Origin of the sequence: Microcoleus sp. MON1_C5 (genome assembly GCF_036701875.1) — a bacterium.
GTDB lineage: Bacteria > Cyanobacteriota > Cyanobacteriia > Cyanobacteriales > Microcoleaceae > Microcoleus.
The window spans coordinates 1-57,671 of record NZ_JAUBRN010000004.1; the positions used below are offsets into that span (position 1 = coordinate 1).

Below are 57,671 nucleotides of genomic sequence, written 5' to 3' on the forward strand. Positions count from 1 at the left end.
GTCGCTTTTATCAACAGGGTATACGGGCTGCAACCCTGATTGCGTCTATCTCCTAAACCTCTTTGTCACCCCCCCAGCCTTGGCACTGAGCTATTTTACCGGGCAGTGACCCGCCGAGTATCTTCGCCATCGCAACGTTTAACAACCGAGTTCGCGATGGATCGGAGTGGTTCCATTACATCATCAGCACGATGTTGTTATGATTTTGTTAAAAGAAATGACGACTCAAAGAGGCAATTATTAGGACTATAAGATTTTGCATCAAAAGTACGGCTCATTTTTCCACTCATCCTTACTTACACCATATTCCAGGTTTATTAAGTACAGTAGCAGCTATATTGTGTGGTACGTGTTATGTAGGGTGCGCCGCTGTTTTATAGTTTAATGGAACTTGCAGATTGTTCATGGCAACGCACCTTACTTACAACAAAATTGTATGTACCGCATATAAATGGAATATGCTGTATCTACTTCAATCTCATCCAAACCTGGTTGAAGATATGTCCCATTCCGCAATAATCTTTGGGATTTCCTAGGCTGATTTCTTTGATGAATTTCTTGCCCATTCCTCTTGCTCAAACGAATTTTACCCTTGATCACCTATTTTCTTCTGCTTAGAGTGACAAAAGAGCGCTAATCCGGCTATCTAGTATATTCCTAAAAATTGCGGTGTTTGAAAGGTTTAGGCTCAGTTTCTCTCTCGAAAGCGTACTGGCATTCGATCTGACGGATAAATTAACAGGTTTTGCTGTAATTCTTCCAGAGAAGAACGACCCTTGACTAACTCCCAATCGAAGTGGCGCACCAATAATGCTAACATCATTGTTCCTTCCAGCATTGATAGATGCTCTCCTAAGCAACGATGCGACCCTGAGCCAAAGTCTATCATTGGCAGTGAACTTGTTTCCTTATTCTTGTCTAGCCAACGTTCGGGCAGAAATTCCTCTGGGTTAGCATAAACTTCTGGATCTCTTCCGGCTGCAAGCATTGACCAGGATACTCTCGTCCCACGCGGAATCACTGTACCATCAATTAGAGTATCCCGTTGAGCCTCCAATGAAGTTGAGCCGGAGGCAACTGAATAAAGGCGTAGTGTTTCTTTTATAATGGCGCGAATATAAGCCAATTCTTTGAGGTTTTCTAAGTTAATCCCACCTGGTTTTTGAGAAGCTTGGTCAACGATGTCCCGTGCTTGTTGAAACACTCTTTGATTTAAGCTCAACTCTCCAAGTGCAAAGGATAAAGTATGGGCTGTGGTGTCAGTCCCAGCTATTAATAGTTCAATCGATTCTGATATTAAGGTTTCGCGATCGTATTTTGGCTCTTTAGCCGCGATTTTGACTAACATTGATTCCCTAAACAAACTACTGACTTGTGGGAAATCATTTTGATTTTGTTCTCTCATCTGTAAAGCTAAGTCTACGCGGGGAGTAAGGAATTCCGTTAAATATCGCCTTGCTGCCCAATAATCCCGTGAATTCTGAGTTGGCAAATATTTCATCCATCTTTTCTCCCCCGTAGCTTGTCGCAGGAAACGATAGCCTACAACAGACATCGCTTCGTACACCTTGCTAACTTCCAGGGGGGAACCTTCCTGACTGGTACTATTTCTATCTACAGGAATACCTAGTACAAGAGAGGATATCACCCTCATTGTTAGTTCCACAAACAGAGGATCTACCTCCACTTCTTTTGGGGGTGCAGCTTGTTTGAGCGTCTCAATGACTTGTTCGCAAGCTTGGCTAATTATTTCCAGATATTTGGAAAGATTGCTCGAACTAAATTCCGGATTCCAAGCCTTGCGTCGCCACTGCCACTCGGTTCCAGTTTCTCCGAGCATAATAGAACCGCTCATATCGTTCCATGCTTCGCGTAATTGCTTGGATCTAATTAAGCTACCATCTCTCATCCCATTGATAATGGTATCTTCGATTACTTTTGGTTTACTTAAAACCACAACTGGAGTCCTGCCATTCCAGATGACGTACATCGGGCCTAGCTGCTGGCTCCAATCAAAAAATTGCTGAAATAATTTCTTCTGTTTTACTGCTGCTAATATTTGTGGCAGATTTCCTAACACCCAATATTGGGGAGGCGAAGGGAGTGATTGTAGCGATTTATACGTTTCCTTTCCTTTCCACCATCGCCAACTCAGTATAGACGCTATGCTAGTAAAGCCTAATACTATTACTAAATATGACAAGAAGGAAGAAGAACCATTTATTTGAGAAGTAATGCTTTGAAACATAAATCTGCCCAAGTCCATAGTTTTTTATTACCCATATACTACCTTGAAAGGGAGATTAAGTAAGTCAACCTAATTAAATATAAAACGTTCGACTTGGTAATTGCCTGATGTGGCTCTAGCATTAACTCCTTTAATGATGGCCTGGGATAATTCGTACTCGTGTTCAAATACGCAACAAGCTCTGGACTTACGCACTTGTCATATTATAAACATCTGTAACTCCCCAAAAAACTAAAGCCCTTTTCCGTTGTTGCGGGAAAAGAGCTTTAATTTATTATTAACCTGGCACTGAGCTATTTTACCGGGCAGTGACCCGCCGAGTATCTTCGCCATAGCAACGTTTAACAACCGAGTTCGGGATGGATCGGAGTGGTTCCATTACATCATAAGCACCAGGAAAGCTTTGAAAACTTTTTATCCTGTGTCGGCGTTCCGCTTAATGTTAAGCTTGATGCGCTGCATCTCTTTCGCTCGACTTAATTACTGTATCAAGTTTCCCCCTGTCTGTCAACCCCAAAGTCAAAAGTTTTTTTCGATCGCCCGAAACAGCCCCCAATAGCCGAGTTTGACGTATTATTTGTCAGTGTTGCCGATCGACCTTTAACTCACAAATCCAAAAACGCCGCATCAGTTCCTTGCTCTCTGCGAATTTTCCCGTCCTTCTCAAACCACGCCACAACCTGCTTAACTGTTAATTGTTTGATCGCGCTTTCAGCTTCTGTCGCAATTTGCCTCTCATGCCACAAGGACGCAATTACCAAATTCGTAAAAAAGTTTTCCCAACTCGCATCAAGTTCGATCGACCCAAAATCTGCTGCTGGCCCAGAATATTGAGATTTCTACAAAACTCGCACCTCAGACATCTCTAACAATTCTTGTGGGGAGTAGGGGTTAGGCATCCTGCCGGCCCTAGACGAGCTTTTGTGTAGATGACTAATAACTCCCCAAAAAACTAAAGCCCTTTTCCGTTGTTGCGGGAAAAGAGCTTTAATTTATTATTAACCTGGCACTGAGCTATTTTACCGGGCAGTGACCCGCCGAGTATCTTCGCCATAGCAACGTTTAACAACCGAGTTCGGGATGGATCGGAGTGGTTCCATTACATCATAAGCACCAGGAAAGCTTTGAAAACTTTTAATCCTGTGTCTGCGTTAAGTCAGATGCGCTGCATCTCTTTCGCTCGACTTAATTACCTTATCAAGTTTTCCTTTGTCTGTCAACCCCTTTGGCAAAACTTTTTTTAGATCGCCCGAAACCGCTCGAATTATCGGGGTTTGAGGCCTGGTTTGAGGGTGCGAGCGATCGACCTTTAACTCACAAGTCCAAAAAAGCCGCCTGGGTTCCCTGCTCTCTGCGAATCTTCCCGTCCTTCTCAAACCACGTCACGACCTGCTTAACTGTTAATTGTTCGATCGCCCTTTCGGCTTCTGTGGCAATTTGCCTCTCATGCCACGAAGACGCCGCCACCAAATTCGTAAAAAACTTTTCAAAACTCGCATCAATTTCGATAGACCCAAAATCTGCTGCTGGCCCAGAATATTGAGATTTCTACAAAACTCGCACCAAAGACATCTTCAACAATTCTTGTAGGAAATAGGGGTTAACCATCCAGCAGGCCCAAGACTTGCTGTTGTGTAGATGAGTAATAATTCACCAAAAAACTAAAGCCCTTTTCCGTTGTTGCGGGAAAAGAGCTTTAATTTATTATTAACCTGGCACTGAGCTATTTTACCGGGCAGTGACCCGCCGAGTATCTTCGCCATAGCAACGTTTAACAACCGAGTTCGGGATGGATCGGAGTGGTTCCATTACATCATAAGCACCAGGAAAGCTTTGAAAACTTTTAATCCTGTGTCTGCGTTAAGTCAGATGCGCTGCATCTCTTTCGCTCGACTTAATTACCTTATCAAGTTTTCCCTAGTCTGTCAACCCCAAAGTCAAAAGTTTTTTTATATCGCCCGAAACAGCCCCCAATAGCGGAGTGTGACGTATTATTTGGGAGTGTGGTCGATCGACCTTTAACTCACAAGTCCAAAAAAGCCGCCTCGGTTCCCTGTTCTCTGCGAATTTTCCCGTCCTTCTCAAACCACGCCACGACCTGCTTAACTGTTAATTGTTCGATCGGGATCTCGGCTTCTGTCGCAATTTGCCTCAAAGGCCGCAAGGACGCCACCACCAAATTCGTAAAAAAGTTTTCAAAACTAGCATCAAGTTCGATCGACCCTTTAATACTCTCATCATTCTTAATCCAATCCATCACCTGCCCATTAGTCACCTCAGCCACCGGCAAACCAGTCTCCCCAGAAATTTGCTTGAGCACCCTCAAAGCATAAATTGCCACCCGCGCCGAAAACTTTTCCTTGGACGACAGCAGCGCCATATCAACTTCGGCACACTCTTCCGGCTTTAAAAAATCTGCTAGCGGTTCCATATATTAAAAATTGGTAATTGGTAATTAGTAATTGGTAATTAGTAATTGGAATTTAGGAGTGGTAATTGGGAATTGGAAATTCTCATCCTTCTTCCTTCATCCTTCTTCCTTCTTCCTTCTTCCTTGCAATCAAATAACCGCAGCGGTGTTCCCCATTAATAATCCAGTGAGTCCGCTCCACAATACAATCCGGCAAAACCGCTGCAAACATTTCCAACTCATTGCCACACACACTCGGAAAAGTTTCAGCAACATTAGAAATCGCGCAGTTGTGTTCCATCAACACAAATCGATCGCCCAAACCAGCGCGATCGCACATCCCAACCTCTACAGATTCTACAGGATAACACTCAGCCATGTAACCCTCAGCCCTGCGAAGTTCCACCAACTTAGTCACCCGTTCTTGCAGCGAACCCGTACCCACTAGCCGCCGATAGTCCGTAGCCTTGCGCTGCCACTGTTTTCGCAGGATAGTAATCACTTGCTCGCGGCCGACGGTTTCCGCCAAAGTATCCAAGAAAGAGACTGCAAAATCGCCGTAACGATTCGGGAATCGATCGCGCCCCTGACTGGTAAGCTCATAAATGTGCTGCGGCCGCCCCATCCCAGCCTGAACCGACTGATACTGAATCAGCCCTTCCGCTTCCAAATCCTTCAAATGACGGCGAATCGCCTGCGGGCTGATATCCAAAGACTCCGCCAACTCAAGAGCCGTCCCCTGCCCCCCCTTGAGCAAATATTCCAGGATGTCTTGTTTCGTGGAAGTCTGCTGAGTAGTCTCCATCATCTTCACAAAAAATTATTAATTTGACTTTGACAATATCACTATTGTTAATGTAGCTTAAAATATAGTAAAGCAACAAAATTGTTGTTTAACTTCCCAGAGCAGTCCAGCAGAACTCGCTCAAGCCCAGACAGGCATTGCCCCGTCTGCCATCCAGAGAGCATTATCTAGAACACTGAACACGCAAAATAATGAGTTCTACCACAGTCAAAACCTTAGTCAACCAGCCCTACAAATACGGTTTCGTCACCGACATCGAGTCAGACACTATCCCCCGCGGCTTGAGCGAAGATGTAGTCCGCCTGATTTCCGCCAAGAAAAACGAACCGGAATTCATGCTGCAATTCCGCCTCAAAGCATACCGGAAGTGGCTGACAATGACCGAGCCCACCTGGCCCCACGTCAACTATCCCGCGATCGACTACCAACAAATTATCTACTATTCCGCGCCCAAACAAAAGCCTAAAAAGCTCAACAGTTTGGACGAAGTAGACCCAACACTGCTAGAAACCTTCGAGAAACTCGGCATTCCCCTATCCGAACAAAAGCGGCTGGGAAATGTCGCCGTCGATGCCGTTTTCGACAGCGTTTCAATTGCCACAACATTTAGAGAAAAGTTAGCCAAAGATGGTGTTATTTTCTGTTCCATCTCAGAAGCCGTCAAAGATTATCCCGAACTAATAGAAAAATATCTCGGCAGCGTCGTACCAGTCGGCGATAACTTTTTCGCAGCCCTCAACTCCGCCGTATTCAGCGACGGTTCCTTCGTTTACATTCCCAAAGGCGTCAAATGCCCGATGGAATTGTCCACCTATTTCCGCATCAACAACGGAGATTCCGGCCAGTTCGAGCGCACCCTAATTGTTGCAGAAGAAAACAGTTCTGTATCTTACCTAGAAGGCTGCACCGCGCCGATGTTTGACACCAATCAACTGCACGCCGCCGTCGTGGAATTGGTAACAATGGACAATGCGGATATCAAATACTCCACAGTGCAAAACTGGTACGCCGGCGACGCCAACGGCAAAGGCGGCATTTACAACTTCGTTACGAAACGGGGTTTGTGTCAGGGAGTTAATTCTAAGATTTCTTGGACGCAGGTAGAAACGGGTTCCGCGATTACTTGGAAATATCCCAGTTGCGTGTTAGTCGGCGACAACTCAGTAGGCGAATTCTACTCAGTAGCGCTGACAAATAACAAGCAGCAAGCCGACACCGGCACCAAAATGATCCACATTGGTAAAAATACTCGCAGCACGATTATTTCTAAGGGAATTTCTGCCGGTAATTCATCCAACAGCTATCGCGGCTTGGTGAAAATGGGGCCTAATGCTAAAGGCTCTCGCAATTACTCTCAGTGCGATTCCATGCTGATTGGGGATAACGCTCAAGCGAATACTTTCCCTTATATTCAAGTGCAGAACCACACTGCTAAAGTCGAACACGAAGCTTCAACTTCTAAGATTGGGGAAGAGCAATTGTTCTTCTTCGCACAGCGGGGAATTTCGGCCGAAAATGCTATTTCAATGATGATTAGCGGTTTCTGTAAAGATGTTTTCAATCAGTTACCGATGGAATTTGCGGCGGAAGCTGATAAGCTGTTGAGTCTGAAGCTGGAAGGAAGTGTCGGGTAGAAGGAAGAAGGAAGAAGGAAGAAGGAAGAAGGAAGAAAATATTTTGGCGGGCGAGAAACCCTCGTTACCAGGCAGAGCCTGGTAACGCATATCTAGAGGCTCTGCCTCACATTTTTCTCTCCCGTTTCCAACGAGGCAGAGCCTCGCGACACGCATTCATAGGCTCTGCCTAGGAACGAGAAGAACGAGAAGAAAAAACTGTAAAGTGCATTGAGGCAAAGGACAAAAATAGATGATTGTAGAAAATAGTCAAGTGGTGCTATCCGTCCGCGATTTAACTGCGAATGTGGAAGATACCCAAATCCTTAAGGGTTTGAATCTGGAAATTAAATCGGGTGAAATTCACGCGATTATGGGACCGAACGGTTCGGGAAAAAGCACTTTATCCAAAATATTAGCGGGTCATCCTGCTTATACGGTAACGGGTGGAGAAGTTACTTTTCTGGGTCAAAATTTGCTTGAATTAGCGCCGGAAGAACGTTCTCTGGCTGGCGTATTTCTGGCTTTCCAATATCCTTTGGAAATTCCCGGCGTTAGCAATCTAGATTTCTTGCGCGTGGCTTACAATTCTCACCGCAAACATCGCGGCTTGGAAGAATTGGATGCTTTTGATTTCCAAGATTTAATCGAGGACAAGCTGGATATTGTCAAGATGAATGATTCTTTTTTAGGCCGCAGCGTAAATGAGGGTTTTTCCGGTGGCGAGAAAAAGCGGAATGAGATTTTGCAAATGGCGCTGTTGGAACCGAAATTAGCTATTTTAGATGAGACTGATTCGGGTTTGGATATCGATGCTCTCAAGATTGTCGCCGGCGGTGTGAATCAGTTGTCAAATGCTGAAAATTCGATGTTGGTGATTACTCACTATCAGCGGTTGCTGAATTACATTATTCCTGATTTTATTCACGTCATGGAAGGCGGCAGAATTATCACGACTGGCCCGAAAGAGTTGGCGCTGGAATTGGAAGAGCGCGGTTATGACTGGGTTGGGGAAGAGGAAGCAGCAGGAGTAGGCGCGCGATGATGAATACGCAAGTTGCTAGTAGGGAAATGTTTTTGACTGATTTGGTGAATCAGTGCAGCAAGTTGGAGGCTGCTAATAGCAAAACTCCCGCTTACGGGTTGCAGGATTTGCGGGATGCGGCGACTGAATACGTGCTTTCTTCGACTTTTCCGACGGTGAGGGATGAAGAATGGCGCTTTACTGATTTGTCGTCGGTGTTGCAAATTCCTTTTCATATACCGCAGAGCAATCAGTCAAAAGTTAAGCTGGCTGATATCATTATGCCAGTGAAAAATCGGGATGATTTACCCTTAAGATTGGTATTTGTCAACGGTTTTTATGCGCCGGATTTGTCAACGGTGGAGTCGTCGGTTTTGCCGAATTTGCCGCTCGACTTTTTCGCAGGTAATCTATCCAATGTACCCGAAAAATATCAAGGGCGCATCAGCGATGTTTTGAGCAAGCACAGACAGCAAACCGAGGTGTTTACCGCGCTGAATACTGCGGGTTTGGCTGATTCTGCGGTGGTGTTCGTGCCGGCCAATATGTCGATCGACCTTCCGATTCACTTGCTGTTCCTGACAGCCCCTGGTGCATCTCCCACCATGTCCCAGCCGCACTGCTTAGTTATAGCTGAGCCTGGAAGTAGCATCACGCTGGTTGAGGATTACGCAACTATCGGTAATGTACCAGCGTTTACGAATGCTGTAACGGATGTTGTTGTCGGCGAAAACGCCACTGTGAATCATGTTCGGCTGCAGCGGGAAGGTGGAGAGGTTGTTCATATCGGCAAAAGTGCGATCGAGCAATCTCGTAATAGCCGTTACACTTGCCATGCTATCAGCTTGGGAGGCAAAATATCGCGGCACAATTTAGAAGTTTTTCAGCGCGGCGAAGCCACTGAAACAACTCTAAACGGCTTAAGCGTAGCCTTTGGGGAACAGTTATCTGACACTCACAGTTTAATCGATTTCAATCACCCGCACGGTACAAGTCGCCAATTGCACAAGTGCATTGTCGGCAACAAAGCTCGCGCTGTATTTAACGGCAAAGTTTTCGTTCGCAAAGCCGCACAATTGACAGACGCCGGACAATTGAGCCGGAATTTGTTGCTGTCGCCGAGAGCTCGCGTAGACACTAAACCGCAGTTGGAAATTGTCGCCGACAACGTTAAATGTTCCCACGGTGCAACTGTCAGCCAGTTAGAAGATGATGAACTTTTCTACTTGCAAAGTCGCGGTTTGGATTTAGAAAGAAGTCGCTATTTGCTAATCGATGCTTTTGCCGCCGAAATTCTCAATCAGTTGCCAATTATTGGCGTGGCGAAAATGCTTTCTACCTGCATGGCTATCCAAGGATAAAAGAATTAGCAACAAGCTGCGACGCTGTTCCAAAAAGATCAATGTTTCGGGTGGGCGAATAGCCCGCCCATAATCAGCAACAATACTAACTTCTGAAATTTATGACACTTATTCAAGAAAAAACACTTGCATCAAAAGTTCGCGGCGACTTCCCAATTTTGAATGAAAAAGTAAATGGCAAACCGCTAGTTTATTTAGACAATGCAGCTACTTCTCAAAAACCCCTAGCCGTGCTCAACGCTTGGCGTGATTACTACGGACAATACAATGCAAACGTGCACCGCGGCGCTCACACTCTCAGCGCCAAAGCGACTGATGCTTACGAAGGTGCTAGAGACAAAGTTGCGACGTTTGTAAATGCTGCGTCGCGGCAAGAAATTGTTTACACTCGCAACGCCACCGAAGCGATTAATTTGGTTGCTTATTCTTGGGGCTTGAGCAATCTGCAAGCCGGAGATGAAATTATTCTGTCGGTAATGGAACACCACAGCAATCTCGTTCCCTGGCAAATGATTGCTCAAAGAACCGGTGCGGTGCTGAAGTTTGTCGAGTTAACGGAAACTAACGAGTTTGATTTGGAACAGTTTAAAACGCTGATTTCCCATAAAACTAAATTGGTGTCAACCGTTCACGTTTCTAATACTTTAGGCTGCATCAGTCCAGTCAAAGAAATCTGCCAAATTGCCCACACTTACGGTGCAAGAGTTTTAATTGATGCTTGCCAAAGCGTGCCGCATATGGTAGTAGATGTGCAAGCAATAGATTGCGATTGGCTGGTTGCTTCCGGCCACAAAATGTGCGCTCCGACTGGCATCGGTTTTCTGTACGGTAAACTGGACTTGCTGAGAGAAATGCCTCCGTTTTTCGGCGGCGGCGAGATGATTGCTGACGTGTTTCTCGATTATTCCACCTATGCCGATTTGCCGCACAAATTTGAGGCAGGCACCCCTGCAATCGGCGAGGCGATCGCCCTCGGTGCAGCAATCGATTATCTTAGTAACATTGGCATGGATAAGATTCACGCTTGCGAAGCTGAATTGACTGCTTATATGTTCCAACAATTGCGGCAAATTCCAGAAATCAAAATTTACGGGCCCCAACCAGACAGCAACGGCGAAGGTAGGGCAGCTTTGGCGGCATTTACAGCCGGAGAAATTCACCCTCAAGACTTGTCTACCATGTTAGACCAGGAGGGAGTCGCCATTCGTTCCGGGCATCACTGCACGCAAGCTTTGCACCGCTATTTGAACGTTTCATCTACTGCCAGAGCGAGTTTGTATTTTTACAATACTCGCGAGGAGATTGATGTGTTTGTGAAAGCGTTGGAAGAGACGATCGACTTTTTTGGTGGGATTATGGGATAAGTTGCTGAGGTGGGTATTTGCCCACCTCAGTTAACAAATTTTTTTTCACGGTTAAGTTTAGCAGAATGCCTTTTACACTCGCACATCCAATCGCAGCAGCTCCCATCTGGTTGCTATCTAAACGAAAATTGGATCTGTTAGCTCTCGCAATTGGGACAATGATACCCGATTTGCAATATTTTATCGCCCTGAAACCAGTCAGAACGATCGGGCACAGTTTGCCAGGAGTCTTCATCGAAGGTTTGCCCTGTTCGCTAGTTCTTTTGCTAGTGTTTCACTGGGTTTTAAAGTATCCGCTACGGGCACTTGCTCCCTCGTACGTAGCCGATAGACTGCCACCTCTGGGGCGATTTTCCCTCTTCCCATTCTCACAATTTTTAATAATTATAGCATCGATCGCGATCGGCGGTATCAGTCATATTTTGTGGGATGATTTCACTCATTCCACTGGGTGGTTTGTCGTCAGATTTCCACTTCTGCAATTTAAGATTATGTCCCTGCCACTCTACAAATTACTTCAATATGGAAGCGGCATATTCGGACTCTGCGGTTTGTCGATTTGGTTCTTGGTGTGGCTGCTCAAAACTAAACCTCGCCCAAGTAAAGAAACGCTGCCTGTGCGCTGGAAACTATTAGCAACTGGCTGCATTTTGCTGACTTCTTGTATCTTGGCATTAATTGCTGTGAAGTTGCACCTAGCTGAGGATGGAAGTTTTTCAGGCATCGTTGTTAGAGCAATTATTGGTTTTATCTCTGGGTTATTTCTCGGTTGTTTGTTCTACTCGGCTTTATTCTGGAAGATCAAAGGTTTTCACCAATTCAATTAGAAGTTGGGTGAGAGCAAAAATTATATACGCCAGGTGATTCGAGCGCCCTTTTTATCATCCGCGTTCATCTGCGTCTATCCGCCTACATCTGCGGTCAAAACAAAGAACGCCATTTTTGATAGTATCTTGACCTTTGGCAAAATAAAACTAGAGTTTTCTCAGGTCAAGGAGAGTTTGAGATGATGTTGAAAGACACGCTCGACTTTTTTGCTGGGATTATGGGATAATTTGGTGAGGTGGGCATTTGCCCACCTTGTTAGAACATCGTTTGCCTTTGCCGAGCGGAATATCTCGTGAAAATAGTTGAGTATTATAGTTTAATAATACAACCACTAAAAAACATGAATCAATATCCTATTATCCTCTTGCCCGACCCTGTTATTCAAGCTCTGGATGCAGTTCCATTTACATGGAAATTTAGTGAACCAAAACCTTTACCTCCTAGTTATAAGCCCCAACCAATTGATGTATTTTTGTTTTTTTATAAATCTCTCCCATTAATTATTCCTTTTGCAACTCTTTCTCTGATTGCCAGTAGAAATATTATCATCACTGTCTATATTTCTCTAGGGGGGATTTTTGTTACTGCCTTGAACTTCTGGCAACAACAAATGTCTTACTTACGAACACTTAATCAATACAAGCAACAAATGCGCGATTATAAAGATTTGTTAGGAGAATGGCAAAAGCGTGAGATTCAGCATAAACGGCAGATAGCAGAATCCCAAAAACCTTAAAAAATAAAACAGTATCGCTATCAGATAATTAAAGATATTATCATAAAAACCGTCCCTCCTGAAGGTAGAATTGTCAGTACAAAGTCTCCGTGGCTTGAAAGTAAATTTTATAAAAATTTACAGCAATTATTTCAAGATAAAATTTATAACAATTTAATCATCCAAAAATCCCACTCCTATCAACCTTACTGTATAGAAATTTCTTATTTTGATAAATTAACAAATTTACGTATTGATATAACTATTGATAAACCTTATCACTATGAAACCGGTGAGCCTAAAAATTACGAAGTGCTTGTCCAAGAAAATCAGCGCCATCAACTCTTTTTAGAAAAAGGATGGATAGTCATTAGATTTGCTGAGGAGCAAGTAGTCTGTTGGCCACAAAGCTGTTGTCGGGTAATAGCCGAAGTAATCAATCAAATAATAGGTACACCAATTCCGGATGAATTGACAACAGTAGAAACTTTACGACCTATCCAGCAATGGAATGAATTTGAAGCAGGACAAATGGCACAGGAACGCTATCGAGATAATTATTTAATCTAGCGATCGCCCTTTCTGACATCCGCGTTCATCCGCGTCTATCCGCCTGCATCTGCGGTAAACAAAAAGAGCGATCGCCCAACTAAAACTCCCTAATCTCAGGATGAACAAACTGATAACCAGCCGCCTTAATCTTTTGATTCGACACCCTCGCATTATAAGGCCGCACGCTAGGACTTCCATCCCAAGAAACTTTAGGCAGATTGTGAGTTTCAAAAATGCGATCGAGTAATTCGCGACTGGATAGCGACACATCCCCGACTAAATTATAAATTCCCTGCAATCGATTTTCCAAAGCAAAAGTTAACCCCCCAACAACATCATCCCGATGCACCCAATTAGTAGCATCTTCCCCCCTACCGGGACGAGTGTTCCCAGCCCAACGTCCAAAAATTTTAACTAATTCTCGCCCTGGCCCATAAATTCCTCCCAAACGGAGAATGCAGACTTGAAGATTTGGACTCGTTGCTGCTAATAAAACCCGTTCTGTTTCTGCGAGAATTTCACTGTTGGGATTAGCAGGCGCAACGGGAGAATCTTCATTGACCACTTCACCTTGGCGATCGCCATACACAGAATAAGTACCCGTATAAATAACCTGCTTTACTGTTGGTATCTGCTGTAAAACCGATACTAAAGTTGTCGCAGTATCTAAATAACTTTCCTGATAAGCATGAGGATTTGGAGCACCGACGCACAGCATAACAGCATCTTGTTCTTGCAGTACAGCCGTCATCGCATCTTTGTCATTTCCTTTGAGCACGGCTACCCGCTGCGCGACACCCTCCAACTCAACTACTCGCGTCGCCGTCGTCGTTGTCGCCGTCACGATACAATCAGATTTGCCGCGTAAATGCTTGGCTGTCGCAGTACCCACATAGCCGCAGCCGACGATCGCAACTTTCATAAAAAATTCTCCTTTGTTTCATAGTCTCTAAAATTATTGCCGATTTCTGCAATCATGGCGCGCTGAGTTTTGTGGTAATATGCAAAGCATCGTTATCAATCGGAGTAGCATCATGTCCGAGAGAGATATTTTTGCCACATCCTCAGAAACCGAACTTAAGGCTTTTTATGGTTCTTTGTTTGCGATGGCAGCCGCCGATGGTTCCGTTGATATTGACGAACTAGATTTGTTGTTTAAAACCATAAATTTAGACAAATTTTCTGACTCTGCAAAGAATCAAATCCACTCCTACACAGCCAGTCCCCCATCACTCAGCGACTGTTTGCAAACACTCAGCCAGTCAGAAGAAACGCTGCGTTTGGGAGTCATGTATTTTTTAATCAACATTGCTTGGGCAAATAAGACGCTGCAGCGCGGAGAAAGCGAGGCGATCCAATCCTCCAAAAAACTGCTGGCGGTTTCCGACTTACAAATCCAAGCCATGCAGGAATTCATCGCAAACATGAAACAAATACAAAAGTCCGCGCCAACTAAAAATCCGGCATCGGCATCCTTCAAGTCTGCTGTTTCAGAGCTGAAAACTAATGGTATCTCTCTCGATTTGATCGACCCCAAAGGAACCACAACCAACCTGAGCAACTCCAAAACTAACTATTCAGATGACAGTTTTTGGGCTAAACTTAAAAACTTTGCTTTAACCGCAGGAAGAGAAGTAGTTGAAAAAGCTTTGATTCTCTACTATACGGCTCAGAACCCAAACGTGCCTGCTTGGGCAAAAGGAGTTGTAGTTGGAGCTTTGACTTATTTTATATCTCCCGCCGATGCCATTCCCGATATATTAGTCGGCATCGGATTTACAGACGATTTGGGAGTATTGTTGGCGGCACTAGCTACAGTTTCAGTATACATTAATGCTGACACTAAAGAACAAGCAAAACAAAAAATGAAAGATTGGTTTGGCTAATAATATTATGTCCGGTCGCTGGTATTGTGTGGGTCTGCATCGGAATAATATAATCTGAATAATATAGGAGTTTTCAATTCTCTGAAATAAAAGACACGGCACTGCCGTGTCCCTACCCAATATCTTTAATTCACTCAACTGAAAACTTAATTATTGTGGATTCTCAGTCTTTAATCGGCTTGCCCTCTCGATTGACAATACGGCTTTCACCATCCTTAGCCGTGACATTTTCATAAACCCCTTCATCCCGCTTTACATACTTGCTGAAACCCGAATTTTTATAATCAGTGTCGGATGTCGGCTTCATCAATCTCGGAGCGCTCAGCAGCCGGCGTACCGGAGCATCTGCGGGAGTCTCCCCAGGCTCGCACTTAGCCAACTCGCACAGTTGACCCCAAGTCGAAACTTCCAGGTTCATGCTGTGCCAAACTTCTAACTGCTGGTTGTTTTCGGGACACAAATAATCGTATACAGGCATATTAAGAATCTCGTTTGCAACTACTAAAATTACTAATTGCACGGTTATTGAGAATATTATAGCTCAACATTACTAAGAATTCAAGCCCAACAATCCAACTTTACTATTTTTAACGGTTGTTAAAACCATAAATCAGCTATATTATTAACCCTGTGTGCTTGCTCCCGGATGCGATCGAGACGAAGCCCAAAAGTACGCTACCCTGAAATCCTCTGACTCGATCCAACGATCGCACGATCGACGGCTAGCAAATGCCCGCAAGACTTCCCTCACTGCTGTCACAGGATTGATCGTCATTTTCAGACTGTACGCCAATCACAGATTCTAAGTTTCAATTTTATTTATTTACTCACCAGCGAGGATTTACCGATGAGCGATTTCAAAGTTACGCCAGAAGTAGAGCTGAACACAGCTCAAATGTTGGAGCGATACCAACTGCAAGATGAGACAAATCTGCGGCGTTGGGCAAAACTGCACGGCATCAACAGCACTCGTGGTTTCTTCTATCCCAGTGAAGTAGATTTGATGGATCACGCTCACCACCATCTCTACAATTTGGGAATGAGCATTGCGGATTACCAAAGTCTTTTAGATCGGCGCCGCAGCCATTCCCAGACACCGGGCGACCAAAATAAAACAGTAGCAGGTCAAGTTGCTGACGAAGCATACGATGCCATAGAAACGCTAACCGATCAGTATGCTGAAGCTATTGATTTAATGGGAGAACGTATAGCAGACCATTTCATCGATGAACTCGATTTATCTGTGATGAGGCACCTTTCTAAAAAAGTGCAAGAGCGGCGCACTCTCAACGGTCAAACCACAAAGCCTAACCGTTTTCTCCAAGTGATTAAAGCCGTGTTGCAACCCAGCAGTGAAAATACGCTTCTGGTTCCCAAAAAAGAGAATGACTCTAGTTTAGAATTAGAACAGCATCATCGGCTCGGCTAGTCGCCGATTTTTTTGAAAGACTAAGAGAGTTTTTGTTCAATTTACTGGTCAATTTTACTGAAAAGCAGACCCGAACCCTCCCCTTTTCAAGGGGAGGCAGCAAGAGCCACATTTTTTATATTATGAAACGGAATATAAAAAAATAAATTGAGATTTCCCCGAAGTCTAAATTACTTTTCAACTGATGTTGGGTTTCGCGACGGAACCAAACCTAATATAACTAGGGACAGATTGCGCGATCGCCCCAATTAGAGATAATATCTGCTGAATTGAACCTGTCAACCTCGCCCAAGGTAAAAAAATGATTAAATCCTGGATGGTAATTGGAGGCGTCGCCTTGATAGTAGCACTAGCAGCTAACTTAATCCCGCGCAGCGACATCCAATGGTTCAACCGGTTGCAGCGTCCGAGATGGCTAGTATTTGAAAAAGCAATTCCCCTAATTTGGACAGTAATTTTTATTTGTGCAGCTTGGTCAGCAGTGATTGTTTGGGAAAAAGAACCGGGAACTCAGGAGACTTGGCTGAGAATGGGTTTGTACCTGCTTTTAGAAATAGTAACTATGTCTTACACCTCGGTTATGTGCAAAGTTAGGAGCCTAAAAGTCGGCACAATAATCGGCGGAACGGGCGCTATTTTAAGCGTAATACTAGCTTTAACTGTGTTGCAAGTTTCCGAGGCTGCCACCCTGTTATTGCTGCCTTACATACTTTGGAGTCCGATCGGCACTTACACCACTTGGGTCATGATGCACCTCAATCCGGCGGATGTTTAGGCTCTGGAATTAGTCATTTTAATGGGATTGCAAGCATCAGGAAAAAGCACCATTTTTCGGTAGTATCTAGCGGCAAGGCAGGTTTTAGTCCGCAAAGACTTGATGCGAAATAATTGTACAGTTGCACAAGTGGAAGCTTATGATATCGGTAACCCAAGCTGCATGAACCAAGTGTGCTTGTCTATGTAACCGCGTTGAAAATGGATTTTGCCATCAACAACATGAAAGAAGCCACAGCCTTGCAGCGTAAAACTTTTGCCAGTTGGTAGGTGGCCACCAAACTCACCTAGAAATGTGCCGCCACCAGTCCACTCGACGATCGCCCACTCGCCATCCTCAAACAGATTCTCAACGTGCGTGTAATTGTCGGGAAAGGCTTGGAAGAAGGTAACAAAACTCTCAAGCAATGCCTCACGCCCGTTGAGAGGATCGCCAAAGGCAACTTGATGGTTCTCTGCATCGTCGTGATAAAGCTCAATCAGGGCGTGAGGGTCACGAGCGTTATAAGCAGAAACCCAGTCTTCGAGAACTTGCTTGGGCGTTTTCATTTTTGGTTCTCTAATACAGATAAGTAAAGATATTAGTTAGCACCTTCTTACCCTCAAATTTACCGAGTTGCAGGGCTGCTCGGAGGCTCAGTTTCCGGGGGCTCGGGAGGGGGAGATTCAGCATCCGAAGGATTCAGCGACTCCTCCCAAACTTCGATTTGCGATCGAGCTTGCTCAAAAGCCCGAGTACCCGAGGGAATTTTTTTCAAAGTCGCGATCGCCCCAGCAAGATCCGACGACGACTGTTCCACACCAAGCGCCAAAATCCGCTGGCTCCACTCATCAATCGCCTCACTCGCCTGCCACCGGAGCGAACTCGACTCCGGCACCTGAAGGGCCAGCGCAATAGCCGTTTGCAGAGCCTCCGCAGTCCCCGCTCGGGCGGCCTGACGGGCGTTCTGCAAACCTTGCTCGCCCTCAAATTGAGCCTCCCAAGCCCGAATGTTCGATTGAGCTTCTTCATAAAGCACCCGTCCCGATCGAATCCGGCGGGCCATCTCAATTGCCTCCGCCAAATTGCCGCCCGCGGCTAGCTGCTGAGCTCTATCCAAAAACGGCTGGTCAACAAGCCGCTGTCTCCTCTCGATCCAAGCTTGAATTTTGGTTTGAGCTTCCACGTAAAGCGCCCTACCTCTAGCTATCCGAGAAGCTTGAGCCACAGCAGCCTCCAGAGAATTCGGATCGCCGGTACTCGCCAAATCGTTCGCTCTTTGTAAATACGGACTGTCTTCCAGCAGCTCGATTTGACGGCTCAAGCTGCTAATTTGACGGAGAGCTTCCTGGGAGCGGGGATTTGATTCCGGGACTGTTTGCAATTGCGCGATCGCAGCCCTCAAATCATTTACCCCTCCCGGCGCCGCCAGCCTGCTTGCCAAATCCAAAACTTTCACATCAGCCATTTCTTGCTGCCAGCGGCCGACTAAATTTTGAGCTTGTTTGTATAAAGGGCGACCCGAATTCAACTTTTGAGCAATCTCGATCGCCTTGGAGAAACCCTCAACAGAGCCAGTCAAAGCCTGAGAAGTAGCATTCGCCAACTCATTAAAATCTTGTACTTGTTCCGTTAAATTTGCAGTGTCGGGAATCTTGTTAGCGATCGCGATCGCCTGCTGCCAATCGCCAGCCTGCAAGCGTTTTTGGGCGATATCCAAAATTTTCTTGCTAAATTCCGCGATCGCCTTATTGGCAGCTTGATACAAATAACTCTTTTGACCAATTCCCTGAGCCAGCTTAATCCCCGCCACCAGATTGTCGAGACCTCCCTCCGAGGCTGTATTCCGGGCTTTGACCAACTTATTGCCCTCAGTCCGAGTCGCCTGAATTAGCTTAGTCAATTCCTCGTACTTAGTCGATTCCCAGAAAGTATTTCCCAAATCCAAAAGCAAAGTAGCTTGGCGGAAAGCCAGCGTCCACTCTTCCTTACGCAAGTGGTCTTCGGCCGTGCGGTAAATTTTCTCTGCTTCGCTCCATATCGACTGCCACTTTTCAATCTGCTTTTCCACCGTCGGGTAAGCAGGAACGTTTTGAGGAACCTTCTTCGCTATCGCAATCGCCTCCTGCAGCTTTCCTTCTTGGAAACTAGCATTTCCCAGCCTGAGCATATCCTCCGACCACCGAGCGATTTGACCGTTAATTCTCGGCCGCAGCGGATGGTTTTGTGGCAAAGCATTCACTAATTCGATCGCCAACAGCAAATCATCTGCCGTCCGCTTGCTTGCTGCTTCTTGAGCGCAAAAAAAGCGATCGTTAGCAGAAGCCGTCGGCCAAAAAATCTTTGAGCAATTCGACTGCGAGGTCAGGTTGAGCAAAGACGCAATTGCCACAAACCCCATACCCACCGACAGCAGCAAACTCACCGCCAGCCAAAACTGCCACTTATTCGACCAGCTCCGCCACAACTTGTGCGGCCCAGGCGGCTGCGAGTTTTCCCCAGACAAATTCGGCCGTAGTTCCAAATGCCCTCCCGGCAGTTTTCCCGAAGTAACCAGCTCTCGGAGCTCTTTAAGTCGTTCAGCCCGGTTTTTCCTTGCTGGTAACCGCACCAGCGACGAAGTATCCTTTGTTGACTCCAAGGATTCTGATGCAGACCAACGGCCTGGTGTTTTGCGATCTTGACTCATATCCTCACCACAAACAACAACCCGCCTGTCTTAATTATTTCAAAACAGCGATCGCTGCTATTGACTGCTCTATAGAATGTATTCATCACTTTTAAATACTCCAGCAGGCGAAAGACTACAAGAGACGATCGCCAAACCACAAAAATCAAAATTTTGTGATTAGGTAATTGATAATGGGTAATTGGCAATTGGTCAAGGCCTTCATCCCGACTCGCACTCATTATTGCCAATTACACATTATTGTCTCAAGAACCGGAGTTCGATCGCAAATCGCCGATCAGTTCTGCAAGTTGGTCGCTGTTAGCTTTGTAAACCTCGTTGCAGAAATGGCACGTAGCCTCAGCCCCGCCATCTTTTTCAATCATGTCTTGGAGTTCCGCTTCGCCCAACATTTTCAAAGCTCCCAAAACTCGATCGAACGAACAGCCGCAGTGAAACCGCACCATCTGAGTTTCCGGAAAAATTTCCAGACCCATATCTCCCAGTAACTCTTCGAGAATCTGGTGCAGCGTTTTGCCCGATAGCAGCAGTGGCGTAAAGCCCGACAATTCAGCAACTCTAGATTCTAAAGTTTGCACCAATTTTTCGTCCGTTGCCGCCTTCGGCAGAACCTGCAACAGCACACCCCCAGACGCTTGTACCCCGCCCGCCCCCACAAACACCCCCAAAACCAGAGCCGAAGGCGTCTGCTCCGAGGTTGCCAAATAGTGAGTCAGATCGTCGCCAATTTCGCCGGAAACCAATTCTACCGTACTTGAGTAAGGGAAACCGTATCCAACGTCCCGCACCACGTACAAATAACCGTCACCTATTGCCCCGCCCACATCGAGTTTGCCTTTAGCATTGGGTGGCAGTTCCACTCCGGGATTGTCCACATAACCTCGAACTGTTCCATCGAGTCCCGCATCAATCAGAAGCCCGCCCAGCGGCCCATCTCCTTTGATGCGAATGTTGACTCTCGATTCGGGTCGCTTCATGCTGGAGGCGAGTAACAGCCCTGCCGACATCGTGCGCCCGAGGGCCGCTGTAGCCACGTAGGAGAGCTTGTGCCGCTGTCTTGCTTCTTCGGTAAGGCGGGTGGAAATGACGGCTACAGCGCGAATTCCGCCCTCTGCGGCTGTAGCGCGAATTAATTGATCGGCCATGAAAAACCTTACTTTGTCTTTTGATACCTTCTTGAACTATTTTAGAAGTTCTTGAAGGTTGTGGCAGAAGATAGCAGCAGTTGACTCGGCGGGCCTGTCCGTGCGATCGAACTTCAGAACTCGCCTCTGTTTTCTATAAAACCTCGATCGATCAACTATTTATTAACAAATACTCTGATTGATTCTTCCACTTAAATATTTATTTAATATGCCCACAAAAACGAGGGCATTGTTTTTCATAATCCACCCGCATCTCACTCATTTTATAACAAAAAATCACTAACAACTAACAACTAACAACTATAGCCATCCTAAATCATTTGTGAATTTCTTACTCCCTCCCCTTTATAAGGGGAGGGTTGGGGTGGGGTAAAAAGTTTACGACTCATTTATGATTGCTATAACAACTAATGACTAAAGCTTATCTTGCCGCTAACCAGACGATTACCAAACCTTTACCTTTGTCGGCTACAGTGAGATGCGTAGGTCTCAGACCAATGTTTTTTAGCTGGAAATAAGGGATATGCCACCAACATCCAAAGCACTTTTAGCGGAAATCCAGCATAACACAGGAGCGACTCGAAACTTGCATTTTTATGCCAAGGGCGAAACCATTCCTATGATGTCGCACGGTCTTTGGCGAGTCTGTCAAGGCCTAGCACAACTGAGCACGCTTTATCCAACCGGGGAAGAAGGACTTTTGGGTTGGGTTGGGCCTTCGATGTGCTTCGGTTTGTGGTTGACAAGCTTGCAGACTTACCGAGCTACGGCGACCTCAGATATTTATTTGATGTGGTATTCTATGGTGGAAATCGAAGCTTCTCCTCAATTGGCTCACGAGTTGCTGCCTCAAATGGTACGGCGGCTGCGGCAAATGGAAGCAATTTTAGCGATCGCCGGACAGCGGCGAGTAGATGACCGTTTGTATCAGCTTCTGCTATTATTGCAACAGGACTTCGGTCAGCCTGTGGTTGAGGGAACTCGTTTGAATATCCGCTTGACACATCAAGATATTGCTAATGCGATTTGCACGACGCGGGTAACAGTAACTCGAATGCTGGGAAAATTGCAGCAGCAAGGGTTCATCAGTCGAGATGGCGATCGGCATTTAATTCTTAACAAAGATGTTTTTGCGTCCACATCGGATTTGTTTGGCTGCAACCCTCAAGCAGTGTAGAACCGACAGCAATTTGCATTTACACTTTTTGGCATTTACATAAAGTCTTCCAGTATTAGCTATCAAATCTCTGTGCATGAGAATTGTTTGTCTGGCTCTTCCTCTCCCTATCTACAGCTATACCTTTGCAGTTGGAAAAGATATAATATTAAGCGGTGCATCTATTTAGGGAAAAACTCAATGGCTAACTCAACTCAAGAAACACCGCAACCAGACAAAAAAGAATTAACTGACATTACAGCTAAACCTCAAGAACAACAAGAAGAACCGCCCAATAAGGGTGAGGGGCGGAAATAGTCGATCGTTAGTTTTTATTTGCTATTACTCGTTCCCCGGATCTGCCTTACCAGGCAGATCCGGAGGCGGAGCCTCCAATTTGCCCCAGCAAGAATCGAGGCAGAGCCTCTGGGGATTGGTTCCCCGGCTCTGCCTGGAAGTTAATCGGGTGTGTTTACTATTGACAAATTATTCAGTTTGTGTAGTTGCGTTGTTCGATCGCAAGTTCGGCTTTCCCGGCTTTCCACGGAGGCCGTTTAAAGAAACCACATCAGCCTCAGAACTCTCCCTCGCCACGCGAATCAGCAACCCCGACAACAACAAACTTGCCAACATCGAAGAACCCCCATAACTAAAAAACGGCAGTGGCAAACCCGTAGTCGGCAAAACCCCCGTCGCCACCCCAATATTCAGCAGCGACTGCCCCACCATCACCACCATCACCCCGATCGCGACCAACTGACTCTCACTATTTCGAGCCTTCATCGCTACCCTCAACGCCACAGTAGAGTAAGCCGCCAACATCAGCAACAGGGAGAAGCCTCCCACCAAACCAAACTCCTCAGCAAACACAGCAAAAATAAAATCGCTGTACTGAATAGGCAAATAAAATAACTTTTGCTGGGACATCCCCAAACCCACACCCCAAACGCCCCCAGAACCGACAGCCAGGAGACTTTGAATCAACTGATAGCCGTCTTGCATCGGGTCAGCCCAAGGATTGAGAAAAGACATAATCCGGCGGCGCTGATATTCCCTAAAACTAATACTTAAAACGGCTAAAAGCATTCCTCCCATAGCCGTTGCGCCCAACTGCAAGTAAGGCAAGCCCGCAGCCAAAGCCACCAACCACAAAGTCATCCCGCACAAAGCCGTGGTACTTAAATTCGGCTGCAACAAAATTCCCAACAGCATTGCACCGAAAATTAACAGCCAAGTTAAGCGAACTTTATTCGTCAACCGGTACCAGTTGCCGAAAATGCGGGCGCTTTGGAGAACAAAAAACGGCTTGATCAACTCAGAAGGTTGAATAATCGGAACCGGACCAAGAGATATCCAGCGAGTCGCCCCGTTAATTGTGGTTCCCACCCCCGGAACCAAGGTCAGCCACAGTAATCCCAGCAGCAACAAAACGCCTAACTGAGATGTTTTCATGATGTAGCGCAGTGGGGAGTACACCATCAAGTTAAAGCCGGCCAGCCCGATCGCCACTGCGACTAGCTGTCGTTTAAAATAATAAAGGCCGTCTCCAAATTCATAATTTGCAATGGGATAGGAAGCCGAAAACAATGCTGTCAGCCCTACAAACAGCCACAGAAAAGTCAGCCACCTCAGCCAGCGAGCCTCAGCGGCCCATTGAGACGCGCTGGGGTCAAAAAAGGGAATCAAGCGTCGAATGTCATTAGCCATAGGATTTTAGAATGATCTCCATAAACTCTAACAAAGATGGCTAAAGTACCAGATTGGTTAATTTACGCATTAATAAGCAAGGTAAGTGAATTTACAGATGACTAATAAACGAGAGCTTTCAGAGGCGGATATTTGTACACAGTATATTTTACCTGCTTTGGTTCGAGCGGGGTGGGATATTAGTAAGCAAGTCCGAGAACAGGTTTATTTCACCGATGGTCGGATTTATGTCCAAGGTAATATAACCAAGCGTGGGCGGGGAAAAAAAGCCGATTATATTCTTTATTACAAGTCGAATATTCCGATCGCTATTATTGAGGCTAAGAAGAATATTTATCCAGTTGGTCAGGGGATGCAGCAGGCTTTGGACTATGCCGATATTTTAGATTTGCCTGTAGCTTTTAGTTCTAATGGTGATGGGTTTTTAGAACATGATAAATCGGGTTTTTCTAGTTTAGTTGAGCAAGAATTGAGTCTTGATAATTTCCCGACTCCTGACCAACTTTGGCAGAAATATAAGAAATATAAGCAGATTGAAACGCCTGAAGCCGAAGAACTCGCCAGTTTTGATTACTTTTTCGATCCAAAAGGGCGGCAACCTCGCTATTATCAGCAAATTGCGATTAATCGGACGGTGGAAGCGATCGCCAAAAATCAAGATCGTTTACTATTGGTGATGGCTACGGGTTCGGGTAAGACTTACACCGCTTTTCAAATAATTTATCGAATGTGGAAAAATGGTGTTAAAAAACGGATTTTGTTTTTAGCCGATCGCACATCGTTAATCAGTCAAACGAAACGCGGTGATTTTAAGCAGTTTAAAAATAAAATGACGGTGATTAAACATAAAAAAGTTGACACCGCATTTGAAATATATTTGGCTTTGTATCAGGGTTTAGTTAATTATGATGAGGATGTGCTGGACTCCTATCGAGAGTTTAGTCCAGATTTTTTTGATTTAATTATCGTTGATGAGTGTCATCGCGGTAGCGCGGCTGAGGATAGTAAATGGCGAGAAATTTTAGAATATTTTAGTTCAGCTACTCAGGTGGGTTTAACTGCTACTCCCAAGGAAACAAAGGAAGTCTCTAATATTGAATATTTTGGCGAGCCGATTTACACTTATTCCTTGAAGCAAGGGATTGATGATGGGTTTCTGGCTCCTTACAAGGTGATTCGAGTTGGTTTGAATGTGGATTTGGAAGGATATCGACCAGAGGCGAGTAAGCAAGATAAATCGGGGGATTTAGTTGAGGATCGGATTTATAATCTCAAGGATTTTGACCGAACTTTGGTAATTGACGATCGCACACAGGCTGTGGCTAAACGGGTGATGGATTTTTTGCGGAAAACTGATGTTTATGCGAAGACGATTATTTTCTGTGTGGATACTGAACACGCGGAACGGATGCGACAAGCCATTGTTAATGAAGCAGGAGATTTAGTCAGGGAAAATTCTAAATATGTGATGCGAATTACGGGTGAGGATAAGCAAGGTAAGTTGGAATTGGATAATTTTATTAATCCTGAAGAACGTTATCCAGTAATTGCCACGACTTCTAAGTTGATGACAACGGGGGTTGATGCTCAGACTTGCAAATTAATTGTGCTGGATTCTAATATTCAATCACCAACAGAGTTTAAGCAAATTATTGGGCGGGGAACCAGGATTAATGAACAGTTTGATAAGCGATTTTTCACAATCATGGATTTTCGGAATGTGACGGATCAGTTTGCCGATCGCACTTTTGATGGCGATCCGGTGATGATTAAGGAAGTCCGCGAGGGTGAGGCATTTACACCTGAGAATATTGCTGGGGATACAACATACGAAATTATCGATCTGGAAACGGGCGAAGTCATTGATTTTGGTCAAGAAAATGACAACCCAGAAAATACAAAACCGATAATTATTGAGGGTGGCGAGATTATCACAGAAAAGCGAGATAAGGTTTACATTGCTGGGGTAGATGTGACAATCTTAAATGAGCGGATTCAATATCTTAATGATGCTGGAGAGTTGGTGACAACGAGTTTGCGCGATTATACGAAACAAAATTTACTGCAAAAGTTTAGTAGTTTAGATGAGTTTTTAAGCCGTTGGCATCAGGCGGATAAAAAAAGTGCTTTGATTGCTGAACTGCGCGAACAGGATGTTGTGCTTGAGGATTTGCAGAGGGATGTTGAGAAAGATTTGGATTTATTTGATTTGATTTGTTATGTTGCTTGGGGTTGTCCTCCTTTGACGCGGAAGGAACGGGCGGAAAATGTCCGCAAGCGAGATTGTTTTGCGAAATATGGCGATCGGGCGCAGGCGGTGTTAGATGCCCTATTGGAAAAATATGCAACAGATGGGATTGAGAATATAGAGGATATTTCTGTGCTAAAATTAGAACCGCTCAAACAACTTGGCTCTCCTGGGGAGATTGTCAAACTGTTTGGCGGTAAATCTCAATATATTGAAGTTTTACGAGAATTAAAGTCTCAATTGTATCAGTTAGCGGCATAATGAAAAATCTGGGCGGTAATATCAAAAGGCTGCGTAATTTTATGCGGCAAGATCCCGGTGTGTCTGGGGATGGACAGAGGATCGAGCAGTTGGGCTGGTTGTTATTCTTGAAAATTCTTGATGCTAGTGACAAAGAGTTAGAATTGCTCAAGGATGATTTTGTGTCGGTGGTTCCCGAGCCTTTGCGCTGGGGTAATTGGGCGGCGGATAAGGAGGGGATGACGGGGGATGAGTTACGGAATTTTATTGATAGTAAGTTATTCCCCACTTTGCGATCGCTCGACATCAGCACCGGAAATCAACGGGCGGCGATCGTGCGGGAGATTTTTGAGGGTACGAATAATTACATGAAGAATGGGACAATTATTCGGCAGGTGTTGAATAGTCTCAACGAAATTGATTTTGAAAGTTCCGAAGATCGGCATTTATTCGGGGATATTTACGAGACTATTTTGCGCGAACTCCAGACGGCGGGCGCTTATGGGGAGTTTTACACGCCTCGCGCTTTGACGGAGTTTATGACAGAAATGGTTAACCCGATGTTGGGGGAAAAGGTACTCGATCCGGCTTGTGGAACCGGTGGTTTTTTAACCTGTGCGATTAATCATCTGCGTCAGCAAGGTTTGGATCAGGTGCGGGATCTGGAGACTTTGGAAAAGACGATTAAGGGGATGGAGTTTAAGCCCTTACCGTTTATGTTGGCGGTGACAAATTTGTTTCTCCATGACATTGAAGTGCCGAATATTGAATATACTGATAGTCTGAATCGGGAATATACTTCTATCGGTGATGCCGATCGCGTGGATGTGATTTTGGCTAATCCGCCGTTTGGGGCTTCGGTGACGGATGGGGTGCAGGATAATTTCCCGATGAGTTATCGCACGACGGAAAGTGCGGATTTGTTTCTGTTGTTGATGGTGCGGTATTTGCACGATGGGGGACGGGCGGCGATCGTTTTACCGGATGGATCGTTGACTGGGGATGGGGTAAAGGCGCGGATTCGTCAGCATTTATTGGAGTCTTGTAATCTACATACGATCATCCGTTTGCCTAATTCAGTGTTTCAACCCTACGCATCTGTGGCGACTAATCTTTTGTTTTTTACGAAGGGTAAGCCGACAAAGGAAATCTGGTATTGGGAACATCAATTAATGGAAGGGGTGAAGGCGTATTCTAAGAAAAAACCGATTCAGAAAAGTGAGTTTCAGTCGCTGAAGGCTTGGTGGGGTCAGCGAGAGGAAAGTGAGTACGCATGGCGGGTGAGTTTTGCGGAGTTGGAGAAAACTGGGTTTAATTTAGATGTCAAAAATCCTCATGTGCCTGAGCAAGAGAGGAGTTATAGTTCGGTGGAGTTATTGGGGATGTTGCATGATTCTTTTCGTAAGAGTGATGAGTTGTTAGATAGTTTAAAAAAGGAAAGAATTAATGGTTAAAAATCTCAACTTTCAATTTTGCAAGCTGTCCTTTATAAAAACTGATAGTGAAGAATTAAGCCAATTAGAAAACACTATCCTAATGAAGTCTATTTTTGAGGAATACAAGCAAGCTTTTCCCCTCAAAAAAGCTTTGTCAAAAACACAATATGGTTTTTCTGCTTCAGCTCAAGATTCAGGAAATTGTAGACTATTAAGAATCACTGACATTAAAGAAGATGGTATTAATTGGGCTACAGTTCCTTTTTGTGATTGTAGTGAAATTGATAAATATAGATTAGACGAGAAAGATATATTGATTGCTCGAACGGGCGGAACTACTGGAAAAACTATGTTAATTCAAAATATAGAGGAAACCAGTGTTTTTGCAAGTTACTTAATACGACTTTCTGTATCTGAAGATTACAACCCAGAATATATTTATCTATTTTTAAATTCCTATTTGTTCTGGAATCAAATTCTTGATTTAAAAAATGGAACGGCACAGCCTAATGTGAATGCGAATAAAATGACAACCATAATATTCGCCTCATGTCCAAAAGAAATTCAGGATGAAATTGTAGAATATAAAAAAGATAAATCTCTAAAAAATTCTGTTTTAAAACAAGCTCAGTTTTATTTTCATAAAATAAATATTGTTCATCAAAATTTAAAGTTAATTATTAGTGAAAATGAGAAGCAATCCCAGATAATTTCTAATTTGAAACAGGCGATTTTACAAGAGGCGATCGCAGGTCAACTCACGGCAGAATGGCGCACGCAAAACCCAATGCAAAAGGGAAATCCAGACACCGACGCAGCAGCACTCCTCGCCAAAATCAAAGCGGAAAAACAACAATTAATTGCTGACGGAAAACTGAAAAAAGAAAAACCCCTCCCCGAAATCTCACCCGATGAAATCCCATTTTCTTTACCTGATAGTTGGGTTTGGTGTCGTTTAGTAGAAATTGCCGAAGGTTTTGAATATGGATCAAGCTCTAAATCACTTAAGTCTGGGAAAGTTCCAGTTTTAAGAATGGGAAATTTGCAAAATGGATTAGTTGATTTAACAGATTTAGTATATACAAATGAAGAAAAAGAAATAGAACAATATGCTTTATTTTACGGCGATCTACTTTTTAATAGAACAAATAGTCGTGAATTGGTAGGAAAAACGTCTTTGTTTCTCTATGATAAAAAGATGATCTATGCAGGTTATTTGGTTCGCTATAGAATGCTTGGTTCAATAAGTTTTCAATACACTAACTATGTAATGAATTCTCAACTTCATAGAGATTGGTGTCATACAATTAAGGTTGATGCAATAGGACAATCTAATATTAATGCAACTAAATTACGAAGCTTTTGTTTCCCCCTTCCTCCTCTTGCCGAACAAAAAGTGATCGCTGAAAAAGTCGATCGCCTAATGAACATAATCGACCAACTAGAACAACAAATCAAACACCGCAAACAACTCGCCGAAGACCTCATGCAAACCGTCCTCCGCGAAGCCTTTGAATAACCTTAATGATCGGGACTTACGCACCCAAACCTTCATAACCGGGTTTTTTGCCGTTTCTGCGGTCTGTGACGCGCCTTCTGGGCAAAAAAAAACCGGTTTCTGAGCACCCGTGCGCCCAAGACTAAACAACAAAAAAGAGGTCATCGCGACCTCTTACCCCTCTACTAATCCAGCTTCGGCTCTTAAAGTAAACCTGTATTAGCTCCGGGCTTACCGGTAGCCAGTTGCACTTTAATAATTCTGCCGCCCATTTTCATAATTCTTTGCTGTTCCCGGAACCAGTTGTCGTAGGGAACCAGCTTAGTAAAATAGGTATTTTGCAATTCGCGCTGAGTGCGGATGCGAGTTTGACTGGGGACGCAAGCAGTCACCTTAAACATTCTCATGGGAAACTAACTCCTGAGTAGGTTTACAGATTTTTAGATGGATTTTTTAAAGATTGAAGGCAGGGAGTTAGGAGTCAAAACTAGCTCGTTAAAACTCGTCGGGCTTTCTCGACAAGCCTTTGACGGTCTAGCAATCACTCTCAACTTCCCTGACCTCTTTTCAAAGCCAAAGGTAACAAGTCCAAAGTTAAAAGTTAAAAGAGGCAAGAAATAAATGTTATTTCTTCTTCTTCTTTCTTCCTTCTTCCTTCTTCCTTCTTCCTGAGTCTTAGCTCAAGCCAGAGCAGATGTAGTCGAAATAGACGCCCATTTCTTTACCAGCGTCAGAACCGACCAAACCGGCGGTGACTTCTTTCATTGCTTGGATTGCTTGTACGGTAGAACCGATGGGCACGCCCAAGGAGTTGTAGGTTTCTTTCAAACCGTTGAGCACGCGCTCATCGAGAATGGAAGGGTCGCCAGCTAACATAGCGTAGGTGGCGTAGCGGAGGTAGTAGTCCAAGTCGCGGATGCAAGCTGCATAACGACGAGTGGTGTACATATTGCCGCCGGGACGAGTTACGTCAGAGTACAACAGAGACTTAGCAACTGCTTCTTTGACGATTGTGGCTGCATTGGCGCTGATGGCTGTAGCGGCGCGGACGCGCAGTTCGCCAGAAGCAAAGTAGTTTTTGAGCTTGTCTAGAGCGCTGATGTCCAGGTACTTACCTTGAACGTCAGAGGAATTGATAACGGCGGTAATTGCGTCTTGCATGGTTGTCTTGTTTCCTAGAAAGTGGCTGAGTCAGTCCAATTTTGGAGCTAGAATTTGGAATTTGGGATTTGAGATTTGAGATTTTTAACTGGCTGGTTATTTGCAAAAGCTTTTAACTTGTTGCCGGCAACCCCCAATTTTTTAATCTAAAATCGAAAACCTAAAATCAAATTCCTTACTGCATCGCACCGATAACGTAGTCGAAGTAAGAGGAAGCTTCGGAAGCGTCTTCTCCAGACAGCAGCGAGCTTGCTGCACTTTTCATAGCGCGAATGCCTTCGGCGACGCCTTCAATCGGGGTGCCGAGAGATTTGTACATTTCGCGGACGCCGACAATACCGATTTCTTCGATCGGAGTAATGTCGCCAGCTACGATTCCGTAGGTGATCAAACGCAGGTAGTAATCCATGTCGCGCAAGCAAGTTGCGGTCATTTCTTCGCCGTAAGCGTTGCCGCCGGGAGAAACAATATCAGGGCGCTTTTGGAAAAGTTGGTCGCCTGCTTGCTTGACGATGCGTTCGCGGGATTCGCTCAAAATTTGGGCGATGCGGACGCGGCGTTCACCAGAGGTGACAAAGCTCTTGATCCGATCTAATTCACCTGGGCTCAAGTAGCGAGCTTCGGCGTCTGCGTTGACGATTGATTTGGTGACGATACTCATCTTGTGTGTACCCGCTGGATATTTTGCTATATGAACTGCTCTGCGCTGGGCTAGCGAAGGCGGGCGCTTGCGTCCCGTATCTTTCCTGCTCAGGCAGGAGCTTTGACGGGGAAGGCTGGACTTTCCACACTCAGCAACTGTTGAAGTTGTTGGCGGGTGACTGCCTTCGGTGCTTAACGGCGCTCGTTCTTCACGCCGGTGCGGTTGTGAGTGCTCGCACTAAGCCTGTCGCTTACAATACCACAAATGACTGATGCGATCTTTAATTTACGATCGAGATTGCAGCAGGCCACTTAGTGGCGATCGAGTGACTGTCCGGCAGTTAGTAAGGATATTGCTTCTCTGACACAACTACCTCTCGCAAGTATTTTGAGGCATTATGTTCACATTCTGAGTGTTACTGTAATAGTTTGTAACATTCCTTTTCATATTGGGACCCTCGCTAGGGTGTTCTGCGTTAAAATTTCACGGATTAAAAACTCGCTATAATTCTCTCACAGCAAGGGTTACAGGCGATAGATTATTAAGGGGGATTTGTGGCGGGCGACGGTGCAACGCTCAAAGACTTTTCCCTGAGAGGGAAGGGAGACAGGCCGGAGATAGAGGGGGAGATGTGCGATCGTCTCACATCTTGCACCATTCTGAATAAGTCTTGGACGGGGGGGATATCCTGCCAACCCCTACTCCTCACAAGAAAACTCACTCTTTGCGTTTGTGCAACAGGCCGTCGGGTCTGTTCTCGATCGTGATGCCAGATATTAAGATCGTCGGAAATCGTAAGTTTCGAGCTTGTAGCTAGATTTGACTCTCACTTTTAATCTGGTGCGCCGTGAAAAGAAATCTATCAGCCCTTAAAAAAGCTTTACAGTTTGGCATTAGCGGTGCTGTCGGCGGTTTCGCCGGCAATCTAATCACCGAACCTTTCATGCAGGGGCTCACTGGTTCGGAATCTGTTTTTGACAGTGTATTGTCCACAGCTCGCTGGTTTGGATTGGTAGGCGGTGGCATTGCTACTGCTATCATGTTCGGCTATTATTACTATATCAAAGGCAAGCCTCAAATTAAACAGGCTTTAAAAAATGGCGGATTGTTTGGTTTAATAGCAGGAGCGATTTCTGGGGCGATTGCCGAAGGTATTTACAGCGGAATTGGCGACGGAAACAACGAATTATTGCGAGTAATTTGCTGGGGAATAGCTGGCAGTTTGTTAGGACTGGGACTTGCACAGCGGATTCCTAATTTGGGAGCGCTTCGCGGCACGGGAGGCGGCGGTGTTGGAGGAGTTTTGGGCGGCTGTTTGTTTATTCTGTTTGCTTACAATCTATCCGGTACCGCGGGCCGTTTAGCTGGCTGTGCTGCGATCGGTTTTTGGATAGGCATCATGTTGGTTGTAGCTGAAACTTTGTTCAACAAAGCTTGGCTGGTAATTAGTTACGATACCGGAGCAAATCGCACTCTCACTCTGGGATCGGAACCGATAACTTTTGGTAGCGATGAAAATTTGTCTATTATCTGCATTCCTAATGTTTCGCCCTTGGCCATGCGATTTCAATTGGAAGCAGGTCAAATTGTTTGCGAGAATGTTGATAGTGGGGCGGTGAGTTATTTGCGATCGGGCGACCAAAAGAAAATCGGCAACTGTACAATTACAGTAGGAAACTCGGACTTGCCAGCCCCAACACCAACAAATATTCCGCCTACCTTTATATCAGATCAGCCCGCAGTAAATTCTTTTACCAGCAGCCAACTTTCTCTGAAAGTAGGCAGTCGAGTTATTCCTCTGAGTGCGGGAACTCAACTATTCAACTCTGACATACCGAGTTTAACAGCCGCAGCCTCTAACGGTCTTGTAGCTATAGTTACTTCTCGATCGAGAAACGAGCTTTCGTTAGGATTGACCAATTTGTGCGATCGCGCTTGGTGGGCTACAGACATTCAAGGCGACATAAAAATGGTAGAACCTGAAAGTACCCTGACTTTGGCATTGGGAACTCAAATCGAATTCGGTGAAATTGACGGCGAAATTGTGTAAGTAAGAGAGTACAAACTGACATATTGCACCATTGTCAATAAGCCTTTCATGGGCGGGCAGGATGCCCACCCCACAAGAAAATTTACTCTTTGTGGAACGGGCATCTTGCCCGTTCTTAATAATAATTTAAGCAGAACTGCTACTAACTCCATTAATTACCGCCGCACCAATCAAATGAGCTAAACGCAAAGCTTCAGGAACTTTCCCAGTGTCTGTCAAACGCTGAAGCACCAGCGCAATTACTTCGGCTTTTTCGCCACAAACTTGAAAAAAGAAAGGTTCAAAAGTGTGAATTTTTCCGGCGCGGCGCAACAATTCTAAACGGTATTCTGAATCGGGTAAATGGCGGAGGGCTTTTTCAACAGCAGCTAAATCTGGTTGGCGCCGCATGACAGCAACGCAAGGAATTTGCAGCCGCGATGCTAACTCGGGAAGGTCAATAATATTGAAGCCGCCGAAAGCAATTCCGTCTAGCAAAACAAGATGCAATTGCGGCAGAAATTTGCCTCCGAGGAGTAGCCCAGAAATAGCATCCGTGGCATCTAATCCGTCTGGGAAAAGTTGTCCCCACACCATTCCTTCAAATCGAGTTCCCCCGCAGACTATGCCCGCGATCGACACCATACTGCCGCTTGTACGAGAAAACGGAGCGTCGTCAAAGCCAATAACCTTAATTGTGCGATCGAGCCTGAGCAAATCTGCCAGTTTCAACTTGTGGAGTTCCCTAAACTAAAGTTTTTGAGATTAGCTTGTGTTTTACATAGTATCATATACGTTAAATAGCTCATTACTAAAAAGGTTTTAGACAATTGGCAAAAAAATACGTAGCAGCGATCGACCAAGGAACCACCAGCACCAGATTTATCATATTCGATCGCCGCGGACAGATAATTTGCAGCAACCAACAAGAACACCAGCAAATCTATCCGCAACCAGGATGGGTTGAACACAATCCCGAGGAAATTTGGCAGCGAACCCAAAGCGTGATTAAAAATGCCCTCGAAATCGGCAATATCGATCCCAAAGATATTGCTGCCCTCGGTATTACCAACCAGCGCGAAACTGCAATTGTTTGGGACAGAAAAACTGGCAAGCCTTACGGCAATGCGATTGTTTGGCAAGATACCCGCACTCGCTTTATTTGCGATCAATTAGCTGAAGTTAAGGGCAAAGATCGATTTCAAAAACGATGCGGTTTGCCGCTGGCTACTTATTTCAGCGGGCCGAAAATTAAGTGGATGCTGGACAATATTCCAGGATTGCGGGAAGCTGCAAATCAAGGGGATGGTATTTTTGGCAATGTCGATACTTTTCTGATTTGGCACCTGACTGGCGGCGCGCACATTACCGATGTTACCAACGCCAGCCGCACGATGCTGATGGATTTGCAAACCCTGGATTGGGATGCCGAAACTTTGGAAATAATGGCAATTCCCCGCCAGATGCTGCCAGAAATTCGCCCTTCGAGTCAAGTTTTTGGAACTGCAAAAGGATTGCTTGCAGGTGTTCCAATTGCTGCTGCTTTGGGCGATCAGCAGGCCGCTCTCGTCGGGCAAACTTGTTTCAGTCCCGGGGAAGCAAAAAATACTTACGGTACGGGCTGTTTTATGCTGCTGAATACCGGTGAGGCGATCGTCCCTTCAAAAAACGGGTTGCTGACAACAGTCGCCTACAAGATGGGGGAATCGCCCGCTGTGTATGCTTTGGAAGGCAGTATTGCGATCGCCGGAGCTCTAGTGCAGTGGCTGCGGGACAATTTGGGCATCATCAACACATCTGCAGAAGTAGAAACATTAGCAAATACAGTCGAAGATAGCGGCGGAGTTTACATTGTCCCGGCCTTTTCTGGACTCTACGCGCCCTATTGGAAAGACAGCGCGCGGGGAGTAATTGCAGGTTTAACTCGCTACGCGACTAAGGCACACATTGCCCGCGCAGTATTGGAAGCGACAGCGTGGCAAACGCGGGAAATATTGGATGCGATGAATCAGGATTCAGCAGTGCAGCTTTTGTCTTTAAAAGTAGACGGAGGTATGGTGGGAAATCACACGCTGATGCAGTTTCAGAGCGATGTTTTGGGAGTGCCTGTGGTGCGGCCTGTGGTAGCAGAAACTACTGCACTCGGTGCGGCTTATGCGGCAGGTTTGGCGGTGGGTTTTTGGAGTCAGCTAGCCGAATTGCGCGACAATTGGGCGGTGGATTGTACTTGGGAGCCGACAATGCCGATCGCACTTCGCGAGCAAAAATATCGCTTTTGGAAAAAAGCAGTTTCCCGCACATTCGATTGGGAAGAATGAATCGCTGAGTTAACCCCAAAATCCGTATTTAGTGATATCCTTAAATCAGCACTATTTTTCAAATTGCAAATAAATGATTTCGCTAAATAACTTAAAAAAAATTCTCACCGCCTTTCTATTGATACTCACACTGGCATTTGTAGAAATCGCCACTAATTCCCAAATCGCCCTCGCAGATACAGCTACAAATCCCACAACCGCAGCCGAAGTCTTCAGCGCCAACTGTGCAGGCTGTCACATCAACGGCGGCAACATTATCAGGCGCGGCAAAAACTTGAAACAAAAAGCATTAAAAAAATACGGCATGGATTCCATCGCCAACATTTCCAACTTAGTAACCAACGGCAAAGGTATTATGCCCGCTTACAAAGATCGTTTGTCGGAACAACAAATTATCGATGTTTCAGCTTACGTGCTATCCCAAGCTGAAACCGATTGGAAATAAACCAGACTATCTACATTGTAAGACCAGGTTTAGCGCCTAACTTCAGGAAACCAAGCCGAGGTATAATGTAGGGGCAGGTTTAGCGCGTAACTTGGTAATAGATGAATAATCTTTATACAAAGCCTGCCTGCTTCTTGTCTTCTATTGTTCATCCCTTAATAATCTCAATACAAACCTGTCCTTTTTTCTGTTGTTTGCTAAAAAAATGTAAACTATTGGAGGTATTGGAAGTTGAAAAAATATTATTGTTGGCGTAGAACTTTAACTATTATTAGCTTGTGCTTGTATATAATCTTAGCGGTTAGCCCGCCTGCTTTCGCCTCGATTCACAAATATCAAGAAACTGCCGAGACAGTAATGTTTCGATCCGTACAAAGCCTGCGCGATACAGACGAAAAAGCATGGCAAGTGGTTTTGTACAAGCGAGTCAAGTCGGGAGTAGTAAAGTCTTTAAATCTGAGATTAGTAGGATTTCCCGGAACAGAATTGCAGCACCCGGTTCCGCTGAAAGTTGCTGCAGGCAAGCGGGAAATTGGCAATGCTAATGATATTTGGAACGAGTCGGGTTTGCCAATTAATGTCGGAGAATACGATTTCAAATCAATAATTACACAACTGGAAAGTAATCGACCTTTGCTGTTGAATTTTCCCGTAAAAAATCAAAAAGAAACAGAATTGCTGGTTCCTCCTTTTGCTGTCAGAGAATGGCGGCTGTTGTTAGACAGAAACTAAATATACGAATTTAAGCGCACTCTACATTTAACAGCAATACAATTTCCAATGTCACAAATCGCTATGTTTAAATTATGCCTTAAGGTAGATTTAAGGTAAGGGAATAATAATACAGCCGGGCCAAAACTAAATAGCTCAATTTAATCGCACTGTACATTTAAAATCTCTACAGTTTCCTGGATGTATCCAAAATAACTTTATTTACATACACCTTAAGGTAGATTTAACCTATTTGAAGTGTAATTATGAAACAAACTAAAACCTGAGTTAGTCGGGTGACAAAACTTCAGTGTTTTAATGTAGGTGTATTCAGGGTGAATCTAGTATGACTTTAATCAGTAAAATTGTCCGAAAAGCTTTGGCAACAGGTTGCTTAACGGTTGAGGCCGAAGAACAGTTGCGACAGCAGTTGCAGATGACTAAGTACGGTTTAGAAGATTTTGAGGCTTTTATTAATTTGCAAAAAGAGGTGATGGAGGGTAGGGTGAAACAGCAAGCTTTGGAATTGTTACGATCGCGCAAATGTTCTGCAACGGCTTGAATCCAGTTCGATCGACCTTTTGGATAAAATAAGGTCGATCGACCTTCGTATGTCGATCGGTCTTTCGGGGGCGGACTCTCGGGCCCACCCCACAAGAAAATTCACTCTTTGTGGAACAGGCCGGAAAGCCTTTTCATAAAAATGATACGCCAAGCGTGGAAAAAGGTTTCTACTGCATTCCTAGCTGTCGCCTTAACGCTTCTGGAACATTAACGGCTGTATCCAAACCTCGAACATTCTCCCACTTTGTGTTTTCGTTCCATTTGACATCGCCAAAAGTGCGATCACCGAGGTATGCGCCGCTGAGGTCTGCGCCGCTGAGGTTTGCGCCGCTGAGGTTTGCACCGAAAAGCTTTGCGCCGCTGAGGTATGCGCCGCTGAGGTATGCGCCGCTGAGGTTTGCGTCGCTGAGGTTTGCGTCGCTGAGGTCTGCGTCGCTGAGGTCTGCGTCGCTGAGGTATGCGCCACTGAGGTCTGCGCCGCTGAGGTATGCGTCGCTGAGGTATGCGCCGCTGAGGTTTGCGTCGCTGAGGTATGCGCCGCTGAGGTTTACGCCGCTGAGGTTTGCGCCGAAAAGCTTTGCGCCGCTGAGGTTTGCGCCGCTGAGGTTTGCGCCGCTGAGGTTTGCGCCGCTGAGGTTTGCGTCGCTGAGGTTTGCGCCGCTGAGTTCTGCGCCGCTGAGGTCTGCGTCAATGAGGTATGCATCGCTGAGTTCTGCGCCGTTGAGGTCTGCGCGGCTGAGGTTTGCGTGGCAGAGGTTTGCGCCACTGAGGTTTGCGCCACTGAGGAAGCTCCCAACTGTTTGGCGAAAGCCAGAACCCCCAACACACCCGCTATAACCTATGAGACGCAACAACCGACTTGGATCGTCAAGTTTACCTTCAGCATTAGGTTTCCCGCAAGGATAAAACATTATTTTGTCTTTGAATTCAGGTGTCTCCTGACCGTAACGGTGCAACTCCAACAGCAAAATCATCGCATTCAAACCAGCATAAATATCTATTTGTCGCTGTCCCAAGGTTGAGGTTCTCAATTGCTCTCGCAGTAGGCGCATCTTCTTTTGAGGCAAATTTTCCGGCGGCGCATCAATAAATTCCCCCTCGCACCACCGCACATAAAAACCCTCCAGACGCTGGAATAACTCCACAGGGCGAAACAAACTTTCTTCCCCTGCAACAGCCGGAGTTGTTAACAACCCCATCAAATATTCCACAATTTCTCGCGTCAGCGGCCCATAACCCAACAAATCATAAATCTCCCCGTCCATCTGAGAGTCTTGAATATTAAATCCTCTACGTTTGTTTCCTGGTTCCGTCCACTCTTCCAGACTTTGTTTCAATCGTTCCGCACACAGAAATTCACCAAAACTCTTGTGTACAAACTCCACAGAACCTTCTTTGCTGCCTTGCTGAAGATAAAAAACCGCCAAAGCATTTCTCAGAGGATCATCAATCCGTTTTTGTGCTTCCTCCAGAAATTCTTTAGCTGAGTCATGTGCTTTCAATCGTTTTTCAATCATCGCTACAGGAGCGCATTCCCCTCCCGACTGCACCACGCACAACGCGGCTTCTGTAAGGATGCGCCGCAAATCCTCTGTTTCCAATTCTGTCAAATCGCGATTGAGCTTTTCAGACCGCTGTTCCGTGAGTACCCAATTCACAGTTTTGTTGTAAATCAAAATTTTTGCTTGAGTGCTGTTAGTTCCTTGAAAATCCTCAAGTTTCAAGGTTTCGTCCCGGTGCATCGCCGCTAAGAGATAAAGCAATAGCGGTTCTCGCGACAGTTCTGATTTTACATTTTGTGGACAGCTTTGATGTTGCAAAAAATGCTTAAAAGCTGAGGTTTTTGCCGCACCAAATTGGGCTTTCCACTTGCTTAACCACTGTTGCTGTAGTCGGTTATCCATCACCTCAATTTTGACTCGCTCCAGGTTATCTGGCATTTGCCTTTCAATCCCTTGCAAAGCTAAAGTTCGGCCAGTAATCAAAACCCGGTGTCTCATTTCCGAATTCTGCTCGCAGTCCCGCTGAAATTGTCCTACTTGCTTGAGAAATTGCTCTAAACCGCCGCTACTTCTCCCCTCCATCACCAACTCGTCAAAGCCATCCAAGAAAAACAAATATCGTGTGTTTAGATCCATCAACCAGCCGTCATCGCTAGCAAAACCCGCAGTAACTGCATCTTTTAGCGTCTCTCGAAAACTCTTTTGCAATGTGGGAATATCTCGCAGTCGAATTAACACGGGCGTCCAAACTGGATGCAAATGTTGCCGCACCCAGTCAGCAAACATCCGACAAAAAACGCTCTTGCCGCGTCCGGGTCCAGCTTCGACGAACATCACCAGATTTTGTTTGTTTTCATCTGCAAGCAAGTTTTTTGCCCAACTTTCTAAATCAAATGCTGCGACACGCTTATTAACAGCACCATTTTTATCAATTGCCTTTGCCTTCAGAGGGACGTAGATATCCTTGAATGAAAAATTTTCTGCAAATACGGGTTCTAGGGGTAGAGAGGCTATCAGTTTTTGCAGGTAGTTGTCAATGCTTTGATATTTCTGCTGTTCCTCCCGCCATTCGGTGATAGAAGGCTGTCCAAGATGTTTCATGGAATCGCCGGAAACTGCCCAAGCTTCGATCAAATAGCGGTGAGTATTAGCAGCAACTCTCTTTGTCAAAATTTGAGCTTCATCGGCCTTCAGTCCGGCTTGTTGCAGCCGCTCTGACAGCACTCGGTTAAATTCCGTGGCTAACATCGAATCGCGGAAGCAAATAACAGTTTCTTTGGCTGCTTTATCGTTAACTTCTAAATCTGCCAATTTTTTAAGCAACTGCTTAACTTTATCGGAAACCGGAGTTTGCCCCATGCGATTTAACAGACTCTCATCTGGTCCAATAACCTCCTTAAAACTTTCCAGATAAGCCGCCTGACTGACGAGGGCAATGCACTCAGCTAAAGTCGGCTGCTGTTGAGTTTTTTCGATAAAAAACGCCAGCATTTTCGCCGCAATCCCGATAAATGGCAATCCAGTTCCCACAACTTGAGCTAAGGGAGAGTTCAAAACCTCTAGCAGCAAGTTGCTATTGTCCAGCTTTTGTTCTTTGAACATTTTTGCCAATTCTGCGGCTGTTTTCCCAGCTTCTCCGATTCCCTCCGCTGCTTCGGCGGAACACAGTTCTTTGATATCAGTATTTAAGAATTTCCAGATGCGCTTTGCCATTTTTACCTGCCACCTTTCACAAGAGAGAATGTGAGAAAATTTACATTTAACTCTGTAAGCATCCGTAAAGAAATAAAATCGGACTTACGCAAGGGTGGTCAGAAACGGGGTTTTTTCCTGAGAAGACGCGTTACAGCCCGCATAAACGGCAAAAAACCGGGTTTTTTGGGTTTGGAGCGGTTTTCAAACTAACAATTAGAAAAGATTAAGTGTCTTTTACCTTGACAAAACTACAAAAATCCGCAATAATTGTAGATTGTCTGTCTAAATCCGGCTCGGATCAGGTTAAGACATTCCAAAAGCTGGAGAGCAGTCAGCAGTCAAAAGTCCACAACGACCAATGACCAATGACTCCTCAGCTACCTGTACGGCAATTTCAACCACCATCCCATGACTTACGCAATCATTGAAACCGGCGGCAAACAATTTCGGGTAGAACCAGGCCGCTTCTACGACATCGAACTGCTTCACGTTGAAGCTGAATCCAAAGTCACCATAGACAAAGTATTTCTGATCCAGCACGAAGGCGAGGTTCATATCGGCCAGCCTCTACTAGAAAATGCCACTGTAGAAGGAACGGTTCTCCGGCATTTCCGGGGCCGCAAAGTCCTCGTCTACAAGATGCAGCGGAAAAAGAAAACTCGGAAGAAAAAAGGGCACCGTCAAGAAACAACTCGCTTCATGATTGACTCGATTAGCGTCAACGGTACAGTCTTGGCCGCCAGAGACTTAACAGCAGCAGTTGTGGAAACCCCCCAAACCGCCGAAACTGATTCAGAATAAAAAATAGTAAATACAGTTGAGGATATTATGGCCCACAAGAAAGGTACAGGCAGCACACGTAACGGACGCGACTCTAATTCTCAGCGTCTGGGTGTCAAAAAGTACGGCGGTCAAGTTGTCAGAGCAGGCAACATTTTGATCCGTCAGCGCGGCACCAAATTTCACCCCGGTAATAATGTTGGTATCGGCAGAGATGATACTCTGTTTGCCATGATTGACGGTGTGGTGACTTTTGAAAGAAAAGGCAAAACTCGCAAGAAAGTCAGCATTTATCCTGTTGTAGCAGCACCTGTGGCTGAACCCGTGCCTGAAGCTGTCGCAGTTTAATTCTTCGTTCCTAGGTTCGGCAGATTCCTGACAACTTAGCGTAGAACCGATAGTCCGACAGGGGTTGAAACCCCTGCCTCAAAGCTAAAGTCCTCTTCAGAGGACTGAAGAACTTATTAGTCCTCTTGAGAGGACTTTAGCTATTAGCCAGGGAATTCATTCCCTGGCGGACTAGAGGCTTAATTTGTCACCAATTTGTGGCTAGCCTCCCCCGACAATTGTGACAATTTCTAATATGTCGCCCTCTTGCATCTGTGTAGTTTCCCAAAATTGTTTGTGCAGAATTTCCCCGTTGTACTCCACAGCCACCAAGCGCGGGTTTAATCCCAATTGTTCTAGTAATTTTGGTAATGGTGTGTCGATCGCACAATTGCGAGTTTCTCCGTTAACTTGCAGCGCAATTTGATTTATCATAAGTAAAATATCAGTTATCAGGGCGGGTTTTGTAACAAAATTATATTTTATGCACAGACTTCCTGCGCTAAACCCGCCCTACAAATCGCAAATAAACCTAGCTTTTCCCGTGCAAAGCTTTCTGAGCTTTCAGACTCTCCATCCGAATCAACTGCGAGATGAAAAACTGCGTGACTAAAGTAGGCTGTTCCGCTTCCATAATCGCGCGTACTGCGGCAACTCTTTGAGCTCCGGCATTCAATACTTCATCGAGGTTGTTGATATCAATTCCGCCGATCGCAAACCACGGAATCGGTGACTTATCAGCAGCATACCGCACATAATCCAAACCCGCAGCCTGTTTATCAGGTTTAGTAGGAGTGGAGTAAACCGGCCCAACTCCAATGTAGTCGGCTCCCTCTTCAATAGCTCGCTGCATTTCCTCGCCATTCGTAGTAGAACGACCGATGATCCGTCCCGGGCCGAGCAACTTGCGCGCTTCCGCCACAGGCAAATCTTGCTGTCCTAAGTGTACGCCGTCAGCACCCGCTGCGATCGCAAAATCCACGCGATCGTTCACAATCAGCAAAGCATCGTAGCGGTGACAAAGTTCGCAAAGCTTGCGCGCGTTAGCCAGCTTTGCGCCGTCGTCTGAGTTTTTGTCGCGGTACTGCACCAAAGTCAGTCCGCCTTGCAAAGCAGCTTCCACGACTCCCAACAAGTTGTCTCTCGGCGAAGTTACAAGGTATAACTGCGATCGAAGTAACTGCTGGTAGCGCCGGTAAGCCAGCAAATTGCTTTCGAGAGTATAAACCCGATAGCGCATCTGCTTAAAAGCCGCGCCCATATTCCGATCGTAAATTTTGCCATACTCTTCGAGTACCCGCAGAGCTTCTTCCACCCGACAGAAATTCGCCTCCAGTAGCTGCTGAATGCTCGAACGCTGCTCTTCCTGCGGGTGACTCAACTCCGTACCCGGATCGGCCGGCGTATCCCTAGCACTGCGAAGTTCTGCGACGTGCCAAGCAGCCAATTCTTGACGCAGTTGCTTGCACTCGCCAGCTAAATCCGCGTTGTTGAGACCAAACCTGCACCATTCTTCAATAATTCTCAACCCTTCGCGCGATCGATCTAAATTTGCATCTAAGATCCGGCAGAGGGCTGGCTGTGCCGGTAAAGTTCTGTTTTGTTTGTCGGTCATTCAGAACCACCCTAATTATAATTAATTTTACCAGTCAAACCGCTACATTGTCCCACGCCGTATAGATTCTAGTACAGCGATCGGCTTAATTTTGGCATCAACCGATTTAATTCAGACAAATTTTTAAGTTTTATTGAATTTGAGAAAAACGAAGCATAATAGATCAAACTTGATGAGAGTGAAATCGTTAAGCTGCATACCACACTTGGGAGGAGAGCCGTGAGGTTAGCAGAACAACACAAAAGATTAAGGGAGAACAACCCAAACAGGCGGGTGAAATCAAAGTTCGATCGCGAAAACCCGACACGAAACACCGGAGGCGAAACTCGGATCACAGATAAGTTGCGTTTTTTTATGCTGATATACTCACAACAGACCAGGCGCAAAGAAAAGCGATCGCAAAACAAAGGTTTGAGTTCTTGCCTTCTGCTCGTTTTTGCGATGACCGCCCTTTGCAACCATCAACCGTCAGTTATCGCAGCCGGGATACCGGGAGTGCAGCTACTTTCTCAGACCCTGCAGAGCGACATTAACATACTGTACGTCAGCTCGACCGGCGGCAGCGACACGGGGGGCAACGGCAGCGATCGAGCTCCGTTTAAAACCCTTACCTACGCCTTAAGCGTGGCGCCGCCCAAAACAGCGATTTTGCTAGCGCCCGGTACTTACAGCGAGCAAACCGGCGAAAAATTTCCATTAATGCTCAGGCCCAGCGTGACAGTTCAGGGAAATCCCAACACTCGGGGTCAGAATATTGTCATCAAAGGCGGAGGATACTTTATCAGTCCGACTTCGGCGGGTCAAAATATCGCGATTTTAGGCGCAGATGGGGCGGGACTCAGCGGGGTGACGGTGACGAATACCAACTATCGCGGTTACGCTTTGTGGATCGAATCGAGTTCTCCAACGGTTGTCAACAATACTTTTTCTGGCAGCACTCACGACGGCATTTCGGTAGTGGGTACTTCCAGGCCGACGATTGGCGGGAATGTTTTCTCGAAAAATGGAGCTAACGGCATTACGATTTTTGGCAGTTCCCAGCCGGAAGTTCGAGATAATGTGTTTGAAAACACGGGATTTGGGGTGAATGTAGCGCAGAACGCTTCGCCTCTGCTCATCGGTAACAAAATTACTCGCAATAAAGACGGCGTGGTGGTGCAAGCTAATGCTAGACCTGTGCTGCGTAACAATTATATCGAGAGTAACCGGCGGGACGGAATTGTGGCGATATCGAGAGCTCTGCCGGATTTGGGAACTGCCGCCGAACCGGGGGGCAATGTTATTCGCAACAACGGTCAGTACGATGTGAACAATGCGGCCAAAGGTCAAGTAATCCCAGCTTACGGCAATCAATTATTGAGCAGCCGGACGACGGGCTCGGTTGATGTGGCGGGAACTTTTACCCCTGGGCCAATGGGGGGAAGTGCTTTGCAGCTAACGACCGATCGACCCCCCAGAACCGGTGGCCCAGACACTTCTCTCCCGGCTTACACTCCCGGCCGGCTAAGTCCCAGAAGTGAAAGAGCGCCACTTCCCCCGCCTGCGCCCGTTTCAAGGCGATCGGTGCAAACTCGATCGACACCGCCAAGCGCTCAGTTGCAGCAAGAGCTTTCTCCGAGGAATGCCGCTGGTTCAGCGGTAGTCCAAGGGGCGATCGCAATTCCCGTGCCCGATCCGAATTCTCGATCGGTTTCGGAAATTTCGGTACAGCAACCAATGATTCCTCCCAATTTTGATAGTTCGAGTTCGGTTTCTTCCGAGGGTAGATTGCCGGTTCCGGGCCGCAACATTCCTATCGGAAGGGGCGGCTATGTACCTGCACCTTTAGGAGGGAATTCTTTGCCCGATTCCCGGGAGAATTCGCCGTCATTCGATCTACCGTCTGCTTTGGGTTTGCGCTATCGAGTTGTGGTGGAGGCCAAGAGTTCGGGGGATCGACAAAAAATGCAAGCCCTGGTTCCGGGTGCTTTTCGCTCTTTTTCCAGCGGGCGATCGGTGATGCAAGCCGGTGCTTTTCGGGAACGCGAAAAAGCTGAGGAATTGCTACAAATGCTCAGCGCTAACGGTTGGAATGCTCGAATTGAGGAGATTAAATAGTTATTGGAAATTGGGCATTGGGCATTGGGCATTGGGCATTGGGCATTGGGCATTGGGAATATCCTTTCCGGCTAAGCTGTTCGGCATTTAAAGGAGCTTAACCAATAACCAATAACCAATAACCAACAACAAAATTTTAGGGCCTAGCATATCGGATGCCAGACCCTAAAAAGTTTGTAAATTAAGTTGATTCAAGTGGGTTTTTAGCTCTGCTGAGTTTCAGCCAACTACAACTAAGGTGGACTTTTTTGCAACTACTCTGCAGACGAGCTAGCTATCAGCGGAGTCTATTCAGACTTCTGTGTTTGACTGTTGTGCGATCGCAACTTTTGATTAATCCAATAGCCTCAAGCTATCTAACAAATCCGGATCGCAATATCAACCTTTTTTTGCTAATAAGCTACACGGTTCAGGCGTTGCCTGCGGACTAGAGCCGAGCGGGACAAATACTCTAATTCCAAATTTTTTATCCAAGTTTTTTGTGCTTCTTGGTTTTGCCCCTCATGTTTTTAAGTTAACACCAACTGCGCGCATAAAAACACTTTGTTTACCAAAGTTGACACTTTTTGATGTGATGAAATACTTCCAAAAGCGATTATTAACAATTTGTACGATCGCCAGAGCGCGCAACGTGCATACCCGGCACTTTTCGCTTGCTGTCAACGCAGCAGAGCTTCCCAAGTTGCGCGACCAACAATGCCGTCCGCTGGCAGTTGATATTGTCGCTGAGCCGCCTTGACAGCAGCTTGAGTTTCCGGACCGAACACGCCGTCAGCACTCACCCGCAAAAATCCCTTGGCCCGCAGCCGTTCTTGCAAATCTCTGACTGCCGCCCCCCGCATTCGTCTTCTCAAAACCGGAAAATTAGTTGGCTGCGCTTGGGGGTTAATCTCTGAGTTCTCGCCAGTTACAGGAGCGTTGTCGCTCGGGTTTTCGATCGCGCTCGGAGTCGCAGGAAACAGCCGGTTCCAAGTATCTTGACCGACTATGGCGTCGGGAGCCAGGCCTGCTGCTTCCTGGAACTGAGATACAGCTCTAGCGGTGCTTTGGGAGAAAATCCCGTCTACAGTGTCAGCGTAAAAGCCCAATAATTTAAGAGCAGCTTGGAGTTCGATTACTTCTGAGCCACGGCTGCCCAATTTGATGGCGGGGCGGACGATCGCACCTGTTTGAGCGATCGGGCTATTAATGTTACCTTGTTCGGAGGTAGGTAGTTGTGCCGCAGCAGGAGTAGGGGCGATCGATCCTATTACCAATAAACCGCACAAACTCCAGCCGAAGAGCAAACTCGGAACCTCGCGGGCTTCATTCCAGCTTGCTGTCAAGTTTTGGGACATTGGGAATTCGACCTCTGCAAAACTGGTAGCGATCGTACATCAAATCTGGAAAAAATTGGGAATTTCGGCATAGGGAATTGGGCATAAGGCATTAACTGATTCCCTGGCTATGCCTGCGAACCAGTTAAATCAAAACTCACAACTTTTCTCCCCTTCCCTTTCCTAAAAATAATTTATCCCCTGAAATAGCTGCAATTGGCAAAAAAACTGCTAGATTGCCCTACAGAAAACATTGAACCGCGTTCATTGGGCCCCAGCAACACCATGTCCGAATCCAGAACCGCCAGCCAAATAGACATCGGCAACGTCAACATCGGGAACTTCCAAGTCGGCAGCATCAGCGGCACCAAATACAACGACCTCAACGCCAACGGCCGCCCTGATCCTGAAGAATTCCCAATTCCCAACTGGCAAATCTACCTCGACCTCAACAACAACAGCCAGCCAGAGTTTAACGAACCTTCCACTCTCACCAACCAGGTAGGCAACTACGTCTTCGCCAACCTGCCGCCGGGCACTTACCAAGTTAGGGAAGTCCAGCAGCCGAACTTTCGCCAAACTACCCCAAATCCCTCACCCATCACGATTACCAGCGGGACAAACGCTGGCAATATCAATTTTGGCAACAACTTCAACGCAGGGACGATCGCAGGCACAAAATTCAACGACATCAACAACAACAGCAGCCGAGATCCCGGGGAACAAGGGCTAGCTAACTGGCAAATTTACCTCGACCTCAACCGCAACAACAGGCTCGACGGCGGCGAACCTTTTACTTTTACAAACGTTGAAGGCAAGTACGCTTTTGTCAATATTCCCGCAAATACATATTTGGTGAGAGAAGTCCAGCAACCGGGTTTTCGCCAAACCACGCCTGACCCCGGCCCGGTTAACGTTACTTCTAACGCCACTGTCAACAACATCAATTTTGGCAATATCTTTTTTGTCGGCAGCATCAGCGGCTTCAAGTTCAACGACCTCAATGCCAACAGCGTCAGAGACGCGACAGACCCGCCTCTGACCAACTGGCAACTTTACCTCGACCTCAACGGCAACGGCAGCGTTGACCCGGGCGAACCCACGACCATCACAAACCCGCAAGGCAACTACACTTTTGCGAATGTTTCCCCGGGCCGGTATTTGGTGAGGGAAGTCCAACAACCAGGATGGGTACAGACTACGCCAAATCCAGGCCCGATCGACATAATCGGCAATACCAACGCTGTCGGCGTCAGTTTCGGCAACAATTTTCCTACTGGCAGCATCAGCGGCTTCAAGTTCAACGACTTCAACGCTAACGGTATCAAGGAACCGACGGAACCGACAGTTGCCAACTGGCCGATTTACCTTGACCTCAACAACAATGGCGCCCCAGATCCCAACGAACCTTCGACTTTAACAAACCCCCAAGGTAATTTCTCTTTTATCAATTTGCCTCAAGGCACCTATTTGGTCAGGGAAGTCCAGCAGCCCGGTTTTCGACAAACCACGCCAAATCCGACTCCCATCATCGTGGGCAATGGCACAAATGCCACTAATCTCAGCTTTGGCAATGTATTGGTAACGGGAACGATCAGCGGTGTGAAATTTAACGATGTTAACGCCAACGGCCGCCTAGATCCTGGGGAACCGCCGATCGCCAACTCTCCAATTTACATCGACCTCAACAACAACAGCAGTTTAGATCCGGGTGAAGCGAGTACCTTAAGCGATGTTCAAGGCAATTACAGTTTCCGCAACGTTCCGGTAGGTAGTTATGTTGTCCGCGAAGTTCCGCCGCCGGGTTTCATTCTAACGACTCCCCCTACGGTGGTTGTTGTCTCGGCAGATATTCGGGCTAGCAGCATAGATATCGATTTGGTGACGGGAGATGCTGAGGGTAGGGCGGCTAAATCCTTGAATGACGACCCGCTGACCAATGCTAGCAGCTATGCGGGCGAACCTGCGGGCAATATTGGGGCGGATAGGTTGCTTTTGAGTGCGGGTGGTGATACTTATCCAATTAGTGATTTTTTGGTCGATCGACCTTTTGCGAATTTAGGCAATATTCCTAACTTTGGGCAACAGAATGTCGGTCTGAATCTGAATGCAGAAATCGGTCAATTAGTCCATAAGAATGAATTAATGGGGGGATTCCTTCCCTAGCACGACAAGTGTCGGAGACTTCGGCATTGTTTAGATGATACAGCCGGCCGGGAATCCCAAACAGCGGAGATTGACAAGGGAAGATCGGGCGCTAGCGTGATACCCTATTGTTGTTAATCCCTAAGGCATAGGCAGATCTCCGGGAAGCCCAAAGCTGGCCTGTATATGGGGAGCAAGATTCAGAGGCAGTATCATACCTGTTTTTAGGAATTATCAGACAATTCCCCAAGCGCGATCGCCCTCGTGGCCAGGTCGCTCAAGTCACCGAGGTTCAGTGAATCTTAACGTTGTTCCAGCTCTAAACAGCAAGTGTCCACGGGCAGAAGAACTCAGGGCGCAAATCTTGAAGATATTGCGCTCAAATTGCCACAGCTATTCAAAACCTGATATAATCTCGTGCGACAAAGCTGGAGTAAGCCTGATGTTAGATGAGGAGCCTTCGAGCAACGTAGACGTATGTATGATTGAGTAGCGATCGTCAGTCGCTAGCAGCAGCTAACTGCTGATTGACAAAGTGATACAGTAGCGTGTAGCTTACGTAGATTTAGGTGTGAAGGAAAAGAAAATCATGACAGAAGAATTAACAGCTAGTCAGATACCTGGTGTAAGTCGTCCTGTACCCGCAACCCAATTCGTGCCAGGGCCAATCATCAATTTTGGCAACGCTCCTGCGGGTATCCAGGGTACCAAGTTCAATGACGCGAATGCCAACGGCATTCGAGATGCAGGCGAACCGGGACTCCCCAACGTCCAAATCTTTATTGACACCAATAACAACGGCACTGCCGAGGCAGGTGAACCCTCGACGTTGACTAACGCCAGCGGAAACTTCGTATTTCCAGGCTTGCTTCCAGGCACCTATACTGTCAGGGAAATCCCGCCACCCAGATTCAGCCCGACAACTCCCAACCCAGTCGTCGTCACCCTCACGGGCACTAATGCCACAGTGTTGTTCGGCAATACTCCCATCCCGCCCGGTGGTCAGATTATTGGCTGCAAATACCTCGACGTAGATAACGACGGCTTTCGAGACGGGAGTGAACCCCCGATGCAAAACGTCAGAATCTATATCGATGCCAACAACAACGGTCAGCTAGATACAGGGGAACCCACTACCTTAACCGATAGAAACGGCGAGTACCGATTCACCGATTTGCAGCCCGGGCTGTACCGGATTCGAGAAGAGCGCGCCAACGGGCCTGGCACTGAACCGTTAGAAAGAGATTTTCCCCAAAGCACTCCCCCCGGCAACATCTCCCTGCTGGACGTTAACCTCCGCCAGGGCGAAATCTGGACCAGCGCTCAAGTGGGCAACACTCCCCTGTACGAAGCCTCGATCTTCAAATTCCGGGACAACAACGCCAACGGCATACAAGACGCAGGCGAAATTCCTCTCTCCGGCATCCCCTTCATCATCGATTTGAACCGGAACGGCAGAACAGACGCGGGCGAACCGCGACTGTTAACTGGCCCTGATGGTAGGGCCACCTTCAGAGATTTGAAAGCTGGCAGCTACTCTGTATTGGAAACCTTTGAAACATTCATAGCCAACCAGCCGCCAATTAACACTACCCCGAACCCGGTAGAAGTCACAGCCCCCGGGCCCCTATCGCGACAGCAGGGAGCGCTGCCTTTCATAGTGACCGATCCAACAGTTCCAGGCGGCCAGCGGATCGTTTCGGCGAACCTTCCGTCTCCGTTCCCGCCGGTCAACCCGGAACCCGCAGTCTTCTTCACCCCGATTCCGATCAATCCAGCCGGCGGTGCTGTCGGGAATACGCTGCCCAACATTACGATCTACAAATACAACGATCAGAACGCCAACGGTCGTTACGAACAGGGCCGCATTGCACCGGAAAGCCCCATTCCAGGCGTCACGGTCTACATTGATGCCAACGACAACGGCGTCCTCGACACAGGGGAACAGTCGAGAGTAACTGACACCAACGGAGTCGCCGCTTTCACCAACGTGCAACCGGGCAATTACGTGGTTCGGGAAGTGCCGCAAGCTGGTTTTAGTGCTACGACTCCGGCTCGGGTGCAGTTCAACCTCACCAATCAAGATGCCAACGTCGTCTTTGGCAACACCCCCAACAGCCGTATTACCGGGACCAAATTCCAAGACTTGAACGGCAACGGCTACCGAGACGGCTTTGAAACGCCGATCGCAGGGGTCGCAATCTACCTCGACAGCAACAGTAACAACGCTCTCGATGCGGGAGAAACCACTAGCGTCAGCGATCAGTTCGGCCGCTGGGAGTTTGGCAATTTGACCCCCGGTATTTACCGAGTCCGGGAAGTCACGCCTTCAAATTCTTTCCAAACTACTCAACAACTGGACATCGTTCTGGGCGCGAACCAAACGTTTACTTGTGCTTTGGTGGGCAACGGCCAGTTCTTTAACTTGGCAGTTCCCAAATTCCGGGACGACAACCGCAACGGCGTTCAAGATGCGGGCGAGCCTCCTCTGCAGAACATCCCGTTCACCTTGGATGTGAACCGGAACGGGCGCTACGATGCTGCTACGGAGCCTCTGGTCAGGAGTGATGCTAACGGTATTGCCCTGTTCACCAATTTAGCTCCTGGCAATTACCCGGTATTGGAAGTTTTTAACGAGCCAAACGTTCCCAACCCGTTCCCGGTTCCTACCGGGCCCAACCCTGTTACTTTCAGCGTGCCCGGGCCGAGTGCCTTTGTGACGCCGATCGTGCCGGTGCCAGTACCGACGGCAACACCGACGGGAACATCGACGACAGCACCGGCGGGAACATCGACGACAGCACCGACGGGAACATCGACGACACCGACGGGAACAGCGGCGGGAACATCGACGACAGCACCGACGGGAACATCGACAACACCAACGGGAACAGCGGCGGGAACATCGACGACAGCACCGACACCAACCGTCACTATTTCTAGCATCGGCGATCCGCTGACTGGCGGCGTAACTGCTTCTAGCATCCCCGATGCGTTGATAGACGGCGGCAGTTCACTCGATCCTACGGTTAAGGCCAGCAGCGTCGAGAGCTTGATCATCCCACCTGGGCTTCAAGGTTTTAGCTTGGGTGACATCAAGAAGTGGGAAGACGCGGCAAAGGCTTCGATGCTGTTGTTTAAAGTAGAGAACGGTCTCGATGAATCTACTTTACTGTTGGGCGCTCCTACTTCGACTCCCTTGTTTTAATGTTAAGTTGGGTTTCTAGTTCGAGACTCAGCAATTAGCAACTAGCTTGTTTAAACTGCACGTCAAATGATGTTTTGGCGTGCTTTTTGCTGTTTAGACAATAATTAGAGGCTCGCGGGCGGGTTTATGGATTTCTTGAGTTACTGCACATATTTTTCGTGAAACCCGCCTCTACAACAAATATATCCCGATGCTCCTAGGGGCGGGTTTTACCGACAATCTTTGAGGAAAACTCACAATTTATATAAACCAGCCCGCCACAATCATGGGTTCGGAAAAGGGGTTTATTTATCTCTTTAATTACTGTCTTTAGTCGTAGAGCACGATCGGCAAAAAGAGCGATTCCCTAGTTCCAGAAAACCTTTATTTATGGAGGTAGAACGAAGAGGACTTTTTTATGCCAACCGAACAGAAGATTAATCCGCCTCAACATCAAGAACAGCAACCCGGTATTGAATCGCAAATGACCCCGCAACCTCAGTCCTTCGCGGAGGGCTATCGCGGTAGCGACAAATTGCGGGACAAAGTAGCCTTAATTACCGGCGGAGACAGCGGTATCGGGCGTGCAGTGGCGATCGCCTTTGCCAAAGAAGGCGCTAACGTGGTTATCAGCTATCTCAACGAAGATGAAGATGCTAACAAAACCAAAGAGGCGATCGAACAACAAGGCCGGCGCTGTATTGCGATCGCCGGCGACATCGGCGACGAAAACGTCTGTCAAAACCTTGTAGAACAAACCGTTAAAGAGTTTGGTAGCCTCGATATCCTCGTCAACAACGCCGCCGAACAGCATCCCCAAGAAAGCATTGAAGACATCACCGCCGAACAATTAGAGCGCACCTTCCGCACCAACATTTTCTCGATGTTTTATCTCACAAAAGCCGCTCTCAAACACCTCAAAGAGGGAAGTGCAATTATCAACACTACCTCTGTCACCGCCTATAAAGGCAATCAACAATTACTAGATTACTCCTCCACAAAAGGAGCAATTGTTGCCTTTACCCGCTCTTTGTCTCAAAGTTTAGCTGAGAAAGGAATTCGCGTCAATGGAGTCGCGCCCGGCCCGATTTGGACCCCTCTAATTCCTGCAACTTTCCCTGAAGAAAAAGTGGAAAAATTTGGTGCAGACACGGCATTGGGACGCGCGGGTCAACCCGATGAAGTTGCCCCCAGTTTCGTGTTTTTAGCTTCAAAAGATTCGTCTTACATGACTGGTCAAATTTTGCATCCCAACGGCGGATCTGTGATTAACGGATAGATTTGTCGCGAGTTGAGATATAAATAACCGCATTTTGTAGGGGCGACTTTCACCCACAATCTCTGACTATAACTCACAATCTAAATAAACCCGCCCCCAAAACCACGTTACCTAGGGCGGGTTTATTCATTTTTTTAGTTAGCTCAAATCCGGTAGCATCGTCGGGCGTAAAATCCAGTCAACAGCGATGCCCACTTACCTTCGCCGAAGGGTCACCAATCACGGACGGTGCAACCGAAATTGATACAATTAATCTGCGTTAATCTGTGTTGATATGCCCTCATCGGCCGAAAAAAAAAAGAATTTCTGAACCGCAGAGGACAAGGGATTGACGCTGATTCACGCACATGAATAATTCCGATGCAGCAATCCTAAATCATTTGTGAATTTCTTACTCCCTCCCCTTTCCAAGGGGAGGGTTGGGGTGGGGTAAAAAATGTACGACTCCTGCAAGGATTGCTATAACAGATTTGATATTAGTTTTTGAACATTGGTGACGTTTACACAAAACAGTAATCCCGCTACGTGGGTAGCGGGATTGATAGGTTGCAGTTTAGCTAGTTTTGAGCTCAGCTAGAGCTACAATTAGCTCGCTGCTGAATTAGCTCAGGTTAGCCATTTCTTGCTGGAGGGTGCTTTTGGCTGCTTTGAATTGAGTAGCCATTTGTTCCATTTGTGCTTCGCTCAAGTTGCGGCGAATTTGAGGGAACATATCGTTTTCTTCTTCTTTTACGTGATCTTGAACCGCTGTTTGGAGCTGTTTGATTTGGGCTTTGAAATCAGAAGAACTGGGGTCCATTGACTTAATCTTGGCGAGCATTTGCTTCATTTCTGCTTGCTCGTCGTACAGTTCTTGAGTGTTGTTGTAGTAGCTGCGAATTGCTGGGTAAACAATTTGTTCTTCGGCTTCGGCGTGAACGCTGAGGTCTTTGTAAAGTTGACCGAAGAATTCTTGCACTTTTTGAGGATCGTCGGTGCTGGCGATTTCCATAAAGAGGGTATCGGTTTTGCGGTGATCCATTGAGATGATTTCGGTGATGTTCATATCATCTTTGGTGCGGGTAACTGCACCGCCGATGATGCCGGTCATGGCTGCCATTGCATCTTGCACGCGAGCCCAAACGCCTTGGTCGGGGTCTTTGCCGGTCAGTTCGCGCACTCCTAAAATTTCTAGAACTCCTTTTAGTTGTTCTTGGTGAGCGCGGTTCTCAAAGTTAACTGTGTTGAGGGGGGTAATGGCAGCTTCGATGTCAGCGCCGACTACTTGAGCAGCTTTGTGAATTAACAAACCGGCCATGGTTTGTTTGTGTTTGAGCAGTTCGTGCTGGGTGACTTTTTCAAACAATGTCAGTTCAGAACCTTCCATGAGTTTCTGAACTTCTTCAATCATTTTTGCGCTGGTTTCTTTGGGCTCGGCTTGAATGCCATATTGCACGATCGTAGTTTCTAATACGCCCATGTTTTTGCGATCGTCTTCGAGCATATCCCGGAAGCGCTGGGCTAGTTCGGAGTCGTTGCAGGAATTGATGAACAATTGCTCGTTGGCGATCAACAGGTTTTGCAGCGCTTTCATGTCTGCTAATTTAGTGGCTATCGCTTGGCGCTTGGTATCTTCTAGGGTAGCTACCATCTGTCGTTTCTCCTCTCAATGTCTTTAGTGTTCTTACATCTCTTAATTTATTGATATATTCTGATAACATCCTCTTTCTCCCGACTGATTCATTAATATCCCGCGCAACCTATTGACTTTTGAGCCAAAAAAGGGTAAGTATTTGAGACTGCTTGAAAAAAAGCAAAAAGCAAAAAACAACAGATGAGTAAGGATGAATGGCAGATGAGTGATGATTTCTGTATCAATTAATCCCGATCGCATAGCTGTAAAGCGCTACCATAGTTGCAGCCGAAGTTAACTAAAGTTTAAGAATAACTAGCTTGTCTCAACTGCTCACTGCTTTAGAGTTCCCAGCCAATGTCTGGAAGCTGAATAATGGGTTAACGGTCATTCACCAGCGGATTTCGGCCACACCGGTGGTCGCGCTAGACGTGTGGGTGAAAGCTGGCGCTACGCTGGAGCCGGATTCTTGGTCGGGAATGGCTCATTTTCTAGAACACATGATATTTAAAGGGACGGATTCGATCGCCCCTGGAGAATTTGACCAGGTAATCGAAAATCGCGGCGGTGTCGCCAACGCAGCTACAAGTCACGATTACGCGCATTTTTTCGTCAACGCTGCGGCTGATTATTTAGCAGAAACAGCGCAGCCACTGGCAGAATTGCTGCTGCGGGCTTCGATTCCCGATCTGGAATTCGATCGTGAGCGAGATGTGGTACTCGAAGAAATCCGTCAAGCTCAAGACAATCCCGATGGGCTGGGTTTCCAAGCAATGATGGAAACAGTTTACCAGCGGCATCCCTACAGGCGATCGGTACTCGGCACGGAAGAGCTGCTGATGTCGCGAACTCCCCACGAAATGCGCTGTTTCCACCGATCGCACTATCAGCCGGAAAATATGACTGTGGTGGTAGTCGGGGGAATTGATGAACAACAGGCCAGAGATATTACGGGGAAAGCTTTTGAGCAGTTTTCCGATCGGTGGGATTGTCCCAAATTAACCGCAGAGGCGGAACCGCCACTGATAGAAATTCGCCGTCAGGAACTCTGTCTCCCCCGATTGGAACAAGCGCGGCTGATGATGGCCTGGACGGGCCCGGGAGTTGAACACTTGCAAAGTGCTTGCGGCTTGGATTTACTGTCGGTGTTGCTTGCAGACGGGCGGACTTCGCGTTTAGTCAGGGAATTGCGGGAAGAATTACAATTGGTAGAGGCGATCGACAGCACTTTCTCGCTGCAACGGGAATCGAGTTTATTTACTATCAGTGCAGTCTTGGACGCGAAGGATGTCGAAGAGGTGGAATCTCGGATTTGCGATCGACTTTGGCAATTGCAGTCTGAGCCGGTTTCCGAGGTAGAATTGCTTCGGTGTAAGCGTTTGCTGTGCAACGATTTTGCTTTCTCCCTCGAAACACCGGGACAGTTAGCCGGTCTTTACGGATATTACAATACGATCGCCACTGCGGAATTAGCGCTTAGCTATCCCACCAGGATTAAAGCATTTGGGCCATTAGACCTCCAGCGCCTAGCTCAACAATATCTCTCTCCTCGGCGCTATACGGCTGTGGTACTCAAACCAATCTAATTGGTAAACGGGTGAAAATACATATATTTTTGGTACCGGAGAGATGTTCGGCATTTGTCCGGGGTTCTTTGTGCTTGTGGCGCACCCTACGGGATAGATGTTGTTACATTTAGATGTTGTGGGTCAGGCCCTGCCCGGTATGACATCATACAAGATCCGCATGGAAAATAGAAAAAGGGCAATCAAGTAATTACCAATTACCCATTACCCATTACCCATTACCCATTTTCAATTACCAATACTTCAGCTACTCTCAGTACAAGTTCCCAACTAAATTAACCATGAAAAATGAAATCCAGCGCACGGTTTTAGACAACGGTATTGTTGTCTTAGCAGCAGAAAATCCAGCAGCAGATATTATTGCAGCTAGGATATTCCTGCGGGCAGGCAGTCGCTACGTGCAGCCGGAACAAGCAGGATTGTGTCACTTGCTGTCGGCGGTAATGACTAAGGGAACCGATCGGCTGTCTTCGCTGGAAATTGCCGAGCGTGTAGAATCGGTGGGAGCGAGGTTGAGTGCCGACTCTACTACAGACTATTTTTTAGTGAGTTTGAAGACGGTTTCTGCGGATTTTGAGGACATTTTGGAGTTGGCGGCGCAATTGACGCGATCGCCGACTTTCCCGGAAGCTGAAGTCGAACTCGAACGCCGCATTGCCATATCGGCAATTCGATCGCAACAAGAACAGCCATTTGCGATCGCCTTCGAGCAATTGCGGCAGGCGATGTACCAAGAACACCCCTATGCTTTCTCTCCCTTGGGCACGGAAGCTACTATGTCAAAGCTAACGAGAAACGAGCTCGAACTGTTCCACAAAACCTATTTCCGTCCCGATAATGTAGTTATTTCTGTAGCCGGCAGAATATCGACCGAAGATGCGATCGCCCTGATCGATCGAATTTTTGGAGACTGGAAAGCGCCTTTAACACCCTTACCAACTTTAACCGTCCCCCCTCTGTCACCTTCCCCTGAATCGGTCGTTACGGCGCAAGATACGCAGCAATCAGTGATTATGCTGGGCTACCTCGCACCCTCTGTCAAAAATCCCGACTATGCAGCGATTAAGTTGCTGAATACTTATTTGGGTAACGGTTTGTCGAGCCGATTGTTTGTGGAATTGCGGGAAAAGCGGGGCTTGGCTTACGACGTTTCCGCGCTGTACGCGACGCGCTTGGACACGGCTCAGTTTGTCGTGTACATGGGTACGGCGCCGGAAAATACGGCGACTGCTTTTGAAGGATTGCGCGCAGAAGTCGATCGACTCGCCAACACCGAACTAAGCGAGGAAGAATTGCAAGCTTGCAAGAATAAAATGCTCGGTCAATATGCTTTAGGAAAACAAACTAATTCGCAAATTGCCCAAGTTTTAGGCTGGTATGAAATTTTGGGATTGGGAATTCAATTTGACCAGCAGTTTCAAGAAGAAATTGCACAGGTGACAGCTTCACAAGCGCGGGATGCTGCTAAGAAATATTTTGTAGAACCGTATGTTTCTTTGGTGGGCCCGGAGGCGGCGATTACAGAGTTGGGGGCGGTGGCTGTTTGTTAGA

General features: G+C 46.6%; 48 protein-coding genes, 4 rRNA genes and 2 pseudogenes. 28 read left to right on the forward strand and 26 right to left on the reverse strand.

What is annotated here, in order from left to right:
• Nucleotides 1-77 precede the first annotated feature (77 nt).
• The 9 genes from rrf (QUA71_RS02920) to sufR all read right to left on the reverse strand — a co-directional run bounded on the left by rrf (QUA71_RS02920) (nt 78) and on the right by sufR (nt 5,466).
• A 5S ribosomal RNA gene (rrf, locus tag QUA71_RS02920) occupies nt 78-194 on the reverse strand.
• Nucleotides 195-688: 494 nt separating this feature from the next.
• Complete coding sequence (locus QUA71_RS02925) at nt 689-2,248, reverse strand: cytochrome P450 (protein WP_333281971.1); 1,560 nt, start codon at nt 2,246-2,248, stop codon at nt 689-691.
• A 280-nt stretch (nt 2,249-2,528) separates the two neighbouring features.
• Nucleotides 2,529-2,645: ribosomal RNA gene (gene rrf / locus QUA71_RS02930) — 5S ribosomal RNA — on the reverse strand.
• A gap of 208 nt (nt 2,646-2,853) precedes the next feature.
• A complete protein-coding gene (locus QUA71_RS02935; RefSeq protein ID WP_333281974.1) occupies nt 2,854-3,009 on the reverse strand; it encodes a hypothetical protein in 156 nt (51 codons plus the stop codon).
• A 240-nt stretch (nt 3,010-3,249) separates the two neighbouring features.
• Nucleotides 3,250-3,366, reverse strand: a 5S ribosomal RNA gene (gene rrf / locus QUA71_RS02940).
• A gap of 196 nt (nt 3,367-3,562) precedes the next feature.
• Nucleotides 3,563-3,715 (reverse strand): hypothetical protein, encoded by a 153-nt coding sequence (locus QUA71_RS02945; protein ID WP_333281977.1) that lies wholly within the window; start codon nt 3,713-3,715, stop codon nt 3,563-3,565.
• A 243-nt stretch (nt 3,716-3,958) separates the two neighbouring features.
• A 5S ribosomal RNA gene (gene rrf / locus QUA71_RS02950) occupies nt 3,959-4,075 on the reverse strand.
• A 196-nt stretch (nt 4,076-4,271) separates the two neighbouring features.
• Nucleotides 4,272-4,679, reverse strand: coding sequence for a hypothetical protein (locus QUA71_RS02955; protein ID WP_333060446.1), 408 nt, complete (start codon nt 4,677-4,679; stop codon nt 4,272-4,274).
• Nucleotides 4,680-4,761: 82 nt separating this feature from the next.
• Entirely contained in the window at nt 4,762-5,466 is a 705-nt protein-coding gene (gene sufR, locus QUA71_RS02960) for an iron-sulfur cluster biosynthesis transcriptional regulator SufR (protein ID WP_333281980.1), read from the reverse strand.
• Between the two features lie 188 nt (nt 5,467-5,654).
• On the opposite strand from sufR, the gene sufB reads away from it, so the two are divergent.
• From sufB to QUA71_RS02995, 7 genes are all read left to right on the forward strand, one after another.
• Nucleotides 5,655-7,097, forward strand: coding sequence for a Fe-S cluster assembly protein SufB (gene sufB / locus QUA71_RS02965; RefSeq protein WP_015176922.1), 1,443 nt, complete (start codon nt 5,655-5,657; stop codon nt 7,095-7,097).
• Between the two features lie 232 nt (nt 7,098-7,329).
• A complete protein-coding gene (gene sufC / locus QUA71_RS02970; RefSeq protein WP_333281985.1) occupies nt 7,330-8,121 on the forward strand; it encodes a Fe-S cluster assembly ATPase SufC in 792 nt (263 codons plus the stop codon).
• A complete protein-coding gene (gene sufD, locus QUA71_RS02975; RefSeq protein WP_333281988.1) occupies nt 8,118-9,461 on the forward strand; it encodes a Fe-S cluster assembly protein SufD in 1,344 nt (447 codons plus the stop codon). The genes sufC and sufD overlap by 4 nt, the downstream gene beginning before the upstream one ends.
• A gap of 101 nt (nt 9,462-9,562) precedes the next feature.
• The gene (locus QUA71_RS02980) at nt 9,563-10,825 is read left to right on the forward strand and encodes a SufS family cysteine desulfurase (RefSeq protein ID WP_333281991.1); all 1,263 of its coding nucleotides are present in this window, start codon (nt 9,563-9,565) and stop codon (nt 10,823-10,825) included.
• Nucleotides 10,826-10,890: 65 nt separating this feature from the next.
• Nucleotides 10,891-11,652, forward strand: coding sequence for a DUF4184 family protein (locus QUA71_RS02985; RefSeq protein WP_333281994.1), 762 nt, complete (start codon nt 10,891-10,893; stop codon nt 11,650-11,652).
• 293 nt (nt 11,653-11,945) lie between these two features.
• Complete coding sequence (locus QUA71_RS02990) at nt 11,946-12,389, forward strand: hypothetical protein (protein WP_333281997.1); 444 nt, start codon at nt 11,946-11,948, stop codon at nt 12,387-12,389.
• Between the two features lie 291 nt (nt 12,390-12,680).
• Entirely contained in the window at nt 12,681-12,938 is a 258-nt protein-coding gene (locus QUA71_RS02995; protein WP_333282000.1) for a hypothetical protein, read from the forward strand.
• 79 nt (nt 12,939-13,017) lie between these two features.
• Here the strand turns inward: QUA71_RS02995 and QUA71_RS03000 are convergent, their stop codons facing one another.
• Complete coding sequence (locus QUA71_RS03000; RefSeq protein ID WP_333282002.1) at nt 13,018-13,842, reverse strand: NAD-dependent epimerase/dehydratase family protein; 825 nt, start codon at nt 13,840-13,842, stop codon at nt 13,018-13,020.
• Between the two features lie 112 nt (nt 13,843-13,954).
• On the opposite strand from QUA71_RS03000, the gene QUA71_RS03005 reads away from it, so the two are divergent.
• The gene (locus QUA71_RS03005; protein WP_333282005.1) at nt 13,955-14,806 is read left to right on the forward strand and encodes a YkvA family protein; all 852 of its coding nucleotides are present in this window, start codon (nt 13,955-13,957) and stop codon (nt 14,804-14,806) included.
• A gap of 163 nt (nt 14,807-14,969) precedes the next feature.
• On the opposite strand, the gene QUA71_RS03010 is transcribed toward QUA71_RS03005, so the two are convergent.
• Nucleotides 14,970-15,284, reverse strand: a complete 315-nt coding sequence (locus QUA71_RS03010) for a zinc ribbon domain-containing protein (protein WP_333220744.1) — start codon at nt 15,282-15,284, stop codon at nt 14,970-14,972.
• Nucleotides 15,285-15,438: 154 nt separating this feature from the next.
• On the opposite strand from QUA71_RS03010, the gene QUA71_RS03015 reads away from it, so the two are divergent.
• From QUA71_RS03015 to QUA71_RS03025, 3 genes are all read left to right on the forward strand, one after another.
• Nucleotides 15,439-15,612 carry a hypothetical protein gene (locus QUA71_RS03015; RefSeq protein ID WP_333220746.1) on the forward strand — a complete coding sequence of 58 codons (174 nt, stop codon included), beginning with the start codon at nt 15,439-15,441 and terminating at the stop codon, nt 15,610-15,612.
• 41 nt (nt 15,613-15,653) lie between these two features.
• On the forward strand, nt 15,654-16,235 hold the full coding sequence (locus tag QUA71_RS03020; RefSeq protein ID WP_333282008.1) for a hypothetical protein: 582 nt from the start codon (nt 15,654-15,656) through the stop codon (nt 16,233-16,235).
• 301 nt (nt 16,236-16,536) lie between these two features.
• On the forward strand, nt 16,537-17,010 hold the full coding sequence (locus tag QUA71_RS03025; RefSeq protein WP_333282011.1) for a TspO/MBR family protein: 474 nt from the start codon (nt 16,537-16,539) through the stop codon (nt 17,008-17,010).
• A gap of 137 nt (nt 17,011-17,147) precedes the next feature.
• On the opposite strand, the gene QUA71_RS03030 is transcribed toward QUA71_RS03025, so the two are convergent.
• From QUA71_RS03030 to hslO, 4 genes are read right to left on the reverse strand one after another with little or no spacing between them, the layout of a single operon-like run.
• Nucleotides 17,148-17,558 carry an ester cyclase gene (locus QUA71_RS03030; RefSeq protein WP_190655612.1) on the reverse strand — a complete coding sequence of 137 codons (411 nt, stop codon included), beginning with the start codon at nt 17,556-17,558 and terminating at the stop codon, nt 17,148-17,150.
• A gap of 59 nt (nt 17,559-17,617) precedes the next feature.
• A complete protein-coding gene (locus QUA71_RS03035) occupies nt 17,618-19,678 on the reverse strand; it encodes a hypothetical protein (RefSeq protein WP_333282014.1) in 2,061 nt (686 codons plus the stop codon).
• Nucleotides 19,675-19,899, reverse strand: a complete 225-nt coding sequence (locus tag QUA71_RS03040) for a hypothetical protein (RefSeq protein WP_190655615.1) — start codon at nt 19,897-19,899, stop codon at nt 19,675-19,677. The genes QUA71_RS03035 and QUA71_RS03040 overlap by 4 nt, the downstream gene beginning before the upstream one ends.
• 24 nt (nt 19,900-19,923) lie before the next feature.
• The gene (gene hslO / locus QUA71_RS03045) at nt 19,924-20,823 is read right to left on the reverse strand and encodes an Hsp33 family molecular chaperone HslO (RefSeq protein WP_190734951.1); all 900 of its coding nucleotides are present in this window, start codon (nt 20,821-20,823) and stop codon (nt 19,924-19,926) included.
• A gap of 523 nt (nt 20,824-21,346) precedes the next feature.
• Between hslO and QUA71_RS03050 the strand changes: the two genes are divergently transcribed.
• Nucleotides 21,347-22,000: a Crp/Fnr family transcriptional regulator gene (locus QUA71_RS03050; protein ID WP_333282019.1), complete on the forward strand. Its 654-nt coding sequence runs from the start codon at nt 21,347-21,349 to the stop codon at nt 21,998-22,000.
• Between the two features lie 465 nt (nt 22,001-22,465).
• Here QUA71_RS03050 and QUA71_RS03055 read toward each other — a convergent pair whose 3' ends face one another.
• The gene (locus QUA71_RS03055; RefSeq protein WP_333282021.1) at nt 22,466-23,686 is read right to left on the reverse strand and encodes an FtsW/RodA/SpoVE family cell cycle protein; all 1,221 of its coding nucleotides are present in this window, start codon (nt 23,684-23,686) and stop codon (nt 22,466-22,468) included.
• Between the two features lie 97 nt (nt 23,687-23,783).
• On the opposite strand from QUA71_RS03055, the gene hsdR reads away from it, so the two are divergent.
• From hsdR to QUA71_RS03070, 3 genes are read left to right on the forward strand one after another with little or no spacing between them, the layout of a single operon-like run.
• The gene (hsdR, locus tag QUA71_RS03060; protein ID WP_333282024.1) at nt 23,784-26,195 is read left to right on the forward strand and encodes an EcoAI/FtnUII family type I restriction enzme subunit R; all 2,412 of its coding nucleotides are present in this window, start codon (nt 23,784-23,786) and stop codon (nt 26,193-26,195) included.
• Nucleotides 26,195-27,628, forward strand: a complete 1,434-nt coding sequence (locus tag QUA71_RS03065; protein WP_333282027.1) for a class I SAM-dependent DNA methyltransferase — start codon at nt 26,195-26,197, stop codon at nt 27,626-27,628. Before hsdR ends, QUA71_RS03065 begins: the two co-directional genes overlap by 1 nt.
• A complete protein-coding gene (locus QUA71_RS03070) occupies nt 27,621-29,129 on the forward strand; it encodes a restriction endonuclease subunit S (RefSeq protein WP_333282030.1) in 1,509 nt (502 codons plus the stop codon). Before QUA71_RS03065 ends, QUA71_RS03070 begins: the two co-directional genes overlap by 8 nt.
• A gap of 182 nt (nt 29,130-29,311) precedes the next feature.
• On the opposite strand, the gene QUA71_RS03075 is transcribed toward QUA71_RS03070, so the two are convergent.
• From QUA71_RS03075 to apcA, 3 genes are all read right to left on the reverse strand, one after another.
• Entirely contained in the window at nt 29,312-29,515 is a 204-nt protein-coding gene (locus QUA71_RS03075; protein ID WP_006634929.1) for a phycobilisome linker polypeptide, read from the reverse strand.
• Nucleotides 29,516-29,783: 268 nt separating this feature from the next.
• On the reverse strand, nt 29,784-30,269 hold the full coding sequence (gene apcB, locus QUA71_RS03080; protein ID WP_006634930.1) for an allophycocyanin subunit beta: 486 nt from the start codon (nt 30,267-30,269) through the stop codon (nt 29,784-29,786).
• Nucleotides 30,270-30,444: 175 nt separating this feature from the next.
• A complete protein-coding gene (gene apcA / locus QUA71_RS03085; RefSeq protein WP_006634931.1) occupies nt 30,445-30,930 on the reverse strand; it encodes an allophycocyanin subunit alpha in 486 nt (161 codons plus the stop codon).
• Nucleotides 30,931-31,759: 829 nt separating this feature from the next.
• On the opposite strand from apcA, the gene QUA71_RS03090 reads away from it, so the two are divergent.
• Nucleotides 31,760-32,962 carry a hypothetical protein gene (locus QUA71_RS03090; protein WP_333282034.1) on the forward strand — a complete coding sequence of 401 codons (1,203 nt, stop codon included), beginning with the start codon at nt 31,760-31,762 and terminating at the stop codon, nt 32,960-32,962.
• A gap of 126 nt (nt 32,963-33,088) precedes the next feature.
• Here QUA71_RS03090 and QUA71_RS03095 read toward each other — a convergent pair whose 3' ends face one another.
• Nucleotides 33,089-33,673, reverse strand: a complete 585-nt coding sequence (locus QUA71_RS03095) for an endonuclease dU (protein ID WP_333282037.1) — start codon at nt 33,671-33,673, stop codon at nt 33,089-33,091.
• A gap of 98 nt (nt 33,674-33,771) precedes the next feature.
• Between QUA71_RS03095 and glpK the strand changes: the two genes are divergently transcribed.
• The 4 genes from glpK (at nt 33,772) to QUA71_RS03115 (ending at nt 36,977) form a co-directional block, all read left to right on the forward strand.
• A complete protein-coding gene (gene glpK, locus QUA71_RS03100; protein ID WP_333282040.1) occupies nt 33,772-35,259 on the forward strand; it encodes a glycerol kinase GlpK in 1,488 nt (495 codons plus the stop codon).
• Between the two features lie 73 nt (nt 35,260-35,332).
• Entirely contained in the window at nt 35,333-35,704 is a 372-nt protein-coding gene (locus QUA71_RS03105) for a c-type cytochrome (RefSeq protein WP_333282043.1), read from the forward strand.
• A gap of 282 nt (nt 35,705-35,986) precedes the next feature.
• Nucleotides 35,987-36,436, forward strand: coding sequence for a DUF3122 domain-containing protein (locus QUA71_RS03110; protein ID WP_333282046.1), 450 nt, complete (start codon nt 35,987-35,989; stop codon nt 36,434-36,436).
• Nucleotides 36,437-36,761: 325 nt separating this feature from the next.
• On the forward strand, nt 36,762-36,977 hold the full coding sequence (locus tag QUA71_RS03115) for a hypothetical protein (RefSeq protein ID WP_333282049.1): 216 nt from the start codon (nt 36,762-36,764) through the stop codon (nt 36,975-36,977).
• A gap of 169 nt (nt 36,978-37,146) precedes the next feature.
• On the opposite strand, the pseudogene QUA71_RS29180 reads toward QUA71_RS03115, so the two are convergent.
• Together QUA71_RS29180 and QUA71_RS03120 are read right to left on the reverse strand one after the other, a co-directional pair.
• A pseudogene (locus tag QUA71_RS29180) lies at nt 37,147-37,383 on the reverse strand (pentapeptide repeat-containing protein); the annotation flags it as partial.
• 24 nt (nt 37,384-37,407) lie between these two features.
• Nucleotides 37,408-40,194: pseudogene (locus QUA71_RS03120) on the reverse strand (pentapeptide repeat-containing protein); the annotation flags it as partial.
• Between the two features lie 390 nt (nt 40,195-40,584).
• Between QUA71_RS03120 and rplU the strand changes: the two are divergent.
• Both rplU and rpmA read left to right on the forward strand, forming a co-directional pair.
• A complete protein-coding gene (gene rplU / locus QUA71_RS03125; protein ID WP_006634941.1) occupies nt 40,585-40,977 on the forward strand; it encodes a 50S ribosomal protein L21 in 393 nt (130 codons plus the stop codon).
• A gap of 27 nt (nt 40,978-41,004) precedes the next feature.
• Nucleotides 41,005-41,304, forward strand: coding sequence for a 50S ribosomal protein L27 (gene rpmA / locus QUA71_RS03130; RefSeq protein WP_333282055.1), 300 nt, complete (start codon nt 41,005-41,007; stop codon nt 41,302-41,304).
• A gap of 201 nt (nt 41,305-41,505) precedes the next feature.
• Here the strand turns inward: rpmA and thiS are convergent, their stop codons facing one another.
• Together thiS and QUA71_RS03140 are read right to left on the reverse strand one after the other, a co-directional pair.
• Nucleotides 41,506-41,718, reverse strand: coding sequence for a sulfur carrier protein ThiS (thiS, locus tag QUA71_RS03135; RefSeq protein ID WP_333151696.1), 213 nt, complete (start codon nt 41,716-41,718; stop codon nt 41,506-41,508).
• 97 nt (nt 41,719-41,815) lie between these two features.
• Nucleotides 41,816-42,898, reverse strand: a complete 1,083-nt coding sequence (locus QUA71_RS03140) for a thiamine phosphate synthase (RefSeq protein ID WP_333282059.1) — start codon at nt 42,896-42,898, stop codon at nt 41,816-41,818.
• 273 nt (nt 42,899-43,171) lie between these two features.
• On the opposite strand from QUA71_RS03140, the gene QUA71_RS03145 reads away from it, so the two are divergent.
• Nucleotides 43,172-44,995 (forward strand): DUF1565 domain-containing protein, encoded by a 1,824-nt coding sequence (locus QUA71_RS03145; protein ID WP_333282062.1) that lies wholly within the window; start codon nt 43,172-43,174, stop codon nt 44,993-44,995.
• Nucleotides 44,996-45,654: 659 nt separating this feature from the next.
• Here QUA71_RS03145 and QUA71_RS03150 read toward each other — a convergent pair.
• Nucleotides 45,655-46,332, reverse strand: coding sequence for a peptidoglycan-binding protein (locus QUA71_RS03150; RefSeq protein ID WP_333282065.1), 678 nt, complete (start codon nt 46,330-46,332; stop codon nt 45,655-45,657).
• Nucleotides 46,333-46,596: 264 nt separating this feature from the next.
• Here QUA71_RS03150 and QUA71_RS03155 point away from each other — a divergent pair, with 264 nt between their 5' ends.
• From QUA71_RS03155 to QUA71_RS03165, 3 genes are all read left to right on the forward strand, one after another.
• Complete coding sequence (locus QUA71_RS03155) at nt 46,597-48,477, forward strand: SdrD B-like domain-containing protein (RefSeq protein ID WP_333282067.1); 1,881 nt, start codon at nt 46,597-46,599, stop codon at nt 48,475-48,477.
• Nucleotides 48,478-49,045: 568 nt separating this feature from the next.
• Nucleotides 49,046-51,664 carry an SdrD B-like domain-containing protein gene (locus QUA71_RS03160; protein ID WP_333282070.1) on the forward strand — a complete coding sequence of 873 codons (2,619 nt, stop codon included), beginning with the start codon at nt 49,046-49,048 and terminating at the stop codon, nt 51,662-51,664.
• 397 nt (nt 51,665-52,061) lie between these two features.
• Entirely contained in the window at nt 52,062-52,922 is an 861-nt protein-coding gene (locus QUA71_RS03165; RefSeq protein ID WP_333282073.1) for an SDR family oxidoreductase, read from the forward strand.
• A gap of 601 nt (nt 52,923-53,523) precedes the next feature.
• Here the strand turns inward: QUA71_RS03165 and QUA71_RS03170 are convergent.
• Entirely contained in the window at nt 53,524-54,552 is a 1,029-nt protein-coding gene (locus QUA71_RS03170) for a hemerythrin domain-containing protein (RefSeq protein WP_333282076.1), read from the reverse strand.
• 302 nt (nt 54,553-54,854) lie between these two features.
• Here QUA71_RS03170 and QUA71_RS03175 point away from each other — a divergent pair, with 302 nt between their 5' ends.
• Both QUA71_RS03175 and QUA71_RS03180 read left to right on the forward strand, forming a co-directional pair.
• Nucleotides 54,855-56,120 carry a pitrilysin family protein gene (locus QUA71_RS03175; RefSeq protein WP_333282077.1) on the forward strand — a complete coding sequence of 422 codons (1,266 nt, stop codon included), beginning with the start codon at nt 54,855-54,857 and terminating at the stop codon, nt 56,118-56,120.
• A 281-nt stretch (nt 56,121-56,401) separates the two neighbouring features.
• On the forward strand, nt 56,402-57,670 hold the full coding sequence (locus QUA71_RS03180; RefSeq protein ID WP_333282080.1) for a pitrilysin family protein: 1,269 nt from the start codon (nt 56,402-56,404) through the stop codon (nt 57,668-57,670).
• The last annotated feature ends 1 nt before the right edge of the window (nt 57,671 follow it).

Bases quoted from the DNA above. Each gene is read 5' to 3' on its own strand.
- apcA (WP_006634931.1), bottom strand. From the start codon at position 30,930: ATGAGTATCGTCACCAAATCAATCGTCAACGCAGACGCCGAAGCTCGC.
- QUA71_RS03155 (WP_333282067.1), top strand. From the start codon at position 46,597: ATGTCCGAATCCAGAACCGCCAGCCAAATAGACATCGGCAACGTCAAC.
- QUA71_RS03150 (WP_333282065.1), bottom strand. From the start codon at position 46,332: ATGTCCCAAAACTTGACAGCAAGCTGGAATGAAGCCCGCGAGGTTCCG.
- QUA71_RS02980 (WP_333281991.1), top strand. From the start codon at position 9,563: ATGACACTTATTCAAGAAAAAACACTTGCATCAAAAGTTCGCGGCGAC.
- QUA71_RS03040 (WP_190655615.1), bottom strand. From the start codon at position 19,899: ATGAGTGCGAGTCGGGATGAAGGCCTTGACCAATTGCCAATTACCCAT.
- hslO (WP_190734951.1), bottom strand. From the start codon at position 20,823: ATGGCCGATCAATTAATTCGCGCTACAGCCGCAGAGGGCGGAATTCGC.
- QUA71_RS03005 (WP_333282005.1), top strand. From the start codon at position 13,955: ATGTCCGAGAGAGATATTTTTGCCACATCCTCAGAAACCGAACTTAAG.
- sufR (WP_333281980.1), bottom strand. From the start codon at position 5,466: ATGATGGAGACTACTCAGCAGACTTCCACGAAACAAGACATCCTGGAA.
- QUA71_RS03105 (WP_333282043.1), top strand. From the start codon at position 35,333: ATGATTTCGCTAAATAACTTAAAAAAAATTCTCACCGCCTTTCTATTG.
- QUA71_RS03055 (WP_333282021.1), bottom strand. From the start codon at position 23,686: ATGGCTAATGACATTCGACGCTTGATTCCCTTTTTTGACCCCAGCGCG.
- QUA71_RS03050 (WP_333282019.1), top strand. From the start codon at position 21,347: ATGCCACCAACATCCAAAGCACTTTTAGCGGAAATCCAGCATAACACA.
- QUA71_RS03010 (WP_333220744.1), bottom strand. From the start codon at position 15,284: ATGCCTGTATACGATTATTTGTGTCCCGAAAACAACCAGCAGTTAGAA.
- sufD (WP_333281988.1), top strand. From the start codon at position 8,118: ATGATGAATACGCAAGTTGCTAGTAGGGAAATGTTTTTGACTGATTTG.
- QUA71_RS03075 (WP_006634929.1), bottom strand. From the start codon at position 29,515: ATGAGAATGTTTAAGGTGACTGCTTGCGTCCCCAGTCAAACTCGCATC.
- QUA71_RS03170 (WP_333282076.1), bottom strand. From the start codon at position 54,552: ATGGTAGCTACCCTAGAAGATACCAAGCGCCAAGCGATAGCCACTAAA.
- QUA71_RS02925 (WP_333281971.1), bottom strand. From the start codon at position 2,248: ATGTTTCAAAGCATTACTTCTCAAATAAATGGTTCTTCTTCCTTCTTG.
- QUA71_RS03000 (WP_333282002.1), bottom strand. From the start codon at position 13,842: ATGAAAGTTGCGATCGTCGGCTGCGGCTATGTGGGTACTGCGACAGCC.
- QUA71_RS03180 (WP_333282080.1), top strand. From the start codon at position 56,402: ATGAAAAATGAAATCCAGCGCACGGTTTTAGACAACGGTATTGTTGTC.
- hsdR (WP_333282024.1), top strand. From the start codon at position 23,784: ATGACTAATAAACGAGAGCTTTCAGAGGCGGATATTTGTACACAGTAT.
- QUA71_RS03020 (WP_333282008.1), top strand. From the start codon at position 15,654: ATGAGCGATTTCAAAGTTACGCCAGAAGTAGAGCTGAACACAGCTCAA.
- rpmA (WP_333282055.1), top strand. From the start codon at position 41,005: ATGGCCCACAAGAAAGGTACAGGCAGCACACGTAACGGACGCGACTCT.
- QUA71_RS02955 (WP_333060446.1), bottom strand. From the start codon at position 4,679: ATGGAACCGCTAGCAGATTTTTTAAAGCCGGAAGAGTGTGCCGAAGTT.
- rplU (WP_006634941.1), top strand. From the start codon at position 40,585: ATGACTTACGCAATCATTGAAACCGGCGGCAAACAATTTCGGGTAGAA.
- QUA71_RS02985 (WP_333281994.1), top strand. From the start codon at position 10,891: ATGCCTTTTACACTCGCACATCCAATCGCAGCAGCTCCCATCTGGTTG.
- apcB (WP_006634930.1), bottom strand. From the start codon at position 30,269: ATGCAAGACGCAATTACCGCCGTTATCAATTCCTCTGACGTTCAAGGT.
- QUA71_RS03030 (WP_190655612.1), bottom strand. From the start codon at position 17,558: ATGAAAACGCCCAAGCAAGTTCTCGAAGACTGGGTTTCTGCTTATAAC.
- sufC (WP_333281985.1), top strand. From the start codon at position 7,330: ATGATTGTAGAAAATAGTCAAGTGGTGCTATCCGTCCGCGATTTAACT.
- QUA71_RS03070 (WP_333282030.1), top strand. From the start codon at position 27,621: ATGGTTAAAAATCTCAACTTTCAATTTTGCAAGCTGTCCTTTATAAAA.
- sufB (WP_015176922.1), top strand. From the start codon at position 5,655: ATGAGTTCTACCACAGTCAAAACCTTAGTCAACCAGCCCTACAAATAC.
- QUA71_RS03165 (WP_333282073.1), top strand. From the start codon at position 52,062: ATGCCAACCGAACAGAAGATTAATCCGCCTCAACATCAAGAACAGCAA.
- QUA71_RS03115 (WP_333282049.1), top strand. From the start codon at position 36,762: ATGACTTTAATCAGTAAAATTGTCCGAAAAGCTTTGGCAACAGGTTGC.
- QUA71_RS03025 (WP_333282011.1), top strand. From the start codon at position 16,537: ATGATTAAATCCTGGATGGTAATTGGAGGCGTCGCCTTGATAGTAGCA.
- QUA71_RS03065 (WP_333282027.1), top strand. From the start codon at position 26,195: ATGAAAAATCTGGGCGGTAATATCAAAAGGCTGCGTAATTTTATGCGG.
- QUA71_RS03035 (WP_333282014.1), bottom strand. From the start codon at position 19,678: ATGAGTCAAGATCGCAAAACACCAGGCCGTTGGTCTGCATCAGAATCC.
- QUA71_RS03140 (WP_333282059.1), bottom strand. From the start codon at position 42,898: ATGACCGACAAACAAAACAGAACTTTACCGGCACAGCCAGCCCTCTGC.
- thiS (WP_333151696.1), bottom strand. From the start codon at position 41,718: ATGATAAATCAAATTGCGCTGCAAGTTAACGGAGAAACTCGCAATTGT.
- QUA71_RS03160 (WP_333282070.1), top strand. From the start codon at position 49,046: ATGACAGAAGAATTAACAGCTAGTCAGATACCTGGTGTAAGTCGTCCT.